General features: G+C 68.3%; 47 protein-coding genes, 1 pseudogene and 2 CRISPR repeat arrays (1 of these 50 only partly in view). Of the genes and pseudogenes, 29 read left to right on the forward strand and 19 right to left on the reverse strand.

Annotated elements, in window-relative coordinates; genetic code table 11:
* The 6 genes from FKR81_RS12665 to FKR81_RS12690 form a co-directional block, all read right to left on the reverse strand.
* Positions 1-607 carry the beginning of an FtsK/SpoIIIE domain-containing protein gene (locus FKR81_RS12665; RefSeq protein ID WP_146351331.1) on the reverse strand. It extends 1,376 nt beyond the left edge of the window, so 607 of the gene's 1,983 nt are visible here — the first part of the coding sequence; the start codon lies at positions 605-607; its stop codon lies off the left edge, out of view.
* Between the two features lie 50 nt (positions 608-657).
* Entirely contained in the window at positions 658-1,002 is a 345-nt protein-coding gene (locus FKR81_RS12670) for a hypothetical protein (protein WP_146351333.1), read from the reverse strand.
* Positions 1,003-1,110: 108 nt separating this feature from the next.
* A complete protein-coding gene (locus FKR81_RS12675) occupies positions 1,111-2,463 on the reverse strand; it encodes a DUF2637 domain-containing protein (RefSeq protein ID WP_146351335.1) in 1,353 nt (450 codons plus the stop codon).
* Positions 2,463-2,723, reverse strand: coding sequence for a hypothetical protein (locus FKR81_RS12680; protein WP_146351336.1), 261 nt, complete (start codon positions 2,721-2,723; stop codon positions 2,463-2,465). Before FKR81_RS12680 ends, FKR81_RS12675 begins: the two co-directional genes overlap by 1 nt.
* Positions 2,720-2,926 carry a hypothetical protein gene (locus FKR81_RS12685; RefSeq protein ID WP_146351338.1) on the reverse strand — a complete coding sequence of 69 codons (207 nt, stop codon included), beginning with the start codon at positions 2,924-2,926 and terminating at the stop codon, positions 2,720-2,722. The genes FKR81_RS12680 and FKR81_RS12685 overlap by 4 nt, the downstream gene beginning before the upstream one ends.
* Positions 2,926-3,195, reverse strand: coding sequence for a hypothetical protein (locus FKR81_RS12690; RefSeq protein WP_146351340.1), 270 nt, complete (start codon positions 3,193-3,195; stop codon positions 2,926-2,928). Before FKR81_RS12690 ends, FKR81_RS12685 begins: the two co-directional genes overlap by 1 nt.
* A gap of 119 nt (positions 3,196-3,314) precedes the next feature.
* Between FKR81_RS12690 and FKR81_RS12695 the strand changes: the two genes are divergently transcribed.
* Entirely contained in the window at positions 3,315-3,674 is a 360-nt protein-coding gene (locus FKR81_RS12695) for a GntR family transcriptional regulator (protein WP_186762940.1), read from the forward strand.
* Between the two features lie 109 nt (positions 3,675-3,783).
* Here the strand turns inward: FKR81_RS12695 and FKR81_RS12700 are convergent, their stop codons facing one another.
* Together FKR81_RS12700 and FKR81_RS12705 are read right to left on the reverse strand one after the other, a co-directional pair.
* Positions 3,784-4,707: an NAD-dependent epimerase/dehydratase family protein gene (locus FKR81_RS12700; RefSeq protein ID WP_146351343.1), complete on the reverse strand. Its 924-nt coding sequence runs from the start codon at positions 4,705-4,707 to the stop codon at positions 3,784-3,786.
* Between the two features lie 4 nt (positions 4,708-4,711).
* Entirely contained in the window at positions 4,712-6,145 is a 1,434-nt protein-coding gene (locus FKR81_RS12705) for a helix-turn-helix domain-containing protein (protein ID WP_222598248.1), read from the reverse strand.
* Between the two features lie 305 nt (positions 6,146-6,450).
* A CRISPR array of direct repeats spans positions 6,451-10,055; the repeat unit is 37 nt; unit sequence GCAGCGCTGGGCGTCCGCGCTCGGCGAGGATCGCAAC.
* Here FKR81_RS12705 and cas3 point away from each other — a divergent pair.
* The 7 genes from cas3 to cas2 are packed head-to-tail and all read left to right on the forward strand — an operon-like array spanning position 10,056 to position 17,684.
* Positions 10,056-12,395: a CRISPR-associated helicase Cas3' gene (cas3, locus tag FKR81_RS12710; RefSeq protein ID WP_146351347.1), complete on the forward strand. Its 2,340-nt coding sequence runs from the start codon at positions 10,056-10,058 to the stop codon at positions 12,393-12,395.
* Positions 12,392-13,051 (forward strand): type I-C CRISPR-associated protein Cas5c, encoded by a 660-nt coding sequence (cas5c, locus tag FKR81_RS12715; protein ID WP_235921502.1) that lies wholly within the window; start codon positions 12,392-12,394, stop codon positions 13,049-13,051. The genes cas3 and cas5c overlap by 4 nt, the downstream gene beginning before the upstream one ends.
* The gene (gene cas8c, locus FKR81_RS12720; protein WP_146351351.1) at positions 13,051-14,841 is read left to right on the forward strand and encodes a type I-C CRISPR-associated protein Cas8c/Csd1; all 1,791 of its coding nucleotides are present in this window, start codon (positions 13,051-13,053) and stop codon (positions 14,839-14,841) included. The genes cas5c and cas8c overlap by 1 nt, the downstream gene beginning before the upstream one ends.
* Positions 14,838-15,731, forward strand: coding sequence for a type I-C CRISPR-associated protein Cas7/Csd2 (gene cas7c, locus FKR81_RS12725; protein WP_146351353.1), 894 nt, complete (start codon positions 14,838-14,840; stop codon positions 15,729-15,731). The genes cas8c and cas7c overlap by 4 nt, the downstream gene beginning before the upstream one ends.
* Positions 15,732-15,742: 11 nt before the next feature.
* The gene (gene cas4 / locus FKR81_RS12730) at positions 15,743-16,381 is read left to right on the forward strand and encodes a CRISPR-associated protein Cas4 (RefSeq protein ID WP_146351355.1); all 639 of its coding nucleotides are present in this window, start codon (positions 15,743-15,745) and stop codon (positions 16,379-16,381) included.
* Positions 16,378-17,394: a type I-C CRISPR-associated endonuclease Cas1c gene (gene cas1c / locus FKR81_RS12735; RefSeq protein WP_146351357.1), complete on the forward strand. Its 1,017-nt coding sequence runs from the start codon at positions 16,378-16,380 to the stop codon at positions 17,392-17,394. The genes cas4 and cas1c overlap by 4 nt, the downstream gene beginning before the upstream one ends.
* On the forward strand, positions 17,394-17,684 hold the full coding sequence (gene cas2 / locus FKR81_RS12740) for a CRISPR-associated endonuclease Cas2 (RefSeq protein ID WP_146351359.1): 291 nt from the start codon (positions 17,394-17,396) through the stop codon (positions 17,682-17,684). The genes cas1c and cas2 overlap by 1 nt, the downstream gene beginning before the upstream one ends.
* 172 nt (positions 17,685-17,856) lie before the next feature.
* Positions 17,857-19,063: a CRISPR direct-repeat array (repeat unit 37 nt; unit sequence GCAGCGTCGGGCGTCCGCGCCCGGCGAGGATCGCAAC).
* Between the two features lie 131 nt (positions 19,064-19,194).
* Here cas2 and FKR81_RS43510 read toward each other — a convergent pair.
* From FKR81_RS43510 to FKR81_RS44970, 4 genes are all read right to left on the reverse strand, one after another.
* Positions 19,195-19,341 carry a hypothetical protein gene (locus FKR81_RS43510; protein WP_186762941.1) on the reverse strand — a complete coding sequence of 49 codons (147 nt, stop codon included), beginning with the start codon at positions 19,339-19,341 and terminating at the stop codon, positions 19,195-19,197.
* Positions 19,342-19,674: 333 nt separating this feature from the next.
* Positions 19,675-19,929, reverse strand: coding sequence for a hypothetical protein (locus FKR81_RS12745; protein ID WP_146351361.1), 255 nt, complete (start codon positions 19,927-19,929; stop codon positions 19,675-19,677).
* Positions 19,930-20,404: 475 nt separating this feature from the next.
* Entirely contained in the window at positions 20,405-20,899 is a 495-nt protein-coding gene (locus FKR81_RS12750; protein ID WP_146351363.1) for a tyrosine-type recombinase/integrase, read from the reverse strand.
* Positions 20,896-21,987, reverse strand: coding sequence for a helix-turn-helix domain-containing protein (locus FKR81_RS44970; protein ID WP_146351365.1), 1,092 nt, complete (start codon positions 21,985-21,987; stop codon positions 20,896-20,898). The genes FKR81_RS12750 and FKR81_RS44970 overlap by 4 nt, the downstream gene beginning before the upstream one ends.
* 213 nt (positions 21,988-22,200) lie before the next feature.
* Between FKR81_RS44970 and FKR81_RS12760 the strand changes: the two genes are divergently transcribed.
* The gene (locus FKR81_RS12760) at positions 22,201-22,470 is read left to right on the forward strand and encodes a hypothetical protein (protein ID WP_186762973.1); all 270 of its coding nucleotides are present in this window, start codon (positions 22,201-22,203) and stop codon (positions 22,468-22,470) included.
* A gap of 87 nt (positions 22,471-22,557) precedes the next feature.
* On the opposite strand, the gene FKR81_RS12765 is transcribed toward FKR81_RS12760, so the two are convergent.
* Complete coding sequence (locus FKR81_RS12765) at positions 22,558-23,511, reverse strand: helix-turn-helix transcriptional regulator (protein ID WP_146351368.1); 954 nt, start codon at positions 23,509-23,511, stop codon at positions 22,558-22,560.
* Between the two features lie 52 nt (positions 23,512-23,563).
* Here FKR81_RS12765 and FKR81_RS12770 point away from each other — a divergent pair, with 52 nt between their 5' ends.
* Complete coding sequence (locus FKR81_RS12770; protein WP_235921503.1) at positions 23,564-24,655, forward strand: epoxide hydrolase family protein; 1,092 nt, start codon at positions 23,564-23,566, stop codon at positions 24,653-24,655.
* 309 nt (positions 24,656-24,964) lie between these two features.
* Here FKR81_RS12770 and FKR81_RS12775 read toward each other — a convergent pair.
* Both FKR81_RS12775 and FKR81_RS12780 read right to left on the reverse strand, forming a co-directional pair.
* A pseudogene (locus FKR81_RS12775) lies at positions 24,965-25,321 on the reverse strand (DDE-type integrase/transposase/recombinase); the annotation flags it as partial.
* Between the two features lie 467 nt (positions 25,322-25,788).
* Positions 25,789-26,133, reverse strand: coding sequence for a CHAT domain-containing protein (locus FKR81_RS12780; RefSeq protein ID WP_146351374.1), 345 nt, complete (start codon positions 26,131-26,133; stop codon positions 25,789-25,791).
* Here FKR81_RS12780 and FKR81_RS43515 point away from each other — a divergent pair.
* Both FKR81_RS43515 and FKR81_RS12785 read left to right on the forward strand, forming a co-directional pair.
* On the forward strand, positions 26,045-26,263 hold the full coding sequence (locus FKR81_RS43515; protein ID WP_186762974.1) for a hypothetical protein: 219 nt from the start codon (positions 26,045-26,047) through the stop codon (positions 26,261-26,263). The genes FKR81_RS12780 and FKR81_RS43515 overlap by 89 nt on opposite strands.
* A 30-nt stretch (positions 26,264-26,293) precedes the next feature.
* On the forward strand, positions 26,294-26,740 hold the full coding sequence (locus FKR81_RS12785) for an SRPBCC family protein (protein WP_146351377.1): 447 nt from the start codon (positions 26,294-26,296) through the stop codon (positions 26,738-26,740).
* Between the two features lie 247 nt (positions 26,741-26,987).
* Here the strand turns inward: FKR81_RS12785 and FKR81_RS12790 are convergent, their stop codons facing one another.
* The 4 genes from FKR81_RS12790 to FKR81_RS43520 form a co-directional block, all read right to left on the reverse strand.
* Complete coding sequence (locus FKR81_RS12790; protein ID WP_146351380.1) at positions 26,988-33,548, reverse strand: LamG domain-containing protein; 6,561 nt, start codon at positions 33,546-33,548, stop codon at positions 26,988-26,990.
* Positions 33,549-33,587: 39 nt separating this feature from the next.
* Positions 33,588-34,289, reverse strand: coding sequence for an SPRY domain-containing protein (locus tag FKR81_RS12795; RefSeq protein WP_146351383.1), 702 nt, complete (start codon positions 34,287-34,289; stop codon positions 33,588-33,590).
* Positions 34,290-34,435: 146 nt separating this feature from the next.
* On the reverse strand, positions 34,436-37,267 hold the full coding sequence (locus FKR81_RS12800; RefSeq protein ID WP_146351386.1) for an ATP-binding protein: 2,832 nt from the start codon (positions 37,265-37,267) through the stop codon (positions 34,436-34,438).
* Positions 37,268-37,809: 542 nt separating this feature from the next.
* Positions 37,810-37,971 (reverse strand): hypothetical protein, encoded by a 162-nt coding sequence (locus FKR81_RS43520; RefSeq protein WP_186762975.1) that lies wholly within the window; start codon positions 37,969-37,971, stop codon positions 37,810-37,812.
* Between the two features lie 14 nt (positions 37,972-37,985).
* Between FKR81_RS43520 and FKR81_RS12805 the strand changes: the two genes are divergently transcribed.
* From FKR81_RS12805 to FKR81_RS12885, 17 genes are all read left to right on the forward strand, one after another.
* Entirely contained in the window at positions 37,986-38,747 is a 762-nt protein-coding gene (locus FKR81_RS12805; RefSeq protein ID WP_146351389.1) for a DUF4097 family beta strand repeat-containing protein, read from the forward strand.
* Positions 38,748-38,793: 46 nt separating this feature from the next.
* Complete coding sequence (locus tag FKR81_RS12810) at positions 38,794-41,961, forward strand: BTAD domain-containing putative transcriptional regulator (RefSeq protein WP_146351392.1); 3,168 nt, start codon at positions 38,794-38,796, stop codon at positions 41,959-41,961.
* 93 nt (positions 41,962-42,054) lie between these two features.
* Complete coding sequence (locus FKR81_RS12815) at positions 42,055-43,269, forward strand: cytochrome P450 (RefSeq protein WP_146351394.1); 1,215 nt, start codon at positions 42,055-42,057, stop codon at positions 43,267-43,269.
* A gap of 25 nt (positions 43,270-43,294) precedes the next feature.
* Positions 43,295-44,080, forward strand: coding sequence for an alpha/beta fold hydrolase (locus FKR81_RS12820; RefSeq protein WP_186762943.1), 786 nt, complete (start codon positions 43,295-43,297; stop codon positions 44,078-44,080).
* Positions 44,077-44,847, forward strand: coding sequence for an ABC transporter ATP-binding protein (locus FKR81_RS12825; protein WP_146351397.1), 771 nt, complete (start codon positions 44,077-44,079; stop codon positions 44,845-44,847). Before FKR81_RS12820 ends, FKR81_RS12825 begins: the two co-directional genes overlap by 4 nt.
* Entirely contained in the window at positions 44,844-45,605 is a 762-nt protein-coding gene (locus FKR81_RS12830) for an ABC transporter permease (protein WP_146351400.1), read from the forward strand. Before FKR81_RS12825 ends, FKR81_RS12830 begins: the two co-directional genes overlap by 4 nt.
* A gap of 38 nt (positions 45,606-45,643) precedes the next feature.
* On the forward strand, positions 45,644-46,969 hold the full coding sequence (locus tag FKR81_RS12835; protein ID WP_146351403.1) for a serine hydrolase domain-containing protein: 1,326 nt from the start codon (positions 45,644-45,646) through the stop codon (positions 46,967-46,969).
* Positions 46,970-47,216: 247 nt separating this feature from the next.
* Positions 47,217-48,356, forward strand: a complete 1,140-nt coding sequence (locus FKR81_RS12840) for a cytochrome P450 family protein (protein ID WP_146351406.1) — start codon at positions 47,217-47,219, stop codon at positions 48,354-48,356.
* A 316-nt stretch (positions 48,357-48,672) separates the two neighbouring features.
* Positions 48,673-50,070, forward strand: a complete 1,398-nt coding sequence (locus tag FKR81_RS12845) for a S8 family serine peptidase (protein WP_186762944.1) — start codon at positions 48,673-48,675, stop codon at positions 50,068-50,070.
* A complete protein-coding gene (locus tag FKR81_RS12850; RefSeq protein ID WP_146351412.1) occupies positions 50,067-50,648 on the forward strand; it encodes an RNA polymerase sigma factor in 582 nt (193 codons plus the stop codon). The genes FKR81_RS12845 and FKR81_RS12850 overlap by 4 nt, the downstream gene beginning before the upstream one ends.
* Positions 50,645-51,079 (forward strand): hypothetical protein, encoded by a 435-nt coding sequence (locus FKR81_RS12855; protein ID WP_146351415.1) that lies wholly within the window; start codon positions 50,645-50,647, stop codon positions 51,077-51,079. The genes FKR81_RS12850 and FKR81_RS12855 overlap by 4 nt, the downstream gene beginning before the upstream one ends.
* A gap of 1 nt (position 51,080) precedes the next feature.
* The gene (locus FKR81_RS12860) at positions 51,081-53,597 is read left to right on the forward strand and encodes a CHAT domain-containing protein (RefSeq protein WP_146351418.1); all 2,517 of its coding nucleotides are present in this window, start codon (positions 51,081-51,083) and stop codon (positions 53,595-53,597) included.
* Between the two features lie 59 nt (positions 53,598-53,656).
* Entirely contained in the window at positions 53,657-54,430 is a 774-nt protein-coding gene (locus FKR81_RS12865) for an AfsR/SARP family transcriptional regulator (protein WP_146351421.1), read from the forward strand.
* Positions 54,431-54,498: 68 nt separating this feature from the next.
* Positions 54,499-55,755: a chymotrypsin family serine protease gene (locus FKR81_RS12870; protein ID WP_146351424.1), complete on the forward strand. Its 1,257-nt coding sequence runs from the start codon at positions 54,499-54,501 to the stop codon at positions 55,753-55,755.
* Positions 55,755-56,162, forward strand: a complete 408-nt coding sequence (locus FKR81_RS12875; RefSeq protein ID WP_146351427.1) for a molybdopterin-binding protein — start codon at positions 55,755-55,757, stop codon at positions 56,160-56,162. Before FKR81_RS12870 ends, FKR81_RS12875 begins: the two co-directional genes overlap by 1 nt.
* A gap of 12 nt (positions 56,163-56,174) precedes the next feature.
* The gene (locus tag FKR81_RS12880) at positions 56,175-56,786 is read left to right on the forward strand and encodes a lamin tail domain-containing protein (protein ID WP_146351430.1); all 612 of its coding nucleotides are present in this window, start codon (positions 56,175-56,177) and stop codon (positions 56,784-56,786) included.
* 323 nt (positions 56,787-57,109) lie between these two features.
* On the forward strand, positions 57,110-57,565 hold the full coding sequence (locus FKR81_RS12885) for an RICIN domain-containing protein (protein ID WP_222598250.1): 456 nt from the start codon (positions 57,110-57,112) through the stop codon (positions 57,563-57,565).
* Positions 57,566-57,671: the final 106 nt, after the last annotated feature.

Here is a 57,671-nt window from a genome sequence, read left to right on the forward strand (position 1 = left end):
CGCCCTTGTGCAGCCGCAACGCACCGGCCAGCTTGTCCGAGGCGGCCTGCACCTCCTCCACCGTGACCTCCCCGGCCGGGAGCTGCAGGGGAGCGGTGACCTTGTTCGGCGCCACCTCGATCTCCCGCGTCCGCACCCCGGCCAGCTTGACCTTCTCGAACAACCCACCCGCCCCGTCGCCGTCCCGGCCCCGCAGAGCACGGCGGATGTTCCAGGACAACGCCACACCGGCGCCGCCGTAGAACCACAGCCCGACCAGCGGCTGCCGCCACGGCGGGTTGATCGCGCACGCGACCATCCACGCGGTCGCGATCACGACGGTGAGCGCGGCGTGCGCCTTGGTCATCGGCGACCTCGAGCCCGCTTCCTTCCACGCCACCCCGGCCAGCACCGCACCGCCCACGGCCAAACCCGAGGTCAGCCACGGCAGGTGCGGCGAGTCGGACATCATCGCGTGCGTCAACGCACCCAGCGGCCACACCAGCAGCAACGCCAGCCACTGCCCCAAGTACGGGGCGAGCTTGCTGCCCACGTAGTTGCGGGGTACGTAGTAGCCCATCTCGGAGTTGCTGGCCGCGAGGTCGCCGCCACCCGTCCGCTTGCCCATCTCGCCACGCTCCTTCCTGCGGTTTCCCTCGCGGTACCAACGGATTCCGACTACACGTCGAACTTGAACTCGCGGCGGTTGCTCGCCATGCTCAGCTCAGCGACGTAGTGCTTGCGGAAGCTCAGGTAGGTCTTCACCATCGAGCCGCACAGCACCTCGACCGCCTCCGCGCCACGGATCATGTGCTTGGCCACCAACTTCGCCCGCACCCGCGAGTCCAGCCCGAACGGCATGGGGTTGGCCGACTTCACGTACTTCAGGGCGGCCTCCAACTCCTCCGCGCCCACCCGCAGTTCGTTGGCCACCGGCCGCATCAGCATGCGGGCGTTGTTGCAGTAGTCACGAATCTGGGACGAGCTGAAGAAGTCCGGCTCACCGAACACCAGTTGACTCATCGCGTTGCCTCTCACTGGTCCTGTGTGGACTCATCGGCTGGGCGTCGTCGGCCTGCCGGGCACGGCACCCGCACCGGGGGAGTAGCGCGGGTGCCGCACCCTCGCGGGTCACGCCACCCGGTCGCGTTCGGCCAGCACCGCGTCGTAGACCGCCTTGCGGCGCCTGCCCCCGACCGACAACCCGGCCGCCCGCAGGCTGGCCAGCAGCGCGTCACGCGACAACCGGTCGCCCAGCTCGGTCGCGACCCGACGAGCAGCAGGCATCAGGTCCGTGATGTCGACCCCGTCGACCACCACCGGCTCCGGCACGGTCGCTTCCGGTTCGCCGCGACCGGACAGCCGCAGCCACCCGAACCTGCGCGGCCGGACCGCCTGGTCCTCACCGCCCTGGTAGACGGCGTTGTCGCTGGTCGGTCGCGACCGGGTCGTCTCGGCCGCCTGCTCATGCAACCGGTCCGGTCCGAACAGCAGCGCCGCCGCCCCGGTCACCTGCTCGGCCTCGCGGATGATCGCCTCAGCCTCACGGCGGCGGGCCTCGTCGGTCGCCTCGATCCGCGATGCCACCACCCGACCGAACCGGCGTCGCGCCCGCCACCCGAGAGCCTTGCGAGCCTTGGCACGAGCTCGCCGTTCGGTCACCTCACGGTCGGCGACCGAGAGCGCGTCGGCCGCGTCGGTCAGTCCGTGCCGCAACGCGACCGACCATGCCCGCCACGTCCACAGTGGATAGCGCATCCACCGCGCCGCACCGAACCGCGGACGCCGATGCGGCAGCCGACCCGCCACTGCGAGCGCCTGACGATGCACACGCCGCTCACGTGCCTCCCACACCACCACACCCACGATCGACAGCACACCCACCGTCGGGTCACCGGAATGCGCCCAGTTCGAGCCGGCCGCGTAGCCGACCACCAGCCACATCACCAGCCGCTCCACCCACGACGAGTCATCGCGCGTGACCTCGCTGCCGTCGAGGGCGGTGACGGTGATCGTCTGACGCGCCTGATGAGCCAGCCGTCCGCACACCAGCCCAATGCACTCGATTCCCGTGGCCGCCGCAGCAGCCAGCGGAGCGGGCCAGCTGAGCCGCTCGGAGAACAGCTGGAACTGCCCCCACCACGCGCCAGCCATCGCCAGCACGATCGGCACCACGATCACCCGATCCGCCAACCAGACCTGCAACCGCATCGACCACGCTGTGCGCCGCGCCTGACGTTCCGCACCGCGCTCGCGGCGCCACACACGGGCTTCCTGCTTGGCTTCCAGCCTGCGAGCACGCTCGGTGCGCTGGTCCTCCAACTGCGCCAGCTTGCTCGAACGCTTCGCCTCCGCACGCTCACGCGCCAGGTCGATCTCCGCGCGCCGCAGCTCGAGGTTCCTCACCGCAGCGGCGTCCGCGCGCCGGATGTCCGCCTCCGTGCTCGCCGCGATCCGCACGGCCTTGCGATCCAGGAGCGTCATCACCGACCACCGCGCCGCTGCATTTCCCGCACCGTCACAACCCCACGCCCCAGCGACGCGAACTTGCCGCGCACCACCACCCGCCACACCAGCCCGACCGCGACTGCGTAACCGGAGGCGCCGGCCAACACGAACGGGAACCACGAGGGCGGAAACATCAAGTAGCCGACCAGCACCAGCAGTGCGGGCCAGAACAGCAACTTGATCAGCGACCACGCGAGCTTGAAGGGCAACAGCGCCAAGGACAACACCCGCATCACGCCACCTCCGTCAGCAATTCGAAGGCGTGCCGGTGAGCCTGTTGCGCCAGCGTCGTGGCGCTGGAGGCATCCGGTCCACCTTCAGCAGCAACGTGCTCGAACAGCACCGCCTTGCGCTCGTACCAAGCTGCGACTGCCTCAGCCGGCGCGTTCATGCCTGGTGCCGAACGAAGCACCTCGCCCAACTCGACAAGCACGCCCATCAGGCTGCCTCCTCCGACTCGTGACGCGTGAAGCGAGCGGCACCACCGGGGAGCAGCCGCAGGCGATGCTGCGGACGGATCTCTGCGCGCTCTTCGTCGGACATGAGCAGCCAGGACGTCGGCTGTGGGCCCGACGGGTTGGGCGTGCGGACGTGGAAGAACTCGATCTCGTCCGCGTTGGGGAAGTCGCGGCAAGCCTGGATGTCGTCATCGAGCAACGGCCACAACGTTTCTCGCAGAGTGCGTGAGCTGAGGTGGGTGACTCGCATCAGGTTCTCCGTTCATCAGCACCTTGTGGTGCCATAAGGTGCCACATGTGCAGCATGGCGTCAAGACTCGCGTTTGTGGTGCCCTAGAGCGCTAGATCGTCTGGGCGTAACGTGGACTGGTGCCGATCAACCGACAGAACGCGCGCCCGCTGAGCGCGCAGATCGCAGACGACCTACGGCGCCGCGTGGCAACGGAGCAGCTCGTTGTGGGGGAGAAGATCCCCTCGCTGCGTGCACTTGCCGAGGAGTACAGCGTCGCCGAGCTGACCGTGCACGCCGCGGTGAAGGAGCTGCAGCACGAAGGGGTGCTCGCGTCGACCAGTGGTCGTGGCACCTTCGTCAAGGCGCTTCCGTCGGCTGGCTCCGAGGAGCCTGTCGACAGCGACGCGGTGCTCACCGAGCTCCGCGAACTGCGGCAGGAAGTCGAGGCTCTGCGCACCCGTGTTGAGGCGGTAGAGCAGTCCCAGCGGGGCGACTGAAGCGGGTGTGTTCGGCGTCATAGGTAAAGAAGACCGCACTTCCCTCTGCGCCGGAATGCGGTCCTCAGTCGCAAACCCGATATTTGATTCCGGACTATTCGCGTGGTGACTAACGCCTGGTCAGGGCGTCCCAAGCGTCCGAAACAATCCGCAACAAATCCGACTTCGGCGCTTGCCAGTCGAGGTCAGTGCGGATTCGGGTGCTGTCGGCGATCATCACCGGGGGCTCTTGTGCGGCGGCCTGGTGCCGCACAGCGAGCGCACGACCAGTCACCTGCTCGGTTGCGGCGACGACGTCGCGTACTGAGGTGCGCCGCCCACTCCCGACGTTGTACGCGGTCCACCGACCAGGCGTACATGCCTCGAAGGCGCGCACGAACGCGTCTGCCATGTCCTCGGCGTGCACGAAGTCGCGGACAGCGGAACCGTCGCCGTTGAGCACGAGTTCGGGCGCGTGTCCCGCCTGCACGGCAAGTGCTTTCGGGATGAGCCTCGTGTCGTCCTCGTCGTACTTGCCCGCCGCAGCGCCCGCGATGTTGAAGGCGCGCAGGCTGATCGCACCGAGAAGTCCCGCAGCTGCGACATCAGCTGCAGCCTGGTCGGCTGCGAGCTTGCTGCGTGCATAGGGGTTGCTGGCTTTGGTCGGTTCGTCCTCGCTCGTCGGCTGCTTGTCGGCGACGCCGTACACCGCGCCCGTGGACGCCAGCACGATGCGCTTTGGCTGTTCCGCGCTCGCCAACGCGTGCAGCAGGTTGATCGTCCCGCCGGTGTTGGTACGCCAGTAGTCGGCAGGCTTCACGAAGGAATCGCGCACACGGGGAAGCGCTGCCAGATGGCAAACCCCGTCGACATCGCGCACGGCGTCGCCGATCTCGGACGGTTCGCACACGTCGCCGACGATCGAGGCGCTGAGCGCCTGGGGGAGTGCCTTCTCGGACCGGCTGAACCCGATGACCTCGTGCCCAGCCGCGGCGAGGGCGGCGACGACTGCGTGGCCGAGGAATCCGCTGGCTCCGGTGACGAGAACGCGCATGTACCTATCCAAGCAGCCGGTGGCGGTGCTCCCACGTCAGCTCGATCGTGGCGCGCGAGATCGGAGACAGCGGTTCGTTGCGCAGCCGCTCGCGGGTGTCCGAGGTGAACGGGATGCCCACCGCGGGAACGCCGGCCTCCGTGCTGACCGCGGAGCCTTCCTCGTTGACGCCGACCATGTCGGCGAACAGCTGGTCGAAGACCGGCGCCTCGATCACGGCAACCGTCAGGAACTCCACCCACAGCGTGAGCGGCTCGAGCACGGTGGCCAGCACGTGGGTGCGGAAGTCGCCGTTCTTTCGTGCGAGCTCGAAGGAGCGGAACGGCTCCTCGTTGTCGTAGTCGATCGGGTCGATGGCGTTGCCGTCGTGCTCGGGGTTGCCGAGCAGTTCCTCGGAGAACTCGCGCTGGATATTGCGCCACATCGAGAAGTCGTTCGCCTGGTGCGCCGGTGCGAGCGAGGACGGCTGGAACACGCCTGCGGGCACGACGTGGTACATGCCGCCGGCCACCGCGGTTGCTGCAGCGTCGCGCTTGTGCAGGTACATCCGATGGCCGTCGATCGGGTCGCGTCGGATCGTCAGCGTGTTGATGCTAGGCAGCATCGCGCGGGCGGACAGGTCGAACGGGTCCGTGATGCTGCGCCGCAGCCGAAGGTCGGCCATGCTCGGCCGCTTGCGCCCGTTCCCGAGCCAGGCTTCCGTGAACTCGTGGCTCAGTGCCTCGCACACGTCCAGGACGTCGAAGTAGCTCGTGTAGCTGAAGCCGAGATCGCACGCGGCGTCGGTCCACGCGACCTCGCGCAGGCGGTAGCTCACCCGGTTGTCCAGCAGCCGCGGCCGGGCGAGGTCGCGTAGTGCGCGTGAGTACCGGTTGTAGGGCGTGCCTTGGGCGGTGAGCGGACGAACGCCCTCGGTCTCTGGCGAGGTGCCGGTGATTGTGGGGTGCGCGTTCTCGTCGCCGAGCCAGCACAGCTTGACGTCGGCCAGGTCAACCGGCCGGTCTGGCATCCATCCCGCGCGGGTGAGCACCGTCGTGTTCGGGATGCGCTGGGACTGCGGATACATCTCGGCTGCAAGGTCGCCGAGGTGGGCGCGGTTGCGGTTCATCTCCGCGCGGACCGCTCGCCAGTGCTCCTGGCTGTCGTGCGGGGCGCCGGGCGTGGTGCTGACTGTTCCTGGGTGCGGGATCCGGTCGGAGGACCGATCGGGCAGGATGCCGAGTCGCTCAGGCGGGATCGACAGCCTCGAGGCGATGAACCGGAGCTCGTTGACGTCGCGGAGCGCTTGGCTGCCCTTCTCCAGCTTCGACAGCCGCGACTGCGTGGTGTTCAGCCGCTCCGCAGCCTCCTGCTGCGTCCAGCCCTCACGCTGGCGATACCAGCGGATTACCTCGCCGACGTCGGAGCCATCAGGTGGAGCGGCAGCGCTTCCAGCCACGTGCAACCAACCTCCTGAACTCGCTGCGGTAGCCATCGCGCTTGTTCCCGTCGCCGTTACGATCTTCCCCGTCCTCAGCTTTGCACGGTGAGTCCTTCGAGGCACTGACATCACACGGCAAAGCGGTACGAAGGCGTTGTCGAGGTGGGCTAGCGGTTGCCGGGGGTGACGCGCACATCGGAACCTCAAGCGTCGTTCGACACGCCCGTAGGTTCCGAGGCAAGTCGATGGCGTGTCACGAGGGCGGTACGGTAATTGCGTCCATTTCTGATCAGCTTGTGTGGTGTCTTGCCTGCTTGCGCAGGGCAGCGCTGGGCGTCCGCGCTCGGCGAGGATCGCAACCCGAGGACCGCCGCCTCATCGAGTGGTGCCAAGGCGCAGCGCTGGGCGTCCGCGCTCGGCGAGGATCGCAACACCATCGCCGGTGGCCGGGTGCTCATCACGTCCCTCGGCAGCGCTGGGCGTCCGCGCTCGGCGAGGATCGCAACGCTTCTGTGAGAACCCTCAGTGCCTCGGTGTAGGCAGCGCTGGGCGTCCGCGCTCGGCGAGGATCGCAACTCCGATGTGCCGAGGATGCGGGCTTCCCAGGCGGGGGCAGCGCTGGGCGTCCGCGCTCGGCGAGGATCGCAACGTGCACTGTTAACTTGAGTTGCCTGGTGCCTAGCGGGCAGCGCTGGGCGTCCGCGCTCGGCGAGGATCGCAACTGGTGCGGGTGTGCGAGGAACACGCCGACGAGTCGCAGCGCTGGGCGTCCGCGCTCGGCGAGGATCGCAACTTGGCAGACGCGGCGCGGAGGGGCCCCTTGTTTTGCAGCGCTGGGCGTCCGCGCTCGGCGAGGATCGCAACAACGGCGTCATCGTCACCGGGGAGAGCCCAGGAGGCAGCGCTGGGCGTCCGCGCTCGGCGAGGATCGCAACGAACGACAAGCAGTAGAACGGATGAAGAAGCTCGACGGCAGCGCTGGGCGTCCGCGCTCGGCGAGGATCGCAACTTGCCGAGGATGAACGTGACCTCGCCCGTACGTTCGCAGCGCTGGGCGTCCGCGCTCGGCGAGGATCGCAACCGCGTCGAACGTGACGCCCAGCCGGTGATCCTCCATGCAGCGCTGGGCGTCCGCGCTCGGCGAGGATCGCAACCAGTTTCTTCAGTCGCGCGAACATCGCCTCGTTCGGCAGCGCTGGGCGTCCGCGCTCGGCGAGGATCGCAACCCCGACCGGGTGGTCGAGTTCCCGACCAACGTGGAAAGCAGCGCTGGGCGTCCGCGCTCGGCGAGGATCGCAACTGGACCGACCCGCGCAACAACCTCGGCAACATCCAGCAGCGCTGGGCGTCCGCGCTCGGCGAGGATCGCAACTTGGAGGAGGCCAACAAGATCGGTAAGCGCTGCTACGCAGCGCTGGGCGTCCGCGCTCGGCGAGGATCGCAACAGTCTGTGCTGCTGCAGCGGTGAGGCTGAGACCCGCAGCGCTGGGCGTCCGCGCTCGGCGAGGATCGCAACGCTGGCACCGTCCCGAGGATCCGGCGCATGCTGCAGGGGCAGCGCTGGGCGTCCGCGCTCGGCGAGGATCGCAACTGGAAGGTCTGCGTCAAGCGGCTGCGTCACGCTCGCCGGGCAGCGCTGGGCGTCCGCGCTCGGCGAGGATCGCAACGACGTGGACGCGGACAAATGGAAACTCTACGAAGGCAGCGCTGGGCGTCCGCGCTCGGCGAGGATCGCAACTGGACAACACGCGGCTGGTGTTCGAACGCGCGCAGGGCAGCGCTGGGCGTCCGCGCTCGGCGAGGATCGCAACGTGATCGGCGAACTCGACGCCGAACCGAACGCCCCGCAGCGCTGGGCGTCCGCGCTCGGCGAGGATCGCAACGACACCACGATCGACGGTGAGGGCTTCTGGGAGGCCGGCAGCGCTGGGCGTCCGCGCTCGGCGAGGATCGCAACAGCGCCCACTGCGCGGCGGCCCACGCCTGAACCCAGGCAGCGCTGGGCGTCCGCGCTCGGCGAGGATCGCAACATCGGGCCCAAGATGGGCTTGTTGTTCGTGTCGTTGCAGCGCTGGGCGTCCGCGCTCGGCGAGGATCGCAACCGCGACGACGTGCAACACGTACGTCTGCAATGCCTTGCAGCGCTGGGCGTCCGCGCTCGGCGAGGATCGCAACAACAAGATCGCGGCGAGACCGACCATGCCGCCAGCGCAGCGCTGGGCGTCCGCGCTCGGCGAGGATCGCAACACGGTGGGGTTCGCGGTGAACGCCTGCATCTGCGCGCAGCGCTGGGCGTCCGCGCTCGGCGAGGATCGCAACAAGTCCGAGGGCGACGAGGTGTCCGGTGACTCCTGAGCAGCGCTGGGCGTCCGCGCTCGGCGAGGATCGCAACTGCTGGAGGTACTGCACGGCCTCGGTGGCGAGCTGCTGGTGGCAGCGCTGGGCGTCCGCGCTCGGCGAGGATCGCAACCAGAACGCGCAGGCCGCGCGGGACGCGTTCATCACCAGCAGCGCTGGGCGTCCGCGCTCGGCGAGGATCGCAACGGCGTGTGGATGTGGCTCACCGACCCGCTCACCGGCAAGCAGCGCTGGGCGTCCGCGCTCGGCGAGGATCGCAACCGCCCTGAAACGTGTCCGCCCCGATGTCTGTGCGACCGCAGCGCTGGGCGTCCGCGCTCGGCGAGGATCGCAACCACAGCCTCACTGACCTGCGACGATGAGCGAAACCGCAGCGCTGGGCGTCCGCGCTCGGCGAGGATCGCAACGCCGAGCAGGTCGGTGAGTGGATCCCGCCCGGTGTGCAGCGCTGGGCGTCCGCGCTCGGCGAGGATCGCAACGGGACCTGCATCGCGGTGACGGTCTGGTCGCAGCGGCAGCGCTGGGCGTCCGCGCTCGGCGAGGATCGCAACTCGTAGATGTCGCGCATGTCCGTGAGCAGCTGCGCGCAGCGCTGGGCGTCCGCGCTCGGCGAGGATCGCAACGACAGCCTGTACTACCAGTTGTCGCAGACCAACGCAGCGCTGGGCGTCCGCGCTCGGCGAGGATCGCAACAACCGCGACGTGTGGGAACTAGTGGAGCCTGGCACGGCAGCGCTGGGCGTCCGCGCTCGGCGAGGATCGCAACGTGGACGGCGGCGGCGGCGATGCGCCACACCTGTCCGGCAGCGCTGGGCGTCCGCGCTCGGCGAGGATCGCAACATGGAGACCGCCGGGGGCGGACACGCCAACCCGACCCGCAGCGCTGGGGGTCCGCGCTCGGCGAGGATCGCAACCGTGAAGGGCTCGAGCGGATGCAGGCCCGGCAGGCCGCAGCGCTGGGCGTCCGCGCTCGGCGAGGATCGCAACCCAGATCTGATCGTCACACTGTCTCAAACACCAGCTGCAGCGCTGGGCGTCCGCGCTCGGCGAGGATCGCAACAGACACGACTGCCGCGCTGGACACCTGCGGCACAGGCAGCGCTGGGCGTCCGCGTTCGGCGAGGATCGCAACAGGCCGAAGGGGAGCTTCGAGAGCTTCACGAAGCCGGCAGCGCTGGGCGTCCGCGCTCGGCGAGGATCGCAACACCATCACGTGGAGCGGCCAGACGACCGCGTCGATCACAGCGCTGGGCGTCCGCGCTCGGCGAGGATCGCAACAAGAAGCGGAGGACCAATGGCTGAGCCCGTCTACCCGCAGCGCTGGGCGTCCGCGCTCGGCGAGGATCGCAACTCGACGATGACGACCTTGTAGCCGTGGTACTCGGCGCAGCGCTGGGTGTCCGCGCTCGGCGAGGATCGCAACATCGCGGGAACGCGCAAGGTCGACAAGGCGACCTACGGCAGCGCTGGGCGTCCGCGTTCGGCGAGGATCGCAACGTCGCAACCTGTGTGGTCTATGGCGCAGCCACGCAGGCAGCGCTGGGCGTCCGCGCCCGGCGAGGATCGCAACATGCGGCCTTGCCCTGTCTGGTCGGCCAGGAGTGGCTACTCCATTTGGGTGTTTGTTGTGGTGCCTGCGCACTGGTCCACCGGTTTTGTCGGTGGTCGTCTCTATGGTCGCGTCGTTCGTCGGGGACGGGCGATACGAAAGGGTTTGTTTGTGTGGGCGCATAGTCCCAGCACAACGACCGGCCGGTGGCATTCGTTGGCCGATCATGTTCGTTCGACTTCAGAGTTAGCGCGCAGTTTCGCGAACTCGTTCGGCGCGGGAGATCTCGCGGCCGCGCTGGGCCTGGTTCACGATGCCGGGAAAGCCAGCTGCGCGTGGCAGACGAAGTTGGCCGAGGTGAGTGGAACCGGCGAGAAGGTCGGCATCAACCACAAGAACCTAGGTGCTCTGCTGGTACGGAACCGCGCGCAGGCTGCGGCCATGGCGGTGCTGGGGCATCACGGTGGGCTCGATCGTGTGCAGAAGCTGGTCAACCTCATCCACGGGCCGGACGATGTCGAGGCGCTCGAGCGGTTCTTCGGCGTGGTTCCGGAGGCGCGGGCGCTGCGGGACGGGCCGTCGCTGCTGCCCGAGGCGTGGGGCGAGTTGATGCTGCTGGGGGAGATGGGGATCCGGTTGGTTTTCTCCGCCTTGGTGGATGCCGATCACCTGGACACGGCCGCTCACGCGGAAGGGCTGTCCCGGCCGCGGGTCGCGCCACCGACCGACATGAACGAGTTGGTGCGGCGGTTCGAGCACAACCGCGCCGCGCTGCTGGCCGATCGTGGCGAGCCATCCGACGTCGACCGTGTGCGGGTCGGCCTGTACGAGGACGTCGTGCGGCGGGCGATGCGCGAGCCGGGCGTATACCGGTTGCCGGCGCCTACGGGCTCGGGCAAGACGATGACCGCCGCCGGATTCGCCTTGCATCACGCTGCGCGGCGCGGCAAGGCACGGGTGATCGTGGCGGTGCCGTTCACGACGATCACCGAGCAGAACGCGGGGGTGTACCGGCATCTGCTCGGCGAGCAGGCCGTGCTGGAGCACCACTCGAACGCGGAACTGGATGACCGTCGGCTGCGGCTGGCGGCGGAGAACTGGGATGCGCCGTTTGTGGTGACCACGACCGTGCAGTTGTTCGACTCGCTGTTCGGGCGCCGCCCGGCCCGATCACGCAAGCTGCATCGGCTGGCGAACGCGGTGGTGGTGCTGGACGAGGTGCAGGCGCTGCCGGTGCCGCTGCTGGTACCGATCCTGGACGGGCTGCGGCTGCTGTCCCAGCACTTCGGCACCACGGTGCTGCTCGCGTCGGCGACCCAACCCAGCTTCGAGCACCTGGCGGTGTGGAAAACGCTGGAGATCACCCCGCTGGTCGACGACCCGGTGGAGTTGTTCACCCGGCTCAAGCGGGCGCGCTACGAGTGGCAACTCAAGCCGCGGCCGACGCTGGAGCAGATCGCGGCGCAGATCTGCGAACAGCGGCAGGCGTTGGCCATCGTCAACACCGTAGGCCACGCCCGCACCCTGTACCGGCTGGTGGCTGAGCGGAAACCCGACGCTGAGGTCGTGCACCTGTCCACGCGGATGTGCCCGCGGCACCGCGAGCATGTGCTGACGCGGATCCGCGCGCTGCTGGCCGAGGACAAGCCGGTGCTGGTGGTGTCCACACAGCTGGTCGAAGCCGGTGTGGACGTCGACTTCCCCGTGGTGTTCCGCGCGCTCGCGCCTGCGGAGTCGCTGCAGCAGGCCGCGGGCCGGGCCAACAGGGAAGGCAAGCTGCCGGGGCTGGGGCGGGTGGTGGTGTTCGACGCCTCCGACGCGCCGGTTCCCGAGTTCTACCGGGCCGGTGTGGCCAAGACCCTGGCGTTGTTCGGACCGGGCCGTGACCCAGACGACCCGGCCCTGCTGGCCGAGTACTACCAGCGGCTGTACACCGGGTTGAACGTCGACGAGGCCCGGCGCGGCGCGGCGATCCAGGACAACAGGGCGGAACTGGACTTCCGCGCCGTCGCCGACGGACCCAAGCCCACCGGCACAGGTGCCGGCCGGGACCGCCGCCTGGCGTTCCGCATGATCGACGAGGACCCGGTGTCGGTGATCGTGACCACCTGGGACGAGCAGGGCCGCGCCACCGAACTGGTGCGGCAGCTCCGCATCGGCGTGGGCCCGCTGCGCGGGGTGCTGCGGGAACTGCGGGGCTACATGGTGCCGCTGCCGCGGGCGGTGGCGTCCGCTCCCGACGTGCGGGCGTTGTGCCGCCCAGTGATCGACGGCCACGACGAGTTGTGGGAATGGCGCGGCGACTACGACCCGCAGGTGGGAGTCGACGAACGTGCGATCGGAGAGGAGACCGTGTGGTGAGGCATAACTGGCCTCGATCGGCGTCCGGAGCGCCGCCGCTGGCGGTGCAGGTGTGGGGAGACGCTGCGCTGTTCACCCGCCCCGAGCTGAAGGTCGAACGGGTGACCTACCCCGTGATGACCCCGTCGGCCGCGGTCGGCGTGCTGGAGTCGATCTACTGGAAGCCGCAGTTCCGGTGGCGGGTCGTGGGCATCGAGGTGCTGTCGGAGATCAAGCAGTTCACCCAGCGCCGCAACGAGACCACCGATATCGCATCGCTGGCCGACGCAGCCTCGGGACGGCGACGCCTGGACACCGTGGCGAACCGGGTGCAGCGCAACGCGATCTGCTTGCGCGACGTGGCCTACCGAATCCACGCCCACACCGAGTTGGGGGAGACGGCGGACAAGCCCGAAGCGGCCTACCGCGACCAGTTCCGCCGCCGGGTCACCCGCGGCAGCTGCTTCTCCCAGCCGTACCTGGGGGTGCGGGAGTTCACCGCGTTCTTCGGCGACCCTGACGACCGGCTCGCCTGGCCGCACACCGAGAAGTTGGGGTTGATGCTGCACTCGGTCGACCACTCCACCACCCCGCCGTCGTTCACCTGGTTCCACGCCGAGCTGGATGTCGGAGTGCTGCACGTCCCCGAACGCGGCATCCCCGCAGAGGGGGCCTGATGCTGGTCCAACGATTGGTGCAGCACGCTGCGCAGGACCCGTCCGCGAAGCCGTTTCACCGCATGCTGCGGTTCGACTGGGAACTACGCCTGGACCTCGACGGCGCCGTGATCAGCGACGGCCTGGAGCCGATCACTGTCCCGGATGCCGCGGGCAAATCACGCGGCGCCGAGCACCTGGTGCCCGCCGTGGTCCGCACGGTTGGTGTGGCCCCCAACCTGGCCGCCGACGACGCGCAGTACGTGCTGGGCTGGGCCGACGCCGACAGCAAACCTGAGCGGGTCGCGCAATGCCACCAGGCCTTCATCGACCTGACCCGCCGCTGGGCCGACAGCGCCGAAGGCCGCCAGGACCCGATCGCCCAGGCAATGGCCCGCTTCTACAGCACCGGCGAATCCACCAGGCTGCGACCCGACCCCGACGCGGCCGCGAAACAGCGCGTGCTAATCACCGTCGATACCACCCCGGCCTACCGCGCGCCGTCCGTACCGACGTTCTGGGCCGCAGAAGTCGCCCGCCGCAAAGGCGGCGGCAAACACGGCCTGTGCCTGGTCTGCGGCAAGACCGGGCCGCTGCTGGACACCTTGCCCGGCAAGGTCCCCGCTCGGCTGGTGCCCGGTGCCTCCAACGATGCGGCGCTGGTCAGCATCAACGAACGCGTCTTCGGCTACGACCTGACCACCCAGCTGGTGTGCTCACCGATCTGCATCACGTGCGGAGAAGGCCTCTCCGCCGGCCTGGTCCGTGCACTCGACTCCGACCAGACCACCTCCTACGGCGGCCAGGACAGCCGCCTGGCGTGGTGGGTCACCGAGCCCGTGCCGCGTAACCCGATGAAGCTGATCCTCGACGCGGACCCTATGCAGGTCGGCGACCTGCTCGAGTCCATCCACACCGCACAGACCGCACCGTCGCCCGACACAGCGAAGTTCTGCGCGCTGACCGTCGGCGGCAACGTTGCCCGCGTCATGGTGCGCGACTGGCTGGAAATGCCACTGTCCACAGTGGAGAAAAACGTCGCCGCGTGGTTCCTCGATCACGAAATCGCCACCTTGCACCCCGACGAACCAGTACGGCAGCCGCTTCAACGCCTCGTCCGCGTCACCGGACGCTGGCAGCGAGCCGAACGCCGCTACGCCTTCCTTGGCGCCAAAGGAGGAGCGCATCCGCACGGCGCCCAACGCGACCTGCTCCGAGCGGCACTGCGCAACACCCCGCTGCCACCGTCGCTGCTGACCCACCTGCTGCACCGCGTGCGCACCGACGGCCGCTTGGACACACCCCGCGCGGCCCTGATCCGCCTCGCACTGCTGCGCTCGCCACTGACCACGGAGACACCGATGCCCGGACTCGACGACACCAACACCGACCCCGCCTACGTGTCGGGCCGGGTGTTCGCCGCCCTGGAATCCCTGCAGTACGACGCCTTCGAAGGCAAGCTCAACACCACCTACGCCAACCGCTACTTCGCCGGCGCCGTCACCAACCCCCGCGCCGCCCTGATCACCGGCCGCAAACTTGCCGACGCCTGGCTGCGTAAGTTCCGCGGCCCCCGCACAGGCACAGCGATCAACCACAGCCGCGACTTGGACCAACTGTTCGAACTCCTCGACGCCTCGACCGGCATCCCTGGCCGCACCACACCCAAACAGCAGGCACTGTTCCTGCTCGGCTACCACCACCAGCGCGCATACCGATTCGCCACCCTGCGGCAACGTGCCGCCGCCCGCACCACCCCAGAAGACACCACGACCACCGGCGCCGAGCTCAACCAGGAGATCTCCGCATGACCACCGTTCACCCACACCTGGACCCCGCCGTCCGCCACGACATGGTCTTCCTGTTCGACGTGACCGACGGCAACCCCAACGGCGACCCCGACGCGGGCAACCGGCCCCGTACCGACGACGAAACTGGCCAAGGCCTGGTCACCGACGTAGCGCTCAAACGCAAGATCCGCGACACCCTCGCGCTCGCCGCGGGCGACAACCCGCGCTACGGGATCTTTGTCCAGGCTGGCTATGCCCTCAACCCGCGCCTGGAAGCCTCCTACGAGGCGACCGGCCTCAAGCTCGCCGCCAAGGTCACCAAGCAGGAAGCCGAGCGGGCTCGCGCGTGGCTGTGCGATCGGTACGCCGACATCCGATTGTTCGGCGGGGTCCTGTCGGTCGGCAAAACCCAGGCGCTCGGACAGGTCCGCGGACCGCTGCAAGTCGGTATGGCCCGCAGCATCGACCCAGTCTTCCCGATGGATCACACCATCACCCGCGTCACCCAGACCAAACAGGACGACATCGACAAGGGCGAGACTACCGAGATGGGCGGCAAATGGACCGTGCCCTACGGCCTCTACCGCGCCGAGCTGTACTACTCGGCCACCCGCGGCTCGCAGACCGGCGTCGACTCCACCGACCTGGAACTGCTGTACCGAAGCCTGGAAATGATGTTCGACCACGACAGGTCCGCCACCCGCGGCCGACTCACCGCTCGCGGGCTCTACGTCTTCAGCCACCCCAACGCGTTCGGCGCGGCCCCGGCACACAAACTCACCGAACGCGTCGTGGCCGCTCGCACGACGTCCGACGCCGATGTGCCTACCAGGACGTTCGGTGACTACAACGTCTCTGTTGATGAGGCCGATCTTTCTGCCGGGATCACCATGACGAAACTGATCAGCTAGGAGCCACCGCAGTGACCGACGCAACGCGGGATGGGCGCCGCAGCGTGCCCATCTCCGCGCTGGAGCACTACGTCTACTGCCCGCGCCAGGCGGCGCTGATCCACGTTGAGGCCTACTTCGACTCCAACATTGACACCGTGCGTGGTGACCTCGCTCATGCCGCAGTGGATCGAGCGGGTGCGGGCCAGGACCGGCGCATGCAACGTGTATGGCGCTCGTTACCCGTGTGGAGCGACGAGGTGGGGGTGCACGGTATCTGTGATGTGGTCCAGTTCGGCGACACCGGCCCGATACCCATCGAACACAAGTCCGGCACCTACCGCCCTGGTGGCCCGGCTGACGTCCAGGTCGCCGCGCAAGTGCTGTGCCTGCGCGAGATGTTCGACGCCGCGGTCCCGATCGGTGTGTTGTTCTCCAATCGGGACCGCCGTCGGCACGATGTCGTTGTGGACACTGAACTCGCCGACCGCGTGAAGGTCGCGGCGCAGGAGGTTCGGCGACTGTTGGACACCGGATCGGTTCCGGCGCCGGTTAACGACACACGATGCCGGCGGTGCTCGCTACGTCCAGGCTGCATGCCAGAGGCTCCGACGCATGTGACGCACGCCCTGTTCGAACCGCGCCCCGCGGGCGCGTGGGAGTGGGAATGACTGAGCTACTGAGAACCCTGTACGTCACCACGCCAGGCACGAGTCTGCACCTTGACGGCGACACGGTCCGTGTCGCGCATCCCGACAGACCAGGGCGTCACCTGATCCCGCTGCTGCGCATCGACCATGTCGTTGCCTGGAACGGTGTTGATGTTTCCGGGGATCTGCTGCACCGGTGCGCGGCCGACGGCCGGTCTGTCACCTGGGTAACCCGCAACGGCAGGTTCCTGGCCCGCGCGACCGGTCCGCAGGCTGGCAACCCGCTGCTGCGCCTGGCCCAGTACCGCTGCTACGAGGATCAAACCCGACGGCTGGCGATCGCGCGTGCGGTCGTCGCCGGCAAGCTACACAACTACCGCCAACTGTTGCTGCGCTCAGCGCGTGATGCAGTGGGCGACCGGCGCGAAGAGCTGCGCACTCTGGCGGAAAGACATGCGGGCGCACTCGCCGACCTCGCCGCCGCGACAGGTCTGAACGAGATCCTCGGCATAGAAGGGCGAGCAGCCCGCGACTATTTCCAGGGCCTCGATCTGCTCGCGCCGGGTGTCGCCACAGGCCGGACCCGACGGCCACCACTTGACCCGGTCAACTGCCTACTTTCATTTGGATACGGCATGCTACGTGTCGCAGTCCATGGAGCACTGGAACAAGTCGGCCTCGACCCGTACCTGGGCTATCTCCATGGCGTGCGATCCGGGAAACCGGCGTTGGCACTGGATCTCATGGAGGAATTCCGACCACTACTCGTCGACCGCCTCGTGCTGACCTTGATCAACCGCAAGCAGATACTTGGTCGGCACACCGAAACCTTGCCCGGTGGTGCGGTCCAACTGACCGACGGTGGCCGAAGGTTCATGCTGGAGCAGTGGTCCGCAGCCCGCGAACGCGAGTGGACCCATGCCGGCCTCGGCCGGACTGTCCCGGCGGCACTGCTTCCACTCACACAGGCGCGACTGCTCGCCAGGCACATACGCGGTTCTGTCGATGGATATCTGCCCTGGACGGTCACCTAATGGAACTGTTGATCACCTACGACGTCGACACCACCACGCCCGCTGGACAGCGCAGGCTGCGCCGCGTGGCCAAGGCCTGCGAGGGCATGGGACATCGCGTACAGAAGTCAGTGTTCGAGGTGGTTTGTGAGCCTGCGCAACGTGTCCAACTCGAGGCGGACCTGGCCCGGATCATCGACACGAACCTCGACTCGATCCGCGTGTATCAGCTGGATCGCGGAACGTTCGGGGCGGCGCAACATCTTGGAGCCGCAGTAAGACCACCCCATCACGGTCCGCTGATCGTCTGAGGGGTGTCATGTCGTCCCAGGTTGCTCTGACCTGGAACCGGTGGTTGAGAACCTCCAGCGTCGTTCAACACGCCTGTAGGTTCCGAATCGTTGAACTGGCGTGTTGCGCGTAGAGCAGCTCCAGTCTGTGACATGCATGGATACGCAATGGAATCATTCCTGTTCGAGCAGGGCAGCGTCGGGCGTCCGCGCCCGGCGAGGATCGCAACGTCAAGTGGGACGGCGGATACAACAACGAGAAGCGGCAGGCAGCGTCGGGCGTCCGCGCCCGGCGAGGATCGCAACAATAAGAGTCCGACGGGTCGCCGAGCTTGATCACGCAGCGTCGGGCGTCCGCGCCCGGCGAGGATCGCAACTGGTTATGCGAGGCTCATGCGGCCTCCCGAAGTGCGGGCAGCGTCGGGCGTCCGCGCCCGGCGAGGATCGCAACCCTTTTGCGATGTTGAATACGCCGTCTGACATTTTCGCAGCGTCGGGCGTCCGCGCCCGGCGAGGATCGCAACGCAATGGACGTGATGCGCTCGTCCCGCAGCGTCAGCGCAGCGTCGGGCGTCCGCGCCCGGCGAGGATCGCAACCGACTAGCTCTGGCCTTAGGCGGCATGACCGTAGACGCAGCGTCGGGCGTCCGCGCCCGGCGAGGATCGCAACGTGGTCGGCACCAGCGGGTAGGTGAGTCGGCGCGGCAGCGTCGGGCGTCCGCGCCCGGCGAGGATCGCAACCCACCCACGATCGCGGCGGACAGCCACTTCTCCCCAGCAGCGTCGGGCGTCCGCGCCCGGCGAGGATCGCAACACGGCGGACGGGTGGTTGTCCGACACCCAAGTCAAGCAGCGTCGGGCGTCCGCGCCCGGCGAGGATCGCAACGATCAGCACGTCGGCATATCCCCTGATAGCAGCCCCTAGCAGCGTCGGGCGTCCGCGCCCGGCGAGGATCGCAACCTGCAAACGGATGATCAGGTCACTGATGTGAATTGCGCAGCGTCGGGCGTCCGCGCCCGGCGAGGATCGCAACCGTAACTACATCCCCGTAGTGAACGACACCGCGTTGGCAGCGTCGGGCGTCCGCGCCCGGCGAGGATCGCAACAAGACCAACGACCCGATCGACGTGCTCGACATCGGCGGCAGCGTCGGGCGTCCGCGCCCGGCGAGGATCGCAACAACCCGATGGCGCTGCAGACCGGTGGTGACGTCGAGGCAGCGTCGGGCGTCCGCGCCCGGCGAGGATCGCAACGACCAGCTGCGCCGGGCCAAGGCCCGCATCACGGATGCAGCGTCGGGCGTCCGCGCCCGGCGAGGATCGCAACTGGTGGTCGAACAAGACGCTGGTCACCCGCGTGCGCGCAGCGTCGGGCGTCCGCGCCCGGCGAGGATCGCAACTTGTCCGCCGAGCCTCTCAGCGGACTGAGCGCGTGATCGAGCGTGTGTAGGTCGGGTGGGCTGTTGTTCGTAGGGGTGGTCAGAGTCGCCGTACAACTGCTGCATCACCGATCGCGGCTAGCACCACACTGTCACTCTCCCAGGAGCTGTTTGCACAGGTCGAGCGTGCGCACGAGGTCGGGTTGACTAACCGGCACGCGTGCGCCCACCAGTCGTTCGATCTCGGCTTGCCGCTCGATGAGCAAATCCAGCGTGCGTGGGATGATCTGGTCGACCATCGGTGGTGGTGTGGGTGCCATAGCGCGCTCCTCTGGTCGGGCGCCCTGCTGGTGCTTCCCTTCACCAGCAGGGCGGCGCAGAGTCTCGCACATGTGTTCGATTCCGTGTCAAGTGGAAGACTGCATGAGGCCCGCAGTTGGGGCTCCTGTGGGGAATGTGCGGGGCCGTGCTGCGCCTCGGAGGGGTCGTTACGCCATCCCCGCAGCTCAGAGGTGGTCATGATCATTGGAAGCGGAACCACTCAAAATCCGTGCGGCACCTGTACCCCGCGAAGGCTGTCACGCGTCGGTGGTCGAACGACGAACCGCCGTACTGACCGCTGGAATGTTCGGTCACCGCTCTGCGTTCTGGACGTGCCACGCGGTAAGGATCTTGTCGATGTTCTTGTGCCAGTTGAGCTCGCAGGCCGTGACCGTGACGTGATGGCCATCCGCTCCAACGAGATGCCATAGGACGTCAACTACCTGGTAGGAGTGGTCGAAGTCGAACGTGACCAGTTCGCCGACTCGCGGAACATGCTCAGACCGCTTCTCCTCGTACTGGATTTCACCGTCGTCGCAGTGCAGGGTGTAATCGATCTTAATCACGCAGTGCCCTCCTAGCCGGTAGTTGATCTCCCAAGAGACTTACCGCCTCAGCAGGCCTTTGCCAACCCGGTAGGCGGAGTTGGGGGCATCGACAGCTTGATCACATGCGAATCCGCAGCGTCCGGTCCCATCGATCGGCCAGCTAGACCAATCGTCGACGAGCTCGAACGGCTGTGATGGCCGTATCTGTGCCCAGGTTGGTAGCCGGTCGGGATGCGACGAGATGTCACGCGTGGGGATGTGTTGAGACGTCTTGCGACATACGAGCATGTCAGGATGGTTGTGGCGCGACACGGTGCGACGGTTGGGATATACCCGGTGCCGTTCACACCGAAGAGGTCACTGGTTCGATCCCAGTATCGCCCATTTCCACTAAGAGGCTCCTGACCAGCAATGGTCAGGAGCCTCTTGGGTTTCCTGGGCACGGTGAATGACCCGGAAACCGCCTGCGGTGCCCGAACGGTGTCTTATGCGGTCACTCGGACTCGTCGTCTCCCTTCGGCAGGAATAGACCACCGATGTCCTCTGCGGCTTGTTGGTCCAGGTCGGGGATGTCGGCGGAGTAGGTGTCGAGGGTGAAGGCGACCGTTGCGTGTCCGAGTCGGCTGCTCACGATCTTGGGGTGCACGCCGGACCGGAGTGCGATGGTGGCGTAGCTGTGTCGCACGTCGTGCAGCCGGATCAGCGGCACCTTCGCGAGGTCCACCAACCGGTTGAACTGCTCGGTGACCGTGTCCGGGTAGAGCGGGCGCCCGTTGTCCCAGCAGAAGACCAGTCGGCCGGCCTGGTAGCCGCTTCCCCAGGCGGCCTTCTCGTCCTCCAGTTGCTCGAGGTGCTCCCGGAGCACCGTCACCGTGAACTTGTCGAGCGCGAGCGGCCGACGGCTCCGCGCGCTCTTGCCACCGCCGGTCCTCACCGAGCCGCCGGCCACGACGCTGTAAGTGCCGAAAACGTCGTCCAGGCAGGTCAAGCGGCGTGATGGTACTCGTGGAGGACGCCGCCGAGTCGATCGTGTCGTCGGATGTCGAGATGGGTGAGTGCATCAGGATCGGTGATCGGCGCGGGTAGTGGGCATGTGGGTGCTGCGGCGTGCAGTGCGCGGTGGGTTCGGTGTTGGTTGTAGAAGATTTCGTATTCGCGAAGTGCGTGCAGTAGGTGCGATCGGTTGAGGATGAGGGTCCGGTCGAGGAGTTCGGCTCGGCACGTGCGGATCCAACGCTCGATGATCGCGTTCATCCGTGGGACGCGGATTCCGGTCTTGACGATCGTGATCTCGCTGTCGGCGAGAACGGCGTCGAACTGCGCGGTGTACCTGCTGTCGCGATCGCGGATCAGGTACTTCACGGTGGCGTCGGTGTCGTGTAGGTCCATGACGAGGTTGCGTGCTTGCTGGGTGGTCCAGGCCGCGGTGGGATGGGCGGTCGTGCCGAGGATGTGAATGACACGTGTGGCGTGTTCGATCACGGCGAGGACGTACAGCCATGCGCCGGTCAGGGTTCTGGTTTCGAAGAAGTCGGCGGCGAGGATGGCGTGTGCCTGGCTGCGCAGAAAGGTCGTCCAGGTGACCTGATTGCGGAGTGGTGCCGGTTCGATGCCGTGGACCTTGAGGATCTCCCAGACTGTCGAGGGAGCGATCTTGACGGCGAGGGTGGCGAGTTCGCCGTGGATGCGGCGGTAGCCCCAGCGGGGATTCTCGCGGGCGAGCCGTAGGACGAGTGTCTGGATGCTGCGGATAGTGGGCGGTCGGCCTGGTCGCTTCGGGCGGGATGCATGTGCGTCTCTGCGCCGGAGGAGGTTGCGGTGCCACCGTAGAACGGTGTCGGGGGAGACGATCAGCTGTAGTCGCCGCAGGGCCGGTCGAGGTATGTGCTGTAGCAGGGCGGCGAGGAACGCGCGGTCGGGTGTGGTGAGGCGTGGTTTGTCGACCTGGCGCTGCAGGATCGCGAGTTGGTGGCGCAGTACGAGGATCTCGATGTCCTTGTCGGTGCTGCTCAGCGGCAGCAGCCGGAGGCAGGTGACCATTCCGGTCAGGGCGAGGTAGGACAGCCGGAGGAGCATGGTTGGCGATGATGCCTGCCGGACGGCCTGCGTCGGTGAGCAACTGCAGGTCATGCACCGTGGACCGAGTTTCCGGCACCTACAACGGCAACGGTGACATTGTGCGCGAGCTGTTCATCGCCGTGAGCACGGTGGGCCGTGTCATGACAACCGTGTAAGCCACGGATAGACCAAGATCGGGTCACCTTCGGTGCCCCAGAAAGGTCCCATTCTGTGACTCAGGACACATCGCGTTCGCCGGATGATCCGAACACGGGCGAGCTGATCGCTGGCGTTCTGTCACCCGAGACGTTGGACGCATTAGTGAAGGACGCTCACGCAAATGGCGGTTCACTGGGCGTTCAGGAACTGCTGAACCACATGACGAAAGCCGTTCTTGAACGTGCCCTGGAAACCGAGATGACGCACCACCTCGGCCACACCGCACTCGCAGGCCTCCCACCCATCAGCCGCGTTCCCAACCTCCCAGGTCAATACACCTAGGCAGTGCACGCTCACCTCGATGCCGGTGCCCCCAGGGCGTGGTAACGCATCGTCATGCGCACCGTGTGTGCTGGAGCGCGCTCCAGGTCAAGACCCGGCGCGGCGCAACCGTTCCGCGGCCTCGACGAGCGCCGCACCCAGCGACGGCGGTTCGACGGCCGTGAAGTCGACGGTGAGGCTCCCCAGCATGAACACGATGTCCTGCAGGGTTTCCCCGCCGACGTGCAGGTGGCACGAGGATGCGGACACCGGCTCGACCCGGCCGTAGCTGAGCCAGCCGCGCATCTCGGGCGAGTCGGCGGCGACCTGGACGAGCACGGTCGCCTGGGCGGGCCAGCGCTGGGCGACGCTGCGCGCGACGAACTCCGCCGCGTCGCCGCCAGGTACAGAGCGGGGCGTGAAACGCGGCCCCACCGGTACCTGAGGCCGCACTCGGTCGACGCGGAAGGTGCGCCACCCGTCGCGGCCGACGTCCCACGCGACGAGGTACCAGCGCCTGCCCCAGGTGACGAGCTGGTGCGGCTCGACGTCGCGGTCCGAGGGCGAACCCCCGTGTGAGGCATAGGAAAAGCGAAGCCGCTGCCGGTCGCGGCACGCCGTGGCGATCGCGGTCAGCGTCTCGAGGTCGACGGTGGGGCCCGACCCCGTGTTCGGCACGGTCGTGATGTCCAGTGCGGCGACGCGGTTGCGCAGCCGAGAGGGCAGGACCTGTTCGACCTTCAGCAACGCGCGCAGGGCGGTCTCGCCGATGCCCGAGACGCTGCTGCCGGTGGCGGTGCGCAGGCTGATCGCGACGGCGACGGCCTCCTCGTCGTCCAGCAGCAGCGGCGGGAGTTGCGCGCCGGAGCCGAGCCGGTAGCCGCCGCCGGACGTGCCCATGCTCGCGAATACCGGATAGTCGAGGTCGCGCAGCTTGCCGACGTCGCGGCGGATCGTGCGGGTGGTGACGCCGAGCCGGTCGGCCAGCTCGGTTCCCGACCACTCGCGGCGGGTCTGCAGCAACGTCAGCAGGCGGAGCAGTCGCGCGGAAGTTTCCTTCACAGCGTCCAGTGTAGGATCAAACATGTCCTACAGCCGCACTAGCTTTGCTGACATGAAGCCTTTCCGCATCGACATCCCGCAGTCCGCACTCGACGACCTCCACGCGCGCCTGGACCTGACCCGCTGGCCGCACGAGCCCGCCGGAATCGGCTGGCAGCAGGGCACTCCCGTGTCCTACCTGCGGGAGCTGGTGCGGTACTGGCGGCACGAGTTCGACTGGCGTGCGGCCGAGAAGCGGCTCAACTCCTACCCGCAGTTCACGACGGCGATCGACGGCCACGAGGTCCACTTCGTCCACGTCCGGTCGGCCAACGAGAACGCGCTGCCGCTGCTTCTCACGCACGGCTGGCCCGCGACGTTCACCGAGTTCCTCGAGGTCGTCGAGCCGCTGAGCGAGGACTTCCACCTGGTAATCCCGTCTATTCCCGGCTTCGGCTTCTCCGGCCCGACCCAGGAACTCGGCTGGACGGTCAAGCGCGTCGCCGGGGTGTGGGCGGAGCTGATGCGTGGGCTCGGCTACGACCGGTACGTCGCGCACGGCAACGACTTCGGCTCGCTGGCCACCCGCGAGCTCGCCCTGCTCGATGACGAGCACGTCCTCGCCATCCACGTCAACCAGATCTTCTCGGCGGGAGTGACGGCGGAGAACGCGGACTTCTCGGTGGAGGCCGAGAAACGCAGCGTCGAGAAGGCCCAGATCTACGAGTGGCAGCAGGGCGCTTACGCGATGATCATGGGTACGCGTCCGCAGTCCGTCGCGTATGGCCTGACCGACTCACCGGTGGCGCAGCTGGAGTGGATCGCGTGGGGGTTCCGGACGTGGAGCGACCCGGACACCCCGGTCGACAGGGATGCCCTGCTCGCCAACGTGATGATCTACTGGCTGACGGGGACGGCCGGGTCGTCCGCGCGCTACTACCAGGAGGGCACCGAGGCCTGGGGTGAGCTGGAGCCGGACCTGCGGGTGCCGACGGCCGTGGCGCTGTTCCCGCACGACCTCGGCGTCCCCATCCGGCGAATGGCCGAGCGCAACCACAACATCGTGCGCTGGACCGAGTTCGACCGTGGCGGCCACTTCGCTGGGCTCGAAGTGCCCGGCCTCCTGGCGGCCGACATCCGCGCCGCGTTCGAGCCCTACTTGTAGGCCTCGATCAAGAACGCTCGGTGTGCGAGGCGAACGGCATCCGCTCGTGCAGCGCGGCGAGATTGGGGCCGGTACTTCTCAACGCTGAAGCCGGGCACGAGCCACACGACGTTCCGCAGGTAGACCACGATCACGGCGACGTCGCGGGAAACGGCTCGAGCGCCCGCAAGGACCTCCTGCGCTTGCTGTCCTTCGCGGGCGCGGGCCTGGCCGCATCACCCGGCCTCGCCTCCGCCGCCCACGCAAGCACGTTGACCAGCGTTGTTGCGACGAGTTTCAGAACTCACCATTGTAGGTGTGTAGTCACCTTGGTAGTGCTCGCTGGCGTTCGGTCTCGGACTGGTAGGGCCGTGCGTAGGCCCACTCGTCGAGCAGGGTGAGGTTGAACCGTTCCACCTTGCCGTTGGTCTGTGGCCGGTAGGGGCGGATGCGTGTGTGCGTGATCCCGGCGTCGGTGAGGGTGTCGCGCCACAGTTGTGAGCGGTAGCAGGCGCCGTTGTTGGTGAGCACTCGCTGGACGGTGATCCCGTTGGCCTGGAAGAAGTTCTGTGCTCTGGTCCAGAACGCGACCGCGGTCAGCTTGGTTTCGTCGGGCAGGATCTCGGTGTAGGCCAGGCGTGAGTGGTCGTCCACGGCGTTGTGCAGGTAGCTGTAGCCCAGGTTCGGGCGGTTACTCAGTTTGCGGGGCCTGGCGGGTGATCTGTCCGCGTCGGCCGCGTCCGGCGCGGACTGCGGCAGGTCACCCGCAGCACCTGTTGCTGTGTGGGCAATGGGGCCCATTTTTCCTCGGTCAGCGCCTGTTCCAGCGCGTCGAGGGTCTCCCCGGCGATCGCCAGTCCCGGCCGATTCGTGGTGCGTCCGCACGATCGTGGAGTCCACGCTGACCAGTTCCAGCCCGATCTGTCCGCGAGAGGCGGCCTCCGCGATCAGCGCGTCCATCACTGTCTGGAACACCCCGGCCTTGGCCCAGGTGTTGAACCGGGAGTAGATCTGTCCGCGGACCGCGTCCAGTCGTGCTCGCAGCGCCGAGATCTGCGTGGTGGCAGAGGTTCCGTGTGCGTCGGCGACGGTGTGCGGGCAGTCGATCACCTCGTTGAACGTGCGCGGTTCCAGGCTGAGCACCCGAACTGCACTCAAGCGCCTGTGTGAATGTGCGCGGCCCATAGGCTGGGCGTGTCAGGGAAGCGCGCGCGTGTGGTGTGGATCGCGTGGTCCAACGCGTGTGCCGATCGGCTGGTGTCGGCTTCGGTGAGTGCGGCGTAGAAGTTGTCGGCGATGTCGGCGGCGATGCGATCGTTGATGGCCCAAAGAGTACCGATTACGTGCGGGTAGCCGGCCAGTTGGAGGGCCGACATGAGGTGAATGGACTCGTCGGCGAGTGCGCTGTTGGTGCTGAGGGCAGTCTCGCAGGCAGAAAGGGGCTTCCCGTTCTGGGAGGGCTCGACCTGGGAGTGGGAGCTCGGCGAGCCCGCCCGCACCGAGTCCGGTACCGGGGTGTTGTTCCGCCACTACGGTTTCGGCGACGGGTACGCCGGGATCGATCTCGGCCACGGCGCAGACGTGGGCATTGATCCTGGACCGGCTGGTACGCCACATAGCCACCGGTGAGCCGCAGCCGTTCTTCCCGGCGGCCGCCTGATGACCGTTGACGTTCGTCCTTCGGTGCTCGTCCGCCGTCCGCCCGCGGAAGTTGCCGCTGTCATGTTCGACCCGGCACAGGACCTGCGGTGGACCGGTGGGATCACGTCGAGCAGGCCTGCTCGACCGGGGCCGCTGGTCGAAGGCACGATCGTCGAGCGGACGGCGACATTCCTCGGTCGCACCTTTACCTACGGCTACGTCGTCACCCGGCACGAGCCGGACCGGCTGGTCGAGATGACGGTCGACCGTCCCTTCCCGATGGTCGTCCGCTACGAACTGGCCGCCGACGCCGAGGGCACGCGGGTCGCCATCCACGCCACGGGCGGGCCAGGTCGCTTCTTCGGGTGGCTGAGCCCGGTACTCGCGCGCCAGGTGCGCAGGAGCATCGCGGGAGACCTCGACCGACTGCGGATCTGTCTCGAATCCGCGCCCGGTCAGGATTAGGTGTCCGTCCACTGTGGATGGTTGATGGCGAGTCCGCTCGCGTCCTTCGTGGAAGAAGAGAATGATGGTGGCGCAGGGACTTGCTCATGTACTGCGATTCTCACACTGTACTAAGTGGAGCAAAACTGGAGCACGGTGTGGAGCTGGCTGGCAGTGTGAGGGTCAGGGGCTCTACACCATCGCCCTCTACGGTCAAGACCAATCGGGGAAAGCCTGGCACGCCAGGTTTTCCCCGATCAGTTCAGGCTCACACGGGCGGAATCGGCAGCATGCCGCCCGCGTAGCCGGCCTGGAAGTACTGCACCGTGGCGGCCATCAACCGGTTCAGCAGCGCGACGTCGCCCGGATCGGGGTGGGCCGACCGGGTGCGTCGAACGAACGCGGCCCACCACGGCACCAGCGCGCCGAGCAGCGACGGCGTGCCGTCGGGCGGTGCCAGTACGGCGGCGACCGCGCCGCCCACGTTGGCGGCGGTGGGCGGGTTCTTGCCCAGCGCCTGCTCGACCAGTTTGATCAGGAACGCGTTGTCGTCGACGTCGATCACCAGTTCCGGAGCGGGGGCAACGGTCTGCGCCGGATTGGTGTCGAACTTCGGTGGCACCCGGCTGACGTAGGTGACCCGATGCAGTACCCGCCACGCGCCGTTGGTCTGCGGCCTGAGGTTGCGCAGTGCGACAGCGTTGGGATCACTGCTGAACCGCAGCCAATCCTGATCGACCACGGTGGACTTGAACGCCTCGTAGTTGTCGATCGACGGCGGCAGGTAGAACGACATGAACCGGTAGGCGTCGACCTTTCCGGGGCACGGATTGTCGCTGTAGCCATTCGACCGGTAGGCGAGCAACATCGGATCGCACGCGTTGGTCACGTTCAGCGCGACGCCCCGGTTGTCGCTCTGCTTCTTGCCCACCTGCATCTTGATCTCCCCGCCGAACAGCAGGTCGATGTTGGTGTATGGCCCGGCGAACCCGTCGTACTCGTACTCGAAGGCGGGCCCGGCGCTGGAGTTCAGCGAGTAGAGCCCGGCATAGGTGTTGTCGTGGGTCGCCGAGAAACTCTCGGTCTCGGTGTGCAGGCCACCGGCCGCGGTCCACACGTACCGGTTGGCGATTCCCCGTGCCGGCACTCCTCCGGCGAAGTCGTAGAATTGGCGGACTGGCTGCTTGTTCAGCGGTGAGTTCGGGAAAGGTCCGCGCTGACCGAGGGACTGCGCATTGAACTGGTTGCCGTAGGTGGCGAGATCCGCGTCCGCCTTCGCGATCCGGTCGGCCAGCCGGTACGCCTCGCGGGGTCTGAAGTAGCTGCCGCGCTCCACATCGGCACCGGGGTAGTGCGGGTCGTTGACCAGGCCCACCTTGCCGTCCAGGGTGCCGTTCTTCACGTACTCGGGCCGGATGCGGAAGACCAGCACGTTGCGGTCCGGCGGGATCGCCAGGTCGGGCAGCACCATCTTGCCGACCATCGCGCCGGTGGAGCGCAGCCGCATCGCGTACAGGTCCGCGGTCAGCGACTCGACCAGCGCGTAGCCGGTGTTGTGCGGCTGATAGCGGCGGCCCACAGCCGCGTTCAGCTGCTCGTCGGACTCCCACGCGCCGCGCAGGCCGAGCGTGTCCGTCCTCGTCCTGACCCAACCGGAGGCGTATGCCTCATCGTGCTGCTCCGCCTGGGTCAGAGCCGTCTTGTTGTGCGCGGACAACCTGAGCTTGCCTTTGCCGATCCTCTCGATGAGCCCGCCGGGGACCCCGTCCTGGCTGTCCACCTTCCAGGTCGAGGCGAGGCCCAGCTTCGCGTCGAGGGTCATCGCGAAGGTCGTGCGGTAGTCCGAGCTGGTGAAGCTGAACGAGGTCGTGTCCGTCTGTGCCAGCTGGACGGACGTGGCGTCGAAGTAGGCGTTGTATCCGGTAGGACTGGCGTACAGCGGTCTGGACAGGTTCTCACTGGGCACCGGCGGAGCACCTTCGATGTAACCGATCAGGCTCGGCCTTGTCTGCACCTGCCCCAGGTAGGTCAGCAGCATCTCGCCGAGACCGTAGCCGGTGAACACGGCGAGCGCCGGGTCGTACAGGAAGTATGCGCGGCGCATCACCGCCGCCGGACTGCCGTCCGGACCGATGTCGCTGTCGGCGTACTCGATCACCGACGGCCTGCCGGTCACCGACTCCTGGAACTCGGTGACGGGGCCGGCGTAGACGTTGCGCACCTGTGGCCCCTCGTTCGCGACGGGCGCTGCCGACGGCACGAAGGCGGGGGCGCCGACCGGTGTTCCGGTGCTGCCGAGGCTGGTCAGGTCCGCGTAGTTGCCGTCCAGCGGCCAGTACGCGCTCAGGTTCGGCTCGGATCCGGTCAGTGGCCGGTACATCGTGTCCAGCACCTGGTCCTGCGTCCGGGCCGCCTGCCACACCCGGATCTCCGCCAGCTGTCCGTCGAAACCCTGACTGACAACGGAATTGTCGAGGTACGCGCCGATGGTGCACTGGGTGGCGCCCTGGTAGCCGGCACTCGCCTCGGCCGACGCCGGCGCCACCAAGCCGACCGGCACGCCGTCGCAGTAGAAATTCGTGGTCGAGATCGAGGCGAACTCCGCCCACATGTCGGTGTCGCTGAGCGCGAAGTCGTTGTCGGACACCGAGTCGGCCGCGAAGGTACCGGTCTGTTCGTCGAACCACCACGCCGACACCGTCGCCTCGCCGCCGTCGTAGTCCCGGTTGGCGCTCATCGCCGCCAGGACCTGCGCGTCGGTGAACGCGACCGACGAGAGCCGCACGCCGGTGAGCAGTCCCTGGAATGGTTCCTGCACTTCCAGTGCGACCGACGCAGTCGGCCGCGCCGGCACTGTGCTGACGCCCAGGGTGAGCGGCCGGCTGGAGGTGACGGCCATCATCTCCATGGACAGGGGGAAGTCGGCCTTGGTCTGGGGCGCCGGCACGCCGTCGACGTACACGGTCAGCGTGCACGTGACTCCTCCTACGCCGGTGGCCTTCCGCGAGTTGAACACCGCCGTGATGTGGTGCGGCTTGCCGTCGCAGACCATCGTGGTGTGCTCGGCCCGCAGCGCCGACGTCGTCCCGAACGTCACGTCCTGCACCGTCACCAGGCAGAACACGGTGCCCTTGCCGGTCACTCCGAACCGGAACGCCTGGTCGGACTGGCTCGCGCCCCACTGGGCCAGCACTGTCTGGTTCAGCCCGGTCGGCTTCGGCACCTGGACCCACGCCTCGACGGTCGCGTGCTCGCCGAACTCAGTGCCGGCCGCGTCGCACCTGCCGTAGTCGCGCCGGCCGTCGAGACCGTCCGGGTTCATCCTCAGGCCGCCGGTCGTCTCGTAGACCACGGCCAGGTGATGCCAGTGGTCCGCCCGGAGGAAACTCCGGGCCACCAGCGGTTCGGCGCCGCCCACCCCGGCGACGACGTTGACGAACTCACCCGCGCTGAACGCCGTCACCGGCTGACCCGAGCCGGCCATCGTGCCGTCGAGTGCCTTGCCGTACCGCACGGCCCGGTTGACGAACTTGGTCGCGGTCGCCGGGTTCTCGCCCAGCGGCCAGTATCCGACGAGACCGGGTTCGGTGCCGCGCAACGAGGTGTTCATCGTCCGCCGCAACTCCGCCGACGTCCGTGCGGCGGACCAGTACCGCATCTCGGTGATGCTGCCGAACATGCTGACGTTCTTGACGTCGCTCGCGCCGAGGCAGGCGACCGGGGCCCCGGCGCCCTCAGCCGGGTACAGCCACGCGGCGTCGTCGGCCGCGACCGCCTCGCCGTTGACGTACAGGGTCAGCGCGTACTGGATCATCCCCTGCAACGGGGCAGCACCGGTCCGCGCTCCCGTGACGGCCACGTGCGTCCACTTCTCGGCCGGCAACGGGAGGCGCGCGGCCACTGTGGACTCTGTGACGGGAGACCCGGTGCGGTAGCCGAACGTGAGCACGCGTTTCGCGTCCAGGTAGAGCTGACCCTGGGCGATCGCCGGGAACAGCTGGTCCTGCACCTGGAAAACGCAGCCGAACCGGCTGTCCTTGCCCGGACCGGCTGCCTTGTCCGGCCGGATCCATGCCTCCCAGGTGAAGCCGGCATTCGCCGCCGGAGCGAGGAAGGGCTGCGCCGGAACGTTCACGTAGCGACCGGCGTAGGTGCCCTTCGGCTTGAACGACCCGAACCGGAGTGTCGGCATGCCGTCCGTACCGAGGAAGAACGACGGCGTGATCCCTCCGAGGTTCTTCACCGGCCCGTTGTTGTAACTGACCACGCGCGCGGGATCGCCGTCCTGGGGACGCGTCCAGGCCTCGATGGTGGTGCCACGGACAGGCGCCAGTCGCGCGCTGGGAGCGGGGATGCTCACCGCGCTGTGTTCCTCGAGCGCCAACGCATCAGGCATGTGCGCGGCGATCCAGCGGCCGTTGTCGCCGCTGGTCGTCAGGGCGCTGGTCGCGTCACCCACCACGGCCTGCTCGCCGAGCAACGGCACGGTCGGCCGCGCCGCCGTCGCACCGAGCATGCCGTGCCCGGTGTCGGCACCAGGAGGCGGGATGGTGTCGAACGACCTGCCCTGCAGGGCGGTGGCGGCGGCGGAACCGGGGGCGAGCTTGCCACCGTCCGGCACCGGGCGTGCCACGTCGAACAGGGTCGAACCACTCTGCAGGTCCGTCGGGTCCACCGTGGACTGATCGAACACAGCGCCCGCGCAGGCGTCCGGCGAGACGTGGTCGAACAGGGCCATGACGTCGCCGGAACCGCGCAGCGCCTTCACCACAGCGGCCTGGTCCCGGCCGATGTTCGGCAGCGTGATCACGGGCGAACCCGTTGGCTCCACGACGATGTCGCAGTGCGCGGCCAGACCGTCGGTCGCCTTCTGCACGGTCAGCTTCGCCGACGTGGCTGGCTTGGCGATCAGCAGAATGCTGCCGAGGGCGGTCGCCAGGGCGTAGATCGGCGTGTCGCTTTCCGGACGCCGGTAGGGATACGTCGCCGCGTCTCCGTCGAGCACGGCGACCAGATCGGTCACGGCGGTGGGAACCAGCGGCCAGGTCTGGGTCACCTGGGCGCCGCTCGGCAACGCGTAGGACAGCACGAGGTTCGACCGCTTCGGGTCAGGCGCGGCGGTCACGGTCACCTGGGCGAGGCGCATGTCCCCGCGGTGGGAGACGAGTGTCAACGGGCCCGCGCCGTTCACCGTGCCCAGGCGTGCCATGGTCACCGTGCCGGTCTGGTCGTAGAACGGGGTCTTCCCGGACCGGACCGCCGGGTCGGCAGGGTCGCCCGACGACCCGCCGTTCAGGATTGCCGACATGCGGACCAGGTCGCGCGGCACACCGCGCCACGTCTCGGTCGGCAGTCCCGCGGTCTTGCCGTAGTCGACGCTCACCGTGCAGAGGTCGGACTGGCCGGCGCACGAGTCGACACGCACGGTCAGCCCGTTGAGCGTGCTGCCGGGCTGGCGCGCCACGAACCGCAGGTCACCGGCGATCCCGCTCGCCGTGATCCACGGCACCGCGGCCGTGGCACGGGTGACGATGGGATCCATCTGCGCCACCAGGAACGGCCCGGTCTTGGTGGAGCCGGGCGGGCCGGCGAAGTAACAGTGCAGCAGGCCGTCGGCGCTGTTGAGCAGTGCGGGCGCACCGGCGGCCGCCGCCTGGCCGAGCAGGACGGCGCTGATCGTGGTGGCGTCGACGGTGTGCACGGCGTCGGCCGGAATGCCGTACCCGTACGGGTTCACGACCGGCGTGAAGGTCTTGTCGCGCATCGTGCCGTCCAGCAGGACGCACGCCGTGCCGGGCGGCAGCTCGGGGATGGTGCCGCCCGGCTGGATCGCGAAGTCGAAGACGGCGAGCGCGCCCGGCAGGCCGATGTCGGTGTTGCGCACCGGCACCGCCATCGCCAGCCGGATGCTGCGGCGCAGCGAGCCGCTGGTGCCGTCCGGCATCGTGGTCCGCTCCTGCTCCTCGTAGCAGGACAGGGCGATTCCGGCGAACGGAGTGAGCGCCTCGATGTCGCCTGCCACGGGCACGGTCGGCGTGATCGTGAACGAGCGCGCCGACCACGGCGACACGTCGACCCGGCCGGTGCTGTCCTGCGGGAACGACCAGCAGGTGATCGTGCGGCCGGTGATCACCGCGATGTGCCACCGCATCCCGCTGGTCCCGGTGGGGACGAGGGCGATGTCGAAGCCGTCCGCCGTCACCCCCGGCACCGGCAGTTCGACGGTCGGCTCGCGGAACGGCTCGTCCAGCATGTTCATCGAGCCGCGCGCGTCACCCGCCCCGGCGGGCAGATCCCGGGTCTGGCTGCGCCGATACCTCGTCTCCCAAGCTCTTTCGAGCACGTACACGGGCGCCTCGTCGTCGCGTTCCTCCCTCCCGTCGAGAGGATCCTGGACGAGCACGAACCTGTCGACGTACAGGGTGCCGGTGTCGGACGGGCGGAAACACGAGACGTAGCGATCGTCGGCCACGACCCGGAACGGTGCGTCGCCCGGCACCGGGATGGTCACGTCGGTGCCCACGGTGATCAGCGAGCACCCGCCCAGCCGCAGCATCGGCTGGGCGTCCGCGCTCGGGGTGCCGGGCGTCGTCCGCTGGGACGGCTCCGCCATCGACAGCTGCCGCCACCCGGTCCACTCCCCGGCCGCGCCGGGTTCGACGCCGATCGGGCGGACGTTGTAGTAGAGGAAGTCGACCGGCGCACCGGCTTTCCTGGCGAACAGCACGACGTTGCCCTGCACCGTCACGCTGACGGGGTCGATGAGTGGGATGCCGTTGCAGTCGGTCGACGGCCACGTTTGCCGCCGGGCGACATCTTCGGTGATCATGTTCTTGCTCCGTTCTGCGGTCCGGATCCGGTGGCGTCGCTATCGCGTGTAGCTGTGCTCCGCGAAGGTGTTGCCAGGAGTCGGATCCAGGACCAGCAGGACCGTCCAGGTCGTTCCCTGGCCGTGCCACGCGCTGTGCGAGCCGATGGCATCCAGGTCGTAGGCGGCGTTGCGGGGGCCGGTCGTCGTGGCGGTCAACGTCGAGGTCTGCCCGACGGCGAACTGCATGTCGAAGTTGACGGTGAGGCCGGTGCCGTCGGCCAGCCCGAAGCCGACCGAGCCCTGCGGCCCGATCTCCGCGCCGCTGACGCTGCTCACCCGGAACACCTGCGTGTAGGAGTCCTCGGGGGCTCCGGCCGGGTAGTCGAGGTAGATGCCGTGGTCCAGGTTCGGCACGCTGGTCACGTTCAACGGCATGGTCGTCTTGTTGTGCACGCGGACTTCCAGCACGTCCCAGTACAGGCCGCCTTCCCGGGGGTCTCGCACGAGCTCGCCGGTGAGAGCGTCGTGCAGCCAACTGACGACGGTGGCGCGGCTCAGCACGGACGGCAGGTATCTGATGTCGAGGCTCGCCGACCGGGTCTTCTCGTCGTACCGCAGCGCCCCGTGGGCGCCGAAGCACCGCAGCTCGGTGTCGCTCCCGTTGACCAGTTCACCGCCCAAGTCGGTCAGCAGCCTCTTCTGGACCGCCTCGAACGTCGGCCGGGTGACGTCGTGGAACGTGATGGCCCCTGTGGACATGGTTCTCCCCTTGTGTGCAATGGATCCGGCTGGAACGAATCTGGCAATCGGCGGAATGTCTCGCCGCGCCGAGGACGCCGACTCTATGGACGTCCGGTGCCGGTCTCATCGGGGAAATCCCTACAGAAACCCCGCATGTTCGCAGGTCACGTGCGGGCGGGGGCCAGCTGCGCCACGAGCTGCGTCCGGGATCGAATGCCGAGTTTGCGGAACGTGCGGCTGAGATGTGCTTCCACGGTCTTCTCGCTGACGAACAGGCGCTCCGCGATCTGCCGGTTGGTCAGCGCGTCGGCGACCAACCGGGCCACCCGCCGTTCGGACGGCGTCAGCGCGTGCACGCCGGAGACGCGCAACGGGGACGGGCGTCCACCGCCCGCGGCGAGACCGGCGCTCAACCGCTCGGCCATCGCCGGCGCGTGGCATTCCAGTGCCAGCTCGGCGGCCTGCCGGATCTTCTCCCGCGCGGTGCGCCGGTCCCCGTCTCGCATCAACAGGTCCCCCAGATCCGCCAGCGTCCGGGCGAACTCCAGCCGCGCGGGCCCGTCCCGCAGCAGGTCGACGGCCTCGGTCAGGTACCGGCGCGCGTCCGTGGCGCCGGCGAGCCGGGCCGCGGCGCGCAACGCGACGGCGATGTGGCGCGACACGGCGAAGGAACGCGTGAGCCGCAACTGCTCGTCGACGAGATCAGCCGCCTGTTCCCGTTGCCCCGCGAGGAGATGAGCCTGGGCCGCGGACAACCGCCACTGCACGTCCCACAGCCGCGTGACGCCCAGTCGCTCGCAGAGCCGCCGGCACGCAAGGGCGCCTGCCACCCCCGCGCCGTGGTCGCCCTGGGCGATGCGCAACCGGGTCCGAGCGCCCAGCAACCACAGGTGGGTCGATGCGTGGGGTGGCCGATCCCCTGCCAGCACACCGGATTCGACCACGGCGTCGGCTTCGGCCAGGCGCCCGTGCTCGATCAGCAGGTGCACCGCCGTCGACTCCAGCAACGGCAGGCCGATGTTCGGTTTCGGCACCGCTGCCGTGCCCAGTTCGACGTGTTCGGTGGCCTGGGCCAGATCTCCGCGCAGCAGCGCGATTCTCGCGAGGTAGCCCCGGATGATGCCCATGGGGAGCAACAGTCCACGTGCGACCGCCGCATCCAGCGACCGCTGCATCCGCCGTTCCGCTTCGTCCAGTTGGTCGGCCATCATCAGCGTGTTGATGGCACCCCAGAGCCCGGTGCGCTCCGGGGTGAGCGCGTCACCGGCCAGCGCCGAGCGCGCCGGCGGCAGTGCCTCGCCGACCGGCAGGCCGCCGAACACGGCTTCCACCGCGCGCTGGGAGTCCAGAATCGCGTCCGATCGTCCGGCGCGGCGTTCGAAGGAATCGATCCGGCGCAACATCTCGGCACGGCTGCCCAGGTCGCAGCGGGCGACGCCGATAAGCTCGGCTTCGGTTTCCAGCACCAGCGGTAGATTCTCGGCCTCAGCCGGCCCGTCGAGCTCGTCGAGCGCCTGCACGAGCAGCGGCGCGGCTTCCCTCGGCTCACCGCAGGCGTTGCGGAATCGGGCGAGGCTGTACGCGCACGGCGCACGTTGCCGCGGGGTGTCCGCCAGGGCAAGCGCTTCCCGCAGATGGAACTCGGCGTCGGCGAGGGCTAGGTGGTGCGCCCGGCAGTTGCCCAGCTGGCGGCTGATCTCGGCGCGCAGCGCGGGAATGGGAGGTTCGGCCCGAGCACGGACCAGGAACACGGCCGCGCCTTCCGGTGAGCCGCTGCGGAACGCCTGTTCGGCCGCGGCGAGCAGCACCCCCACCCGCTCCGGGGCACCGCTGGGGGTGGTGCGCAGCAGGTGCGAGGCGACCTGGGCGAGGGGCGCGCCCGCCTGCCGCAACACCGCCGCGGCCCGCTCGTGTTCGGTGCTGCGGTCGGCCACCGGCACCAGCGAGAGCACGACGTCCCGCACGATCGCGTGCACGAACGCCGGTGGATCCGCCCGGTCGAAGATCCGTTGCCGGGTCAGCGTTTCCGCCGCATTCGTGGCCGCTTCCAAGGACAGCCCGGCCTGGCTGGCCACCAACGCGAGTGTCGTATCGCTGCCCAGCATGGCGACGGCGCGCGCCACGCCGCGTACCTCCGCGGGCTGACGGCGCAGTCGTGCCGCGACGTACCAGCGGACCGCGTCCGGGCCGACGGCCTCGACCGACGCCACCCCGGCCGCGTCCGGGCGCACGTTGTCGGCGACCAGAACGCGCAGCAGTTCCCTGACGAACAACGGATTGCCGTTCGTGACGGTATGACAGGCGAGACAGAACTCATCCTGGGCATCCGGCCCCATCTCCCGGCGCACCAACCTGGTGATCGCGCGATCGCTGAGGCTCTTCAACCGCAGCAACGTGAGCTCGTCGGCCGCCAGGATGTCCTCGAGCAGGCCATCGTCGCCGTGCTCCGCAGCCCTGGTCGCGATGATCACCAGCACCGCGACCGAGTCCAGTCGGCGGGCCAGGAAACCCAGGAACTGCAGGGACGGCGAGTCGCCCCACTGCGCGTCGTCCACGAGCAGGACCAGGGATGCGCTGTCCGCCAGGTTGACCAGCAGCCAGTACAGGCCGTTGAGCAACGGGTACAGTGATCCCGTCACGTCGGCTCCAGCGGTGAAAAGGCCCGCCGTGGTCAGGGCGGCGCCCGTGAGCACCTTCTCCCAGGTGGCGTCGTCCCGGGGCAGAGCCGGCTCGAAAAGCTGTCGCACCACACCAAAAGTGAACTCTTGCTCGAGCTCCGCGCCGCGTGCCGACAACACCGTGCAGCCCTCGTTCACCGCGAGTTCCCTGGCGTGCCTCAGCAGTGCCGTCTTGCCGAGCCCGGCACCCGCGTCCAGGACCACCAGACCACCCTGTCCGGCTTGCAGACGTGCCAGCGAACGCTTGAGGGTACGGATCTCCGATTCGCGCTCGATCAAGCCGGTCACCGCGTCGCCCGCTCCGATCGTCCGTGTCACATCGGCGGCAGAACATTGTTATATAGGAGAATCACCGCCGTGGCGTCGTCTCCGCGGCGCATCCTCCACTGCACACCATGGACGAACGCCAATTCCATCCAACCTTGATGGACGTATCTCGCCGCAGTCGGAAATCGTCCCTTTGGACATCCCGGTCCCGTGGACCGTGAGCTGTGCGCCGTTCGCCGAGCTGCCACGGTACGTGCGCCTGCGAACTGGTGCACGGCAACTACCGAGACCGCACACCTCAGTCGCCCTCGCGGCAGTGGCACCCAGGTTGTACTGCCTGGCCCAGTCGATGTCTCCGTTGACTCGGCCGACCTGCTGTCAATCCCCCTCAAACAGGACTCGGTCATGGTCCTTGACCTTGGTCGGTGTCAAGTACCGGGTTTGATGGAGGGTGTGATTACCCGCTCGGTGCCGAGGCGGGTGCGGTTGTGTGGTGATGGTTGGTCTCGTGTTCCACGGGCGGGATCAGGCCGAGTTCGCCGTGTAGCCGCCGGTGGCTGTATTTATGCGGGTGATCCTGTCAAGGACTCGGGTCATGAGGCTTCGTTCGCGAGGCGGTCGAGGAGTCCGTCGAAGATCTTCTGGCGGCCGACCTGCCCTTTGCGCTGGGCGTCGTCTCGCTGGGCTTGCAAGGTAGGTCGGTACTCGATCGTGGTGACGAAGAACGTGCAGCTCTCGCAGAGGGTCTGCTGCACGAGTTGGTGCCAGGGTGCGGATCGCCGCGAGCGAGCGGCAGGACACGGTGGTGCGGGTCGAGCCCGTCGACAGCGCGAACTCCACGGACGTGCGGGTGGCCGAGAAGACCAAGGTCGACTTCTCCGGCGGCGTGCTGGCGATCAAGACGACCAAGTCGGGTGCCAAGAACGGCTCGGTCGCCATCACGATCGAGCTGCCGGTCGGATCCAGGCTGGTCCTCAACACGGCGTGGACCGAAGTGCACGCGGACGGCCTGCTCGGCGACTGCGAGCTGAACATCGCGTCGGGACAGGTCCGGCTGGACCGGGTCGGCGCGCTGTGCGGGAACTTCGGGGCCGGTGGGGTCGAGATCGGTCACGTCGCCGGGAACGCCGATGTGGAAGGCAGCTCGGCAGGGTTGCGGATCGGCGAGGTCGAGGGCGTCGTCAGGTACCAGGGGACGAGCGGCAAGGTCTGGATCGGCCACGCCCGCACCGACGTCGACCTCGGCGGTTCCAGCGGCAGCTTCGACATCGACCGTGCCGAGGGCAGCGTGATCGCCAAGGCCGCCAACTGTCCTATCCGGATCGGCAGGTTGACCCGCGGGCAAGCGGAGCTGATGAACGCCTCAGGTGGCATAGAGGTCGGCATCAGCGAGGGCACCGCCGCGTCGGTGGACGCCAAGAGCACGAAGGGCCTGGTGCGCAGCTCGGTGCCCACGCAGGACAACCCCGAGGTCAGGATCTACGCCCGCACGCGGCTCGACGACATCGTCATCCACCGCGTTGCCGCCTGAGTCCGGTGTCAGAGGTCTGCCAGCCGGTAGTGGCAGGATCGGGTGGGTGCAGATCGGGATTCTGGGACCGTTCGAGGTTCGCGCGGACGACGGCACTCTCGCGGACGTGCCAGGTGCACGGCTGCGTGCGCTGCTGGTCGCCCTCGCGCTCCAACCGGGTCGCATGGTCCCGAAGGCGGCGCTCGTCGACTGGATCTGGGGCGAGCACCCGCCTGCCGACGCGGCGAATTCCTTGCAACGCTTGGTCTCCCGGCTGCGCAAGGCGCTGCCGGAGGCGTCGGTCGATGGGCTGACGGACGGGTACCGCCTGGCGGTGGATCCCGACGCTGTGGACGCGGTGCGGTTCGAACGCCTCGGCGCCCATGCTCGCGGCGACGAGGGGTCGTTGCGGGTGCAGCGGCTGCGTGACGCTCTCGAGTTGTGGCGCGGCCCGGCCTTGCAGGACGTCGGTTTGCAGGACAGCGAGGCGTTCGACGCCGCGGCCGCCCGGCTCGAGGGGCTGCGCCTGGCCGCCGTGGAGGACCGGTTCGACGCGGAGATTCACCTCGGCCGTGGTGCGGAACTGGTCCCTGAACTGACTGACCTGGTGGCCGCGAATCCTGTGCGGGAAAAGCTCGCCGCCGCGCTGATGCGTGCTCTCGTCGCGGCCGGTCGCAACAGCGAAGCGCTGCTTGCGTATCAGCGCACGAGGGAAGCCCTGGCTGACGAGTTGGGCGTCGACCCCTCACCGGAGCTGTCCGCGCTGCACGTCGCGCTGTTGCGAGGTGAGGTCGGGCGCCGGGAGGAGAACCGCAAGACCAACCTGCGGGCCGAGCTGACCAGCTACATCGGCAAGGACGCGGATGTCACCGCGGTGCGCGAGCTGGTCGCGGGTCATCGGCTCACGACCCTGATCGGACCGGGTGGCTCGGGAAAGACCAGGCTGGCAACGGAAACCGCCCGCACACTGCTCGGCGACCTGCCGGACGGTGTCTGGCTTGTGGAGCTCGCGCCCCTCGGCCCGGACAGTGAGGGGGGTGGGCCCGAAGGGCAGGGGGGCGGGAAGAACACCGTGGCGCAGTCGACGCTCGCGGCGCTGAGCCTCCGGGACGCGCTGCTCGGTGAAGCGACGAACGCCGAACCGATGGAACGACTCATCGCTGTGATCCGCGAGCGTGAGGCGTTGCTTGTTCTGGACAACTGCGAGCACGTGATCGAGTCGGCGGCGGTGTTCGCACATCGGCTGCTGGGGGAGTGCCGTCGGCTGCGAATCCTGGCGACCAGCAGGGAACCGCTCGGCATCACCGGTGAGGCGCTGTGGTCGGTCGGACCGCTGGCCCTGCCGGACGAGCACGCCGGCCCCACCGAGATCGAGAACGCACCAGCCGTTCAGCTGCTGCGGGACCGGGCCGCTGCGGTGCGCACGGATCTCGTGGTCGGCGCTGGCACGTTGTCGACGATGGCACGCGTGTGCCGGGCGCTGGACGGGATGCCGCTCGCGATCGAACTGGCCGCGGCAAGGTTGCGCACGATGTCCATCGACCGGTTGGCCAACCGGCTCGATGACAGGTTCCGCCTGCTGACTGGCGGCAGCCGTACCGCGTTGCCCCGGCATCGGACGTTGCGGGCGATGGTCGACTGGAGCTGGGAGCTGCTGACCGACGCAGAACGGGTGGTGTTGCGCAGGCTTTCGGTGTTCGCCGGCGGGGCGAGCCTGGAAGCGGTCGAGCGGGTGTGCGCGGGCGAACAGTACGAGGTCCTGGATCTGCTCACCTCGCTGACCGAGAAGTCGCTGCTGGTCGTCAGCGATGACGGCGCACCGCGGTACCGGATGCTCGGCACGATCAAGGAGTACGCCGTACACCGGCTCGCTGAGTCGGGGGAGTCCGAGCCGGCGCGGCAGGCGCATCTCGCCTACTTCACCGAGCTCGCCGAAGCAGCGGCCCCTCACCTGCTGCGCGCCGAGCAGTTGGTCTGGCTCGCCGCGCTCAACGCTGAGCACGACAACATCAGTGCCGCGATGCGTGGTGCACTCGCGGCCGGTGAAGCGCATGCGGCGATGCGGCTCGCGGCGGGCGCCGGCTGGTACTGGTGGCTCGTCGGACACAAAGCCGAAGGACTGGAGCTGATCCTCGCGGCCACCGAGTTGCCGGGCGAGGTGCCCGACGAGATCCGGGCCTGGGTGTACGGCCTCGTCGTGACGTTCGTGAGCTCGGGGCTGGGCGACGAGCGCCAGGCGGCGGAGTGGGTCCACAAGGCCTACGAGCTCTTCCAGCGCGGCCAGGTTCACCATCCGTTGCTGGGACTGGTCGCGCCGCTGGAACGCATGTTGCGGGAGCCGGACAGGGGGCCGTCCGTGTGGGAAGAGTTGCTGGACAGCGAGGATCCCTGGGTGCGCGCGATGGGCCGGCTGCATCTCGGGAAGATGCGGATCGCGGTCGGCCAAGGTGGGACGGAGGCGGAGGAGTTCCTGGAGGAGGCGCTCGTCGAGTTCCGGGTGCTCGGCGAACGGTTCGGGATCTCGTTCGCCCTGACCGAGCTGGCGGACCAGATCGCCACGCGCGGAGAGTTCGCCGAGGCGTGCGAGCACTACGAGGAGGCGATCGCGATCGTCACCGAGATCGGTGCCATCGACGACGTCATCCGGATGCGCGCGCGACAGGCTCAGCTGTACTGGCTGATGGGCGACAAGGACGCAAGCCTCGCCGCCATGGCCGAGGCCGGGCGGCGCGCGGAAGGCGTCACCTGGCCGGACGCGCTGGCCATGCTCGCTCTCGCGAAGGCGGACCTCGCCCGGTGGAGCGGCGATACTGATGCGGCATATGAACAACTAGGTGTCGCGACCACCGTGTGGGGCGCCGAAGCGGACCAGGTAAGCATCCGCGGCGTGACACACGCACTGTTCGGCTACCTGACCGACGATCTCGGCGAGGCGCGGGAATTCCTCGCCGGGGCGTGCCAGGCGGCGGCCGAGGTGGGGTACGCGCCCTCGATCGCGCAGGTGCTCGTCGCCGTCGCGGACCTGGCCATGCGCCGCGACCAGTACGAGCAGGCCGCAAAGCTGCTCGCGGCGAGTACCGCCGTGCGCGGACTACTGGATCGTTCGCTCCCCGACGTGGACCGGATCGAGCGGGCAGCACGAAGCCGCCTTGGTGACGCGGCGTTCGACGAGGCAGCTCGGGTGGGTGCGGAGAAGTCCTGGAACGAGCTGGTCGAGGTCACGCTCGCCCCCTGACAGCACGGGTCCCAGGCCGTGTCAGCGCCGTGACAGCCCTGTGTCTGACGGGTCGGCGACCGTGGTGGCACCAACCACCACGAAGGGAATCCGATGAGCCAGACGGTTTCCGTCCCGCAGGGCCTGCCGATGGAGCGCGACGCGGGCCCCTTCGACCCGCCCAGCCAGATCACAGCGCTGCGCGAGGCCCGCCCCGTCAGCCCCATGGCGTTTCCCGACGGGCACGAGGGCTGGCTGGTCACCGGATACGACGCGGTGCGCCAGGTCATGGCCGACACCCGGTTCAGCAACCGCCAGGACATCGGCGTGCTGCACGTGCCCTTCGAGACTCCAGGCATGCCGGAGGCGACCGAGCCGTCCCCTCAGACGCCCGGCCTGTTCATCAGCATGGACCCGCCGGATCACACCCGGTTGCGCCGCAAGCTCACCGGCGCTTTCACCGTCAAGCGGATGAAGCAGCTCGAAGAGCAGATCATCGACATCACCGAGCAGCAGCTGGACGAACTGGCGAAGCTCACCCCGCCGGTCGACCTGGTCAAGGAGCTCGCGCTGCCGGTGCCGTCACTGGTGATCTGCGAGCTGCTCGGCGTCCCCTACGCGGACCGGGAGATCTTCCAGGCCAACTCCTCGAAGTTCATGGAACGGGACGTGACGCTCGAGGACAAGATGGCCGTGGTCGGCGCGATGTTCGGGTACCTGGCCGAACTGGTCACGGGGAAGCGCGCGAACCCCGGCGAGGACATCCTCTCCGACCTCGCGCGCGACGAGGACCTCAGCATCGAAGAGCTGACCGGTATGGCGTTCCTGCTGCTGCTCGCGGGCCACGAGACCACCGCGAACATGCTGGCGCTGGGCACGTTCGCGCTCCTGGAACACCCTGCGGAACTGGCGGAGCTGCGCGAGAACCCGGAGCTGCTCCCCGACGCCGTCGAGGAGCTCATGCGCTACCTCTCGGTGGCCGACATCTTCTTCCGCTACGCCACCGAGGACATCGAGCTCGGCGGCGAAACGATCCCAGCAGGCTCGACCGTCGTCGTCTCGTTGCTGGCCGCCAACCGCGACCCGCAACGGTTCGAGAACCCGGATGTGCTGGACGTGCACCGCAAGGTCCGTGGTCAGGTCGCGTTCGGGCACGGCATCCACCAGTGCCTCGGCCAGCAGTTGGCCCGCATCGAGATGCGCGCGGGTTTCGAGGGACTGCTGCGCCGCTTCCCGACCCTTCAGCTCGCCGCCGAGGCGCGCGAGGTGAAGCTCAGGACCAACATGCACATCTACGGCGTCCACGAACTCCCGGTCACCTGGGCTTGACCCGCAGTCTACTTAGGAGAGAGCCATGAACTCGCCCGCCTGGACCGGCATGCTCCCGGTCGACGACACCGAGCTGTACGTACGTGACACAGGAGGCCCCGGCCGTCCCGTGGTTTACCTCAACGGCGCCTACGCCGACCAGAAGCACTGGAAGCGCGTCATCGCCGACCTCGGCAGCGACTACCGCCACATCACCTTCGACGAGCGCGCCCGCGGCAAGTCCAAGCGCTCTGCGGACTACACCTTCGAAGCGTGCCTGCGCGATCTGGACGCCGTGCTCACCGCGAGAGGAGTGGAGAAGCCGTTGCTGGTCGGCTGGTCCTACGGAGGCATCATCGGGTGGCACTGGGCCGACCGGAATCCGGACCGCGTCCAGGGACTGGTGACGGTGGACGCGTTTCCGGTCGGCTTGACCGGTGAGGCCGGCCGGGAACGGATCCGGAAGATGTTCCGCCAGTGGCGGTTGGTGCTGCCGATCGCCGCTCGGTTCGGCCTGGGCGCGCGGATGAGCGCCGACGAGCACGCCGACGTCAACATCGAGCTCAACGAGATCGCCCCCGCCAGCGTCCCGGTTCTCGATCGCCTGGTCTGCCCGGTGCGGTTCGTCATGGCCACCGGCGACAGCCTCGGCAGCGAGGCGGGGGAGATGGAACAGGGCAGGAAGGTGCTCGACCAGGTGCTCGCCGCCAACCCGAACATCAAGGTGAGCGCGAAGGTCGCGAGCAACCACAGCAAGATCCTCCGCAACGACTCCCCAGCTGTCGCTCTGGCCGTGCGCGAGCTCGCAGTGAGCCTCGGGACTGTCCAATGACGACGCAATCCGTGATTCACGTGCAAGGCCTGGAGAAGTCGTACAAGACGCTGAAGGTGCTGCGCGGCGTGGACTTCGACGTGGCGCGGGGCAGCATCTTCGCGCTGCTCGGCTCCAACGGCGCAGGCAAGACCACGGTCGTGAAAATCCTGTCCACGCTGCTGAAAGCGGATGCAGGCACGGCCGGCGTCAACGGTTTCGACGTCGCCACGCAGGCTGCGAACGTGCGGGAGTCCATCAGCCTCACCGGTCAGTTCGCGGCCGTCGACGAGATCCTCAGCGGGTGGGAGAACCTCGTGCTCGTCGCCCGGCTGCGGCACCTCAAGGGTCCCGGCAAGATCGCTGATGATCTGCTGGCCCGATTCTCGCTGACCGAGGCGGGCGCGCGGAGGGTGTCGACCTATTCGGGTGGCATGCGCCGCCGCCTCGACATCGCGATGAGCCTCGTCGGGAACCCGCCGGTCATCTTCCTCGACGAGCCGACCACCGGGCTCGACCCCGAGGGACGGCTTGAGGTGTGGCAGGCCGTCAGGGAGCTGGCAGGCAAGGGCACGACAGTGCTGCTCACGACGCAGTACCTGGACGAGGCCGAACAACTCGCCGACCGGATCGCGATCCTGCACGAGGGCCGGATCATCGTGAACGGCACCCTCGCCGAACTCAAGCAGATGCTCCCACCGGCCAAGCTCGAGTACGTCGAGAAACAACCGACTCTCGAGGACGTCTTTCTTGCACTTGTCGGTGCCGCCGGTAAGGAGCAGCGATGACCAAGAATTTCCTCGTCGACACAGCCGTCCTGTTGGGACGATCACTGAGCCACATCACGCGCAGCCTGGACACCATCCTCACGACGGTCATCACGCCGATCGCCATGATGCTGATGTTCGTCTACGTGTTCGGCGGCGCGATCCAAACCGGGTCGGACTCGTATGTGAACTACCTGCTGCCCGGGATACTGCTCATCACGGTCGCCTCCGGCATCTCGTACACCGCGTTCCGGCTCTTCCTTGACATGAAGAGCGGGATCTTCGAGCGTTTCCAGTCCATGCCGATCGCGCGGTCGTCCGTGCTGTGGGCTCACGTGCTGACCTCGCTCGTCGCCAACCTGATCTCGCTCGTGGTCGTCGTGCTCGTCGCCCTGCTCATGGGCTTCCGCTCGGGAGCGGGAGTGTCAGCGTGGCTCGCGGTCGTCGGCATCCTGATCCTGTTCACCCTGGCGCTGACATGGCTCGCCGTCATCCCGGGTCTCACCGCGAAGTCCGTGGACGGCGCGAGCGCGTTCTCCTACCCGCTCATCTTCCTGCCGTTCCTCAGCTCGGCCTTCGTCCCCACCGACACCATGCCCGGCCCGGTGCGCGCCTTCGCCGAGAACCAGCCGGTGACGTCCATCGTCAACGCCCTCCGTGCCCTGTACACGGAACAGCCCGTCGGCACCGACATCTGGATCGCCTTGGCCTGGTGCGTCGGCATCCTCGTCGTCGCGTACGTCTTCGCCACGATCACCTACCGCCGCAAGATCTCCTAGCGGCGCTCGGGCAACACGAACAAGGGGGGAGATTTGTCATGCCCAAGAACGGACACATCGCACGCCGAACGCTGTTAGGGGGTGCGCTGGGTGCCGGTGCGCTCGCAGGCTTTTCCGGGCGCGCCAACGCCTCTGGCGGTGACGATGCCGAGAACGGCGTCGACCACGGCTGGGGAAAGGTCGCCGACGCGTTCCGCGCGAACTTCAAGGGAAACCCAGGCGAGATCGGTGCGGCGTGCAGCGTCTACGTGGGCGGTCGCCAAGTCGTCAACCTGTGGGGCGGCCTCGCCCACCGCGAGGCGAAACGACCGTGGCGCAAGGACACCATCGTCCGGGTCGCGTCCACGACGAAAGGCGCTACCGCGATCTGTGCCCACTTGCTGGCACAGCGCGGGAAGCTGGATCTGGACGCCCCGGTGTCCAGGTACTGGCCGGAGTTCGGCGCCAACGGCAAGGGCCGGATCCCGGTGCGCTGGCTGCTGTCCCACCAGGCCGGTCTACCGATCGTCGACGGACCGCTGACCTTCGAGCAGGCGTGCGCATGGCACCCGGTCATCCGTGCTCTCGAGGCGCAGAAACCGTTGTGGCAGCAGGGTGCGGAGCACATCTACCACGCCATGACGTACGGGTTTCTGGTCGGGGAGGTCGTGCGTCGGATCTCCGGCAAGTCACTCGGCAGGTTCTTCGCCGACGAGGTGGCCCGTCCTCTCGGACTGAGCGCCTGGATCGGGCTGCCGGAGTCCGAAGAGCGACGGATAGCCCGGATCGAGGACGCCGCGCCGTTGACCCTGGAGGAGCTCATCGCTGGGATGGTCAACCTGACCGGGCTGGACGTGGACACGGTCACCGCATGGGTAAAAGCCTTGTACAGTCCGGGTTCGGTCCTGGCCCGCGCAGGCGAGCTCGGCGGTGCCTTGGACGTCACGACCAAGTACTGGACCACTCGTGCCTGGCGCGCGGCGGAGTTCCCGGCCGCGAACATGCTCTCGGATGCGCGATCGCTGGCCCGGATGTACGCCGCCACGGTGAGCACGGTCGACGGCGTGCGGCTGCTCAATCCGGCGACGGTCAAGAGGATGACAGCCGTCCAGACCGACAAGACTCCGATGCACGGGTTGCCGCCAGGCCTGAACATCCCGGCTGACCGCTCTTTCTACATGTCGCTCGGGTTCATGCGGGCGTGCCTGCCGATGCCGATGGTCGGGCCGGGGTCGTTCGGCCATCCTGGCTCGGGCGGATCGATCGGCTTCGCGGACCCTGATGCCGGTGTCGGCTTCGGCTACGTCACGAACCTCTGGTCCTACCGGCCAGACGACCCGCGGGCGGCGGGCCTCGCCAAGGCCGTCCGATCCTGCCTCGGTTGACGACAGCCACGGAGCCTCTTAGTTTCCGGGACATGGTGAATGGCCGGAAACAGGCTTGTTGCAACCTGAACCGGGTCTAGAAGGTGGTTGAGCTCGTTACCGAAGCCCCTCCATATCCGCGCATGCCGCATGTCAAGGATGTCTGAGGGCTGTTCGCGCAGTTGGCCGTTTCCCGAGAGCAGCGGAACAGGCAGGCTCGAGCATGTAGATCGTCCCCAACTTGCCCACAGCAAGGAGGGCTTCCAGGATGAGCGCCCCCCAGCCGGTATGCCCGGTCACGCTGCCCAACGGCCTCGATGGGTGGATCACCACCGGATATGACGACGCCCGCGCCGTTCTTGCCGATCCGCGGTTGTGCAAGGACGCCGCACTGGTCGGCAGGGTGCTGCAGGCGAAACTGGCAGCGGCAGGACGACCCACCGACCTGTCCGGCATGTTCTACCCGCACATGATGTTCGCGGATGGTGCGGACCACGCCCGGTTGCGGGGCCTGGTGTCGAAGCAGTTCACCGCTCGCCGGGTCGAAGACCTGCGGCCGCGCATCGCACACATCACCGAGACGCTGTTGGGCGAGCTGCCCGTCGACGAACCGGTCGACCTCATCGCCGCCTTCGCGGCCCCGTTGCCGATCACCGTGATCTGCGACCTGCTCGGCGTTCCCGAGACCGACCGGACCTCCTTCCGCGCGTGGGCCGGTGCACTGATGGAGGACACGGCCGAGGTGAGCGGTCCGGCCACGGCCGCGATGGGCCAGTACCTCGCCGACCTGATCGCTGCCAAACGACGCGACCCCGACGAGGACCTGTTGTCTGCGCTCACGGCCGCTGGGGACTCCGACCAGCTGAGCGCGGACGAGCTGATCGGCACCTGCTTCCTGCTGCTGACCGCCGGACACGAGACCACCACGGCCATGATCGGTAGCGCCGTCGTGCTGCTCCTCCTGCACGACCCGGCGGCCTGGCGAGCCATCGGGGCCGATCCCGCTCTGCTCGCCGGCGCGATCGACGAGACGTTGCGGCTCGAATCCCCGGTCCGGATGGCTTCTCATCGGGTCACCACGGCACCTGTCACTCTCGGCGGCGTCACCATCCCGCGGGACGAGTTCGTGTTCGCCGGCCTCGGCGCCGCCAACCAGGACACGACCCGGTTCTCTGATCCCGAGACGTTCGACCCCACCCGCAGGGGTTCCCAGCACCTCGCGTTCGGCCACGGGCCGCACCACTGTCTCGGCGCGCAGCTCGCCGAGCTCGAAGGGCGGATCGCACTGGCCGCGTTGAGCAACCGATTCCCCGATGCCCGGCTCGTCGACCCGCAACGACCGCCACGTCAGCCGTCGGAGTTCCTGAACGGCCCGGATCGGGTGATGGTGACGTTGTCCCACGCTTAGCCAGTGGCGTGTCACGCAGCCTTGGCGATTGCTCACCATGAGCAGCTGCCGGGTGTGTTATCTCCTCGTTACCCAACTCCCTGGATCTGGCAACGGATACAGCCCTCTCAACGACGTATGGGTAACGGATCAGAAGGGGGCTGTGATGACCATCCGATTCCCGGAAGCGTCGAATATCGCTACGGGACAAGCGGAACTGCCCGAATGGCCGCAGTGGTTGCTCGACAGGTACGGCGCGAGAATGCTCCATCCGAACGAGGTGGTCCGCGCTCCGGGCGCACCGGTCCCTCGGTCGACGGTTTATCGGACGGCGATCTTGTTGTTTCCGCGGGGGGTGCTGGCGGACGGTGTGCTGGTCCCGCAGATCGAGCAGGCGCTCAGCGAGATCGGGCTGACCATCAGGTTGCCCAACGGGGAGTTTCCGTCGAGCGCCCTTCACCCAGCGCTCGCCGGGTTGGACGACAACGTAATGGCGGACGTGCCGATTCCCGTGGTGATCCGGGTCGGCGCCGCCGGGCCCGCGGTGGTCGACGCTTGGGCCGCGCTGCAACAGATCCGGGCGCGGGTCTCGTCGCCGAACACCAGGTTCGAGCGGATCTCCTTGGAGCATCTTCTTGTCGGCACCAACTACGGCGGTGTGCCCACGTGGAGTCCGCACGATGTCCGGCCCAGTTCCTTCGGGTCGCCCTATCGGCTGATGCCGGTGGCTTTCCGCGGTACTGGGCCCGTGCGGCAGCCCACGCCGCCGAACGGGCGCCGGGTGGTGGCCGCGGTGCTGGACACGGGACTGGTCCGGCACCCGTTGTTCGGCAACGCCGCGCCGGGTTCGGGTCTCCCGTCCGGTGGGTTCGTCCGCGAGTTCACGACGTCCGCGAACGCGATCGCGCAGCAGAACAAGTACCTCAACGGGCTGACGCCGACCAACATCCTGCTGAACATCTGGGAGGCGCCGGTCTACGGTGACGTGCTCACGGAGGAAATCGGCCGCGCGACCGGGCATTGCTGTTTCATCAGTGGGCTGATCCATCAGGGCGCGCCGGACGCGGACGTGCTCGTGACGCGCGTGATGCAGACCGACAACATCTGCCGTGAGGCCGATCTGTTGCTGGCGTTGTGGTTGATCGTCGCGAGGGTCACCGCGGCGCAGAAGCCTGGCGGGAACATCTCCGAGATCGTCGACATCGTGTCCCTGTCGCTGGGCGGGTACGTGGAATCCACGTCCACGAAGGCGTCCAACCTCCGCACGGTCATCATGGATCTCACCGGCCGTGGCGTACTGGTGGTCGCCGCGGCGGGCAACGACGCCACCACACGCGAGTTCTACCCGGCGGCGCTGGCGACAGAGCCCAACCCGTGGCCGGGGCAGCGTGTGCTCGGTGTTGGCGCGCTCAACCCGGACGACACGACGGCGTGGTTCAGCAACGCCGGGCCGAACATCACCATCGAGGCCACGGGGGCTTGCATGATCAGCACGTTCCCTCCGGACGTGAAGGGTTCGCACGGTACGGGGAGGAGGACGGAGTCGGGTGGCCGGCAGACGGCTGACCCGGACAAGTTCAGCGGCGCGTGGGCGATGGGGTCCGGAACCTCGTACGCGGTGGCGCACGTCGTCGCCAGGGCCGCCGACCTGTTGTCGAAGGATCCGACGATCACGACGGTCGACGCCGCTTCGATGCGCACCCGCGCGATCAACGTGGTCCAGCAGCTGCCATGAGCGACCGTCGGCCGCTCAGTCACGAGCAGTTGGGTGCCCTGCTGACGGCAGCCGGCAAGGGTGACCGGGCGAGCCTCGAGGCCATCGTGCGCGAGCTGACCCCGTTGCTCTGGCAGGTGGCCAGAGCACAGGGGCTCGACCGCGAGGCGAGTGCGGATGTCGTGCAGACGACGTGGCTGCGGCTGCTCCGTTCGCTGACCGACATCCGCGCGCCGGGTGCACTCGTCAGCTGGCTCGTCACCGTGGCGAAGCGGGAGGCGTGGCAGGTCAGCCGGGCGCAACGGTCCGAACGGGTGGTCGCGGAGCTCCCCGACGAGCCGGACTCCGGAGCGGAACCGGGGGAGCGAGTCGCGATCTCCGATCGCAATCGGCGGTTGTGGACCGCGGTAAGCATGTTGTCGGAGCGCTGCCAGTACCTCCTGCGCGTCGTCGCGTTCATGCACCGGCCGGACTACGACCTGATCGCCGCCGCGCTGGGGATGCGGCGCGGCTCGGTCGGACCGCAGCGCGGACGCTGCATCGACCGGCTGCGGCGTCTGCTCACCTCGGTCCCAGCCGAGCAGGGAGGCGAATGGTGACCACCGACGAGGCGATGCTGGCTCAGGTCAGGCAGATGTGGGACGAGCTGGACCCGGTGCCTGACGAGCTCGCCGACCACGCCTGTTTCGGGCTTGCCCTGGCCACCGTCGAAGCGGAGGTCGCACGGGTGCTGCGACATGCCCATCCGGTCGGCGCGCGCGGCGACGAGCGGTCCCGCGTGATCACGTTCGACAGCACCACGCTGACGGTCATGATCAGCATCGCCGACAACGCGGACGGCACACTGCGGCTCGACGGCTGGATCACCCCGGCCGCGAGCCACACCGTCGAGTTGCGGGCCGCGACCGGTGTGCGGACGGGGTCGTCCGACCGAAATGGACGGTTCGCGTTCGACAACGTGGCCGCGCAACTGACCCAGCTGGCCGTGCGGACCAACGGCACGGTCATCACGCCGGCGATCGCGTTGTGACATGACCGCGGTCGAGGAAAGGGCACGGGCACTGCACGCCCGAGGGCTCGCCGCGACCGGCCGCGGCCGGTCCGCGCAGGGGTGCCGGCTGTTCCGTGCGGCACTGGCGTTGCTGGACTGGCCCGAGACGACGCAACGGGACAGACACGCCGTCGTCACGCGGATACTGATCAGCCTGGCTGCGGCCGAGGTGCACCTCGGCCGCAGCGAGGTGGGGTTCGCGCTGCTCGACGACGCGGAAGCCCTTGCGGAACAGGATGATCGCGGCATCCTGTTGCTGCAGCGAGGTCTGCTCTGCGTCCTCGTGGGCCGGATGGACGAGGCGTTGCACCACCTCAACGAGGGAATATCGGCGCTGGAGGGGCATGCGGAGGGCTACGACCTCGCCAGTGCCCTGCTGAACCGCGCCATGCTGCACAGCCTGGCGGGGCGGGCCCGGCTCGCCAGGGCGGATCTGCTGCGGTGCGGGGACATCGCGCGTCGGGCAGGGCTCGCGCTGCTGGTGGCGAAGTCCGAGCTCAACCGGGGCTACTGCGAGATGCTGATGGGTGACATCCCGGCCGCGTTGCGCGCGTTCGACCTGGCGAAGCCGGAGTTCACGAGGCGCGCGACGGACCTGCTGCCCGTGCTCGCGGTGGACCGGGCGAGGACGCTGATGCAGGCCGGGCTCGCCGACGAGGCCGCCGCCGAGCTGGACGAGGCGATCCGCCTGCTGGGCCACGCACGTCCCACCTACGAGCGGGCGGAAGCCGCGCTCACCCGCGCGCAGGTGGCACTGGTGCAGGGTGACCATCCGACGGCGAGGCTGTGGGCGCGCCGGGCGGAACGGTGTTTCCTGCGTCGTGGCGACCGGAGCTGGGCCGCGGTCGCCACGCTCACCCGGCTGCGGGCGGACTTCCGGACGGGACGGCGGTTGTCCGCGATCGCGTCCGAGGCGGCCGCGCTGGCGCTGCGGCTGCGCGGCCTCGGTCTGCCGAACGACGCCGAGGCAGCCGCACTGCTGGCGGCCCGCGTCTGCGTGCGGCGCGGCGACCTGCGCGAGGCCCGCAGGCACATGTCGCACCGCCGCAGCACGTCACCGGTGCTGGAGACGAAGCTGTTGCGCAGGCTGACGGCGGCCGAACTGCATGCCGCCGAGGGCGACACCGGGCGGGTGTACCGCGACGCGCGGGCCGGGCTGGACCTGCTGCACGACCACCGGGCGCGCCTCGCGAGTCTCGATCTGCGCACCGGAACCGCCGCACTGGGCGCCGAGCTCGCGGCCGTCGGACTGGGCACCGCTGTGCGCCACAGCAGGGTGCCGGTGATCTTCGCGTGGTCGGAGCGCTCGAGGGCGCAGGCGTTCCTGGTGCCCCCGGTGCGCCCACCCACCGACGTCGACACGTCCGACGCCGTGGCCGAACTGCGTCAGCAGGCCATGGTGGTGCGGGCCGCGGAACTCTCCGGTCGGCCCGACCCCGGCGCGTCGCGGCGGTGTGCCGAGCTGGAGCACGTGATCCGGGCACGCGGCTGGCAGGCCGATGGCGACGGTGAACGCACGGGCGTGGCCGGTTTCCACGACGTCGCAGCGGAACTCGGCCGCACCGGTGAGGTGATGGTGACCTTCCTGCCGGTGGTCGGCCAGGTGCTCGCCGTGGTCATCGCCGATGGCAGGGGACGGGTGGTCCGGTTCGGGGATCTCGCCGCGGTGTCCGAGGCGATCGCGAGACTGCGCAGCGACCTGGACGCGATCTGCGGTCGCACGCTGCCACTGGCACTGGCCGAAGTGATCACCGCCTCGATCCGGCATCAGCTCGCGGTGCTCGACGAGCACCTGTTGCGACCGCTGGGGGACATGCTCGTCGATCGGGATCTGGTCGTGGTGCCGACCGGGCCGTTGTCCGGCATTCCGTGGGGCCTGCTGCCACCACTGCGCGGGCGGCCCGTCACGGTAGCGGCATCGGCCTCGGCGTGGCTGCAGGGCCGCAGAGCGGTGTCGGCTCCGATGATCTCCGAGCCGCTGCTGGTCGCGGGCCCGCACCTCAGGTTCGCGGCGGCCGAGATCAGCAAGATCGCCGGAATGCTGCCCGCCAGCACCGTGCTCACCGGCGCCGACGCGTCGGTCGACGCGACGCTGGCAGCCATGGACAACCGGCGGATCGTGCACGTTGCCGCGCATGGACATCACGAGCCGGGCAACTTCCTCTTCTCCAGACTGGACCTCGCCGACGGGCCGCTGATGGCGTACGACATCAGCAGGCTGCCCACGGCCCCGCAACACGTCGTGCTGTCGTCCTGCGACACCGGCCGGACGGTGATGCGGGTCGGCGACGAGATGCTCGGCTTCGCCGCGGCTTTCCTGTACAGCGGAACGAAAACGGTCGTGGCGGGTGTCGCACGGGTGCCGGACGACACGGTCACCGGTGTCATGGCGGCCTACCACGACCTGTTGCTGCGCGGTGCCCGGCCGTCGCGGGCACTCGCCGAGGCGGCGGTCGCCGAGCCGTTGATCCCGCTCGTGTGCTTCGGCAGCTGCTGAGGTGAATCCAGCCGCTCCGTCGCGCCTCCTGGTGGCATGTCCTTGCCTAGGAGGGGGCCATGGCGACGGGATGGCGTTTCGGCGTGCTGGGACCACTGGAGGTGTGTTACGACGGCAGACTGGTACTGATCGGAGCGGCGAAGCAACGGGTGCTGCTGGCCTCGTTGCTGATCGCGGCGAACCAGGTCGTCCCGACCGGGACGCTCGTGGCACGGCTGTGGGGTGAGTCGCCGCCACGAGGACACCGCAACACGCTGCAGAACCACGTGCTGCGGCTGCGCAGGGTGCTGGGTGAGGCCGGTTCCCGCGTCCCGGTGCACACCCGCCCCGGCGGGTACGTGGTGCAGGTGGGACACGACGAACTGGACCTGATCACGTTCCAGCGCATGCTGTCGGCCGCGCGCGTGTCGGCACGGGCAGGCGACCTGGCACGCATGTCCTGCCTGCTGCACGACGCACTGGGCCTGTGGCGAGGCCCCGCGCTGGCCGACGTTCCCTCGGACGCGCTGCAGCGGGAGGTCGTGCCGGCATTGGTCGAGAACCGGCTGCGCGCCGCCGAACTGCGCATCGGCGCCGACATCTCACTGGGCGATCACCACGAGGTTCTCGCTGAACTGCACGAGCTCACGTGCTCGAACCCGCTGCGCGAACCGTTGTGGGCACTGCGGATGCTCGCCCTGTACCGCTGCGGACGCCAGGCCGAGGCACTCGCCTGCTATCACGAGGTGCGCGGCCATCTGGCCGGCCAGCTGGGCATCGATCCCGGTGCGGAACTGAGCCTGCTGCACCAGCGGATGCTGACCGCGGATCCCGGTCTGGTGCTCGCGAAGTGACCGGGAGGTGACCGGAACGTCAGGCGGTGGCTCGACCGTGGACGGGACGACAAGGGGAGGAGTCCACAATGCACTTTCGAAAACCTACGTGTGCCGCAGTCGCGACGCTGGTCGCGCTCGGAGCTCTCGTCCACGGTGGCGCCTCGGCCGGCGGCGCACCGCGGTCTCCGGCAGATGGCAAGGATCCGTTGCTGGTGGCCGCGCAGGCCTACCGGAAGTCCTATCCGCAGATGTCCGAGGAGGCGGCGCGAGCCGCTGCCGCGCAACAAGACCAGCGAAAGGCGTTGTACGAGGAACTGACGAGGAACGGGGACGCGGGATTCGGCGGTGCGTGGTTCGACCCGCCGTCCGGCGTGTTGCACGTCGCCGTGACGAACGACGACACCGCGGCTCAGCTGGCCGCGCTGGGGAAGCGACTCGACGTCAAGGTCGAATCGCTTCGGGTGCAACGGAGTTTCGCCGAACTGCAGAGCCTCGCCGACAGCATCCGCGGCGGCAAGGACGTGCTCGCCGAGGCGGCGCGCGGCCGGGTCGGCATCGATGTCAGGACGAACGGGGTCGTCGTCGCCGTCGAGGCCGCACAACAGGGTGCGCTGGCATCGGCGGCGGCATCAGCGGGCGTGACCGTGGTGGCGAACCGGGAGTCGCGAACCGAGGAGGACGCGGGCTGCGTCGACCGCAGGTCGTGCGACTGGACGATCCGAGCCGGTTCCGCACTGTGGCGCGGCGCGGACGGTCACGTCTGTTCCACGGGATTCACCGGACGGGACGCCGGCGGTCAGCGCTACGTGCTCACCGCGGGGCACTGCTCCACCGGTGGGGGTGTGCAATGGGGCACCGGCGGGCAGCAGATCGGCCCGCTGACCGTCGCCGGCACGTGGGGGTCACTGGACGCCGCGCTGATCGCGGTCACGAACCCGTGGTTCACCGGCGATCTCGGCGGTGAGATCTACAACCGGTACGCGCCGAACAAGTCGGTCCCGCTCAACGGAGTCGCCCCGAACCTGGGCTACATCTGGTCCGGTGAAGTGGTCTGCCTGGCGGCGAACTTCGCCGAACCGGACGGTGACAGCTTCTGCGGCACCATCGGCACCAACAGCGATCCGTGGGAGTCCGGCCTGGCCAAGGTCGACAACGTGGACGCCTGTGGCGGAGACAGCGGTGGTGGCTGGTACTGGCTGACCTCAACGGGCAGGCGGATCGGCTACGGCCTGCACAGCCGCAGCAGCACCGGGTGCCACAACCACGCGGGCAGCGCCTCGTGGTTCAGCCCGTTGCCCGTCGTGAAGTCGTGGGCGCCATGGCTCGATGTGGAGGTCGTGTGATGAGCGTGCGATCAACGCTCGCGACCGCCGCACTGCTGGCGGGTGCACTGGTCAGCGACATCGCAGGTTCCGCGCAGGCGGCGGTGGGTCTGGATCTCCACGTGGTTCGGCCGGCGGAGGGCGAATCGGTAGCCGCGGGCGGCGTCCTCAAGGTCTCGGGCTCCGCGTCGGACCGCGGATACCCCGAGCCGATCATGATCGACTCGGTCACGGTGAGCATCGATGGCGGACCGGAGATTCCGGCCGAGCTCAGGCCGGGGCTGCCGACGACGAGAACGGTGTTCCTGTTCGAGCTGCGAACGCCCGCTCCCGCGGTCGTCGGCGCGCACCGGGTCCGGGTGACGGCGACCAACGACCAGCTCCGCACGCTGTCCAAGTCCGTGCAGTTCTTCGTCGTGAACCAGTGAGGGGGAGGTGTCGTGAAACGTGTCACGAGCAGCTTGGGTGTGGCGCTGTTCCTGTTGGCGGGCAACGGCGTCGCTCGTGGAGACCGGACAGCTGAGCCGGCTTCCGCCATCGCGCTCACCGAGATCGCGACACACGGCCCGTCCGGGCCGCGTGACGAGTTCGTGGAACTCCAGAACGTCAGCTCCGAACCTCAGCGGTTGGGCGACTACCGCCTGGAGTTCGCGGGCGCGGACCGGCGCATCGTGGCGTTGCCCGCGTTCCCGGAGGACTTCGTCCTGCGGCCGCACGGCGTGTACGTGTTGGCGGGCGTGGACTTCAGCGGGCCGCGGAAGGTCGTGAACCAGATCATCGACGACCGGATCGACATCCCGGAGGAGTTCGCACTGCAGTTGACCGATCTCGGCGGAAACACGATCGACGACTGCGGCACCCTGCCCCGGCCGAGGTGGCCGTGGTGGCCGCCGCGGTGGCCATGTCCGTGTCCTCCAGCCCCGTGGCAGTCGCGGGTGGATCTGTCCATCACGCGTCACCACATCACGGGCGATCTGGCACGTGACTACCAACTCGACTTCCGCACACCGGGTGCGGTCGAGTGGCTGCCCCAGGACCCGGTTCCAGCGTGACCGATGAGTGCTCAGCCGTCGGGACTCCACCTCCCGCGGAACGTCGGCCAGGCGCCGCACGCTCCACCGTGTCGTCTCACGGGGGGAGGCACAGGACAAACAATTCGGTGATGAACTACGTCTCAGAAGGGCATCCCCTTGCGTACCACCTTTCTCAGATGGATCGTCGCCCGGCACAACGGCGAGTGCCTGACGACACGTAGCCGGACCTATGCGGCGATCCAGTACACCTGCAACGGTGGGCACAATCAGCACTTCTCGGTTTTTGGACCCTAGCAATCCAGCGGATCCTGTCATCAAACACCATCTCGGAGGAGATCATGTTGAGCACGCGGCTGGCACGACGAAAACTGGTCGGATTTCTGGCAGGTCTACTGGGCGCGACAATTCTGATGGCGGGCACGTCAGTCGCCGCCGCTGGCAACGGCGGCACCAGTCGCGAGTCTGCCGTCAGCGGCATAGCAGCTTGGCAATACTACGAGTTGCGGGCGCGGCACAGCGACAAGTGTTTGGATGTTGATGGTCGCGGTGCGGGTGGCGCGGGTGCGGACTTTGCCAACGTGATGCAGTACCAGTGTTGGGGTGGCGCTAATCAGCAATGGCGCTTCGCCTACGTCGGTAACGGTTACTACGAGTTGCGGGCGCGGCACAGCGACAAGTGTCTGGATGTTGATGGTCGCGGTGCGGGTGGCGCGGGTGCGGACTTCGCCAACGTCATGCAGTACCAGTGTTGGGGAGGCGTCAACCAGCAATGGCGCTTCGCCTACATCGGCAGCTGACTCGGCCTCGTCGAAGTCCGCAGGGGTTCATCGAAGATGGGGGTGGCGTGGAGTCATCGTCTCCATGTCACCCCTGTAGCCCGAAGAGGACCCGCGTCATGAGCCG

It is taken from the genome of Lentzea tibetensis (assembly GCF_007845675.1).
GTDB classification, from domain to species: Bacteria; Actinomycetota; Actinomycetes; order Mycobacteriales; family Pseudonocardiaceae; genus Lentzea; species Lentzea tibetensis.

What these genes read in the sequence shown, in the direction of transcription:
- FKR81_RS12815 (WP_146351394.1), top strand. Translation starts at nt 42,055, where the DNA reads ATGAGCCAGACGGTTTCCGTCCCGCAGGGCCTGCCGATGGAGCGCGAC.
- cas8c (WP_146351351.1), top strand. Translation starts at nt 13,051, where the DNA reads ATGCTGGTCCAACGATTGGTGCAGCACGCTGCGCAGGACCCGTCCGCG.
- FKR81_RS12795 (WP_146351383.1), bottom strand. Translation starts at nt 34,289, where the DNA reads ATGTCCACAGGGGCCATCACGTTCCACGACGTCACCCGGCCGACGTTC.
- FKR81_RS12670 (WP_146351333.1), bottom strand. Translation starts at nt 1,002, where the DNA reads ATGAGTCAACTGGTGTTCGGTGAGCCGGACTTCTTCAGCTCGTCCCAG.
- FKR81_RS12825 (WP_146351397.1), top strand. Translation starts at nt 44,077, where the DNA reads ATGACGACGCAATCCGTGATTCACGTGCAAGGCCTGGAGAAGTCGTAC.
- FKR81_RS12870 (WP_146351424.1), top strand. Translation starts at nt 54,499, where the DNA reads ATGCACTTTCGAAAACCTACGTGTGCCGCAGTCGCGACGCTGGTCGCG.
- FKR81_RS12770 (WP_235921503.1), top strand. Translation starts at nt 23,564, where the DNA reads ATGAAGCCTTTCCGCATCGACATCCCGCAGTCCGCACTCGACGACCTC.
- cas1c (WP_146351357.1), top strand. Translation starts at nt 16,378, where the DNA reads ATGACTGAGCTACTGAGAACCCTGTACGTCACCACGCCAGGCACGAGT.
- FKR81_RS44970 (WP_146351365.1), bottom strand. Translation starts at nt 21,987, where the DNA reads ATGCTCCTCCGGCTGTCCTACCTCGCCCTGACCGGAATGGTCACCTGC.
- cas2 (WP_146351359.1), top strand. Translation starts at nt 17,394, where the DNA reads ATGGAACTGTTGATCACCTACGACGTCGACACCACCACGCCCGCTGGA.
- FKR81_RS12790 (WP_146351380.1), bottom strand. Translation starts at nt 33,548, where the DNA reads ATGATCACCGAAGATGTCGCCCGGCGGCAAACGTGGCCGTCGACCGAC.
- FKR81_RS12835 (WP_146351403.1), top strand. Translation starts at nt 45,644, where the DNA reads ATGCCCAAGAACGGACACATCGCACGCCGAACGCTGTTAGGGGGTGCG.
- cas3 (WP_146351347.1), top strand. Translation starts at nt 10,056, where the DNA reads ATGCGGCCTTGCCCTGTCTGGTCGGCCAGGAGTGGCTACTCCATTTGG.
- FKR81_RS12850 (WP_146351412.1), top strand. Translation starts at nt 50,067, where the DNA reads ATGAGCGACCGTCGGCCGCTCAGTCACGAGCAGTTGGGTGCCCTGCTG.
- cas7c (WP_146351353.1), top strand. Translation starts at nt 14,838, where the DNA reads ATGACCACCGTTCACCCACACCTGGACCCCGCCGTCCGCCACGACATG.
- FKR81_RS12875 (WP_146351427.1), top strand. Translation starts at nt 55,755, where the DNA reads ATGAGCGTGCGATCAACGCTCGCGACCGCCGCACTGCTGGCGGGTGCA.
- FKR81_RS12840 (WP_146351406.1), top strand. Translation starts at nt 47,217, where the DNA reads ATGAGCGCCCCCCAGCCGGTATGCCCGGTCACGCTGCCCAACGGCCTC.
- FKR81_RS12690 (WP_146351340.1), bottom strand. Translation starts at nt 3,195, where the DNA reads ATGCGAGTCACCCACCTCAGCTCACGCACTCTGCGAGAAACGTTGTGG.
- FKR81_RS12830 (WP_146351400.1), top strand. Translation starts at nt 44,844, where the DNA reads ATGACCAAGAATTTCCTCGTCGACACAGCCGTCCTGTTGGGACGATCA.
- FKR81_RS12860 (WP_146351418.1), top strand. Translation starts at nt 51,081, where the DNA reads ATGACCGCGGTCGAGGAAAGGGCACGGGCACTGCACGCCCGAGGGCTC.
- FKR81_RS43510 (WP_186762941.1), bottom strand. Translation starts at nt 19,341, where the DNA reads ATGGTCGACCAGATCATCCCACGCACGCTGGATTTGCTCATCGAGCGG.
- FKR81_RS12675 (WP_146351335.1), bottom strand. Translation starts at nt 2,463, where the DNA reads ATGACGCTCCTGGATCGCAAGGCCGTGCGGATCGCGGCGAGCACGGAG.
- FKR81_RS12865 (WP_146351421.1), top strand. Translation starts at nt 53,657, where the DNA reads ATGGCGACGGGATGGCGTTTCGGCGTGCTGGGACCACTGGAGGTGTGT.
- FKR81_RS12685 (WP_146351338.1), bottom strand. Translation starts at nt 2,926, where the DNA reads ATGGGCGTGCTTGTCGAGTTGGGCGAGGTGCTTCGTTCGGCACCAGGC.
- FKR81_RS12785 (WP_146351377.1), top strand. Translation starts at nt 26,294, where the DNA reads ATGACCGTTGACGTTCGTCCTTCGGTGCTCGTCCGCCGTCCGCCCGCG.
- FKR81_RS12700 (WP_146351343.1), bottom strand. Translation starts at nt 4,707, where the DNA reads ATGCGCGTTCTCGTCACCGGAGCCAGCGGATTCCTCGGCCACGCAGTC.
- FKR81_RS12820 (WP_186762943.1), top strand. Translation starts at nt 43,295, where the DNA reads ATGAACTCGCCCGCCTGGACCGGCATGCTCCCGGTCGACGACACCGAG.